Source organism: Blautia sp. MSK18_10 (genome assembly GCF_020553185.1).
GTDB classification, from domain to species: Bacteria; Bacillota; Clostridia; order Lachnospirales; family Lachnospiraceae; genus Blautia_A; species Blautia_A wexlerae.
This window is the reverse complement of sequence record NZ_JAJCGT010000006.1, coordinates 1-57,671: the sequence shown is the minus strand read 5'-3', so window position 1 is coordinate 57,671 and position 57,671 is coordinate 1. Positions and strand designations below refer to the sequence as shown.

Genomic DNA, 57,671 nt, shown 5'->3' with positions numbered 1-57,671 from the left:
TATCTTTTCGTAGCTCTGAGTAAATTCCTGAAAGCAAGCCCGATTCCATTTGCATGGTTTTCTACTTTTGTAGCCATCAATGCGGTAATCTTTGGTACAATCGAGGGATTTACAGGAAGCACTGCACTGGGAATCACACCGGATCTGCGTTGGGCAGCAATCTGGTATCTGTGGGCAATTCTCTGGGGAACTGCTTTCGTAGAAGATATCTGCGGAAAAAAACTGGGAAAATTCGTTCCATATCTTCAGGTATTTGAAGGAATCGTAACTGCATGGGTTCCTGGAGTTATGATGTTACTTCAGATTTGGTAAGATTCAGGAGGTCGAAAATAATGCTGTGTGAACAGGTTTTAGGAAAGCTTCATGATTTTGATACTACAGGAAAAACAATAGAATATGTAGATATTGAATGGCACGAAGCATTTAAGAAAATACATAAAAAAATAACAGACAAAGGAACAGAAGTGGGAATCCGCATGGACGATTCCATTCTCGCCAGAGGTCTGTATCAGGATGATGTGATCTACGCAGATGATGAGAAGCTTGTAGTGGTAAATACACCGCCATGCGAAGTTATCCGTGTTTCTTTGACTCCGGGACATGAGAAAATGTCTGCAAAAGTCTGCTACGAAATCGGAAACAGACATGCACCGCTTTTCTGGGGAGAGAATGATACGTTTATCACGATCTATAACGAGCCAATGCTTGTTATGCTTCAGAAAATCCATGGAGTTCAGGCGGAGAAAGAAGTGCTGAAGCTGGACTTTGACAGGAGAATTTCTGCAAGTATTCATAATCATCATCATTAATAACAACGGAGGTTCTTCATGTCAGAAAAACAGTTCTATCTTTTACAGGTAAATGATGCGCTGTTTCCCATCGGAGGATATTCCCATTCCCAGGGACTTGAAACTTATATTCAGCGTGGAATTGTCCACGATGCAGACACAGCCAGAGAGTATATTACTCACAAAATCAAATGGAATCTTGCATATACAGAACTTCTGGCAGCCAGACTTGCATACGAAGCCGCAGAGAAAAAAGACCTGCAGGAACTTCTGTACCTGGAAGAACTTCTGGAAGCATCCAGAATTCCTATGGAACAGAGAGAAGCCGCCAGAAAAATGGGTTCCCGTTTCGCAAAAACCATTGAAAAGCTAGGGCTTTCCATCAGTGAAACAGGGATTTTCAGAGAATATCTGGATGCGAGAAAGGGAAAAGCAGTAAATCATTGCTGTATTTACGGAGTTTTTTGTGCGGAAATGCAGATTTCTCTGGAAGAAGCGCTGACGCATTATCTATACGCACAGACATCTGCAATCGTCACCAACTGCGTAAAAACAATTCCACTCAGCCAGACATCCGGGCAGCAGCTTCTGAGCGGATGTTATGGTGAGTTTGATGAGATATTAAAGGATATCATGAACAGAAGCGAGGAGGACTTATGTCTCTCTGCACCTGGATTTGATATCAGAGGAATCCAGCACGAGAAGCTGTATTCCAGATTATATATGTCGTAAGAAAGAAAAGAGGAAATCGGTATGTCATACGTAAAAATCGGAGTTGCCGGACCGGTAGGTTCCGGAAAAACAGCACTTATTGAAGCACTGTCAAGAAAGATGGCAAAGGATTACAGTATTGGTGTCATCACAAATGATATCTACACAAAAGAAGATGCCCAGTTCCTTGCAAAGAACAGCGTTCTTCCTGTAGAAAGAATTATTGGTGTAGAGACAGGCGGATGCCCTCACACAGCCATCCGTGAAGATGCTTCCATGAATCTGGAAGCAGTAGATGAGATGATGGAACGCTTCCCTGATATTGAACTTCTTTTCATCGAAAGCGGCGGAGATAATCTGTCTGCAACATTCAGTCCGGAGCTGGTAGATGCAACCATCTTCGTTATCGACGTAGCAGAAGGTGATAAGATTCCGCGTAAAGGCGGTCCTGGAATCACACGTTCTGATCTTCTTGTAATTAATAAGATAGACCTGGCTCCATATGTAGGTGCAAGTCTCGAAGTAATGGAAAGAGACTCCAAAAAAATGCGTGGTGACAGACCATTCCAGTTTACAAATATCCGCGGAGATGAGAATGTAGATAAAGTGGTAGAGTGGATCAAGAAAAACGTACTCCTGGAAGGAATGTAAAGGAAAATGCCTATGGATAACAAATTCGGAAAGATATCCCGCATCAGCGCCTGCGCAGCCTTAAAAGACGGAAGGACTATTCTGGAAGATCTGTCTTTTACAGCACCATACAAGATCATGATGCCTTTCGAAAAAGAAAACGGTGGGATCCAGATTATGCCGCTCTGTGCTTCCGCAGGAATTATGGCAGGCGATTCCCAGGAATTTTCCTATCATGTAAAGGAAGGCGCAGATCTGGAAGTCCTGTCCCAGTCCTTTGAGAAAATCCACAAAATGGACGAAGGCTCAGCCACCCGGACCATCGAAGTACAGGTAGACAAAAACGCTACATTATACTATTATCCCCAGCCGGTGATTCCTTTCGCACAGTCAGCCTTTGACAGCAAAATGACTATCCATCTGGAAGACGAAACCTCCCGTTTATTCCTGCTGGAGATCATCTCTTGTGGTCGAAACGCTCATGACGAACGTTTTCAGTACCGCAGATTCTCCTCAAAAGTCCTGCTGTACAGAGGGGATAAACTCATCTATCGCGACAATACCCGCTACGAACCGGACAAAATGCCCATGGAAGGAATCGGAATGTACGAGGGTTACACACATATGGCAAACCTGTTTCTTTCTAAGATCTGCAGCAGAGATGGTGAAAGTTGCAGTCAGGAATCCGGGAGTGTAAAGTCAGCAGATTCAGCAATCAATCTGGAACTTCAGGAAAAAATCTGGCAGATCCTTGATGAAGATTCGGAAATAGATGGAGGTGTTACCCGTCTCACAGCCGGAGATCTGGCGTTGAGAATCTTCGGTTATCGTGCTCAGAAACTGCAACAGGTAGCGGAAAAAATCAAGAAGTTATACGAAACAGAACAAATATAAAAAATGGCGGGAAATCCCGCCATTTTTTGTGCTGATGTATAAAATTATGTCGCTGAGGCGACCCGCCGCAGGCGGAGAATCATTGAGCATCCCTTAATTGCTCTACAACGCTGCATTTCGCTGCGTTGTCATACATCATGCAAGGAATCAGCCACCCCAGCAGAAGAAATACCGGAATTGTCAGCAGGACAGGCAGAATGGTGAATTGATACTCAAAGAACCAGAACATACTGCCCAGCATTTTTCCTGCAAGAGGTCCCACCGCCAGCGACAGAATAAAGGCCACTGCTACGGAGGACATTGCGTAAAACAATCCCTCGTAGATCAGCATGGTTTTGAGCTGCCGGTTCGTCATTCCTACAGCCTGAAGCACAGCAAATTCACGGCGGCGGGAAAGAATACCGGTCATCATGGCGTTGAAGAAATTTAAGAGTCCCACCAGCCCGATGATAGCACAGAGGATACCACCTATCAGAAGAAACATCTGCCGGAACTGAGCAAATTCAGAGCGAGCCGTGGCCTTGCTTTCATACATCAAGGGCGAAAACTCACCGGCAGTGAGCTTCGATAGATATTGCTCTGCTTCGGCCTCGTCCGCTTCGTCCGCTGTGTCGAACAGGTAGAGCATCGGAATGGCTGCACCACCGCTGTCCCTCTGTGCGGTGTCCACAGACAAAACTGCATCATAGCCAACGCCGCTATAACGATAACTCATGGAATTCGGAAGTTCTACCAAGGCGCAGACCGTGTACTCTACATCTCTGGCTCCATACAGTTTTTTCTGACGGTACTCCTCCGGTGTATCTTCGGTGCGGAGTTTTCCAGTGCGGCTGTCGATATATTTCACATCATCCGCATAGGTAGCCGTGATCGTGTCTCCCACCTTGGGGTAGTATTCAGGATTGAGCAGATTACCGTAGTCATCTAAGGAAACCGCAATGGCAATGGCGTTATTGTCCGGCTCCAGCATAGGAGAAATATCTCCGTCGAGCACTTGCAGCTTGTCAAACAGACTGTTATCCAGAGCCTCGATTCTGGTATCTCCCATCACCATATTGCCCCGGTGCTCCATGCGGCTCATATGGCTGTCCAACTGCTCGGCGCTTTCGTACCTTGCATAGTCCTGCCGCAGAGCATCCTCCGTCATCCACAGATATGCGGGTTTTCGCACAGCATATCCCGTGCCGGAAAGACTGGCCTTTGTGTTTGCTGCGATCTCTCCGATCTGTTCTGGCGTGATGAATTCATCTGCTGGGTTATAACGAAAATAGTCGGGAGTGCTGACGATAAAATCGGCGCAGGTCATGGAGGATACATACTTCTCCATGCTGAAGCCGCCCACAAAGGCACACAGCGCATTGAACAGTGTCACCGACAGTGCCAGAGACAACACCACCAGTACCGTCTTTTTCTTGTTTCGTCCCAGATTGGCAAAGGCCATCTGATGGAGCTTTGCTCCTCGGATGCTGCGCCGTTTTTTCTTGGTCTGCATCACATCCGTATATTTGGTAGCCTCCACCGGAGAGACCTTGGCTGCCATTTTTCCGGGCTTGGAACAGGACAAAAGCACCGTCAACAAGGCGAACAGCATAGAACCAAGGAAGATCACAGGCGAAGTGCTGATGGTGGTGATGCCTGTATTCAACTGGATGGAGTGCAAGACAACAGGCACCAAAACAGCGCCGATGCCGTAGCCCAGCAGCAGCCCCGCCGGAATGCCGATCAGACAAAGCAGAAGTGCCTGCTGGCGAATGATGCGTTTGAGCTGCCGGGGCGTTGTGCCAATGGTTTTCAGAAGTCCGTAAAACCGGATGTCCCCTGCAACAGAGATCTGAAAAATGTTATAGATGATAAGATACCCCGTGAAAATCACCAGCAGCAAAAAAGCTGCTATGGCGATCATCAGCTCTGGATCGAGCTGCGACTCCAGCTGGGATGAGGTATATCCCCAGTTGACGCCGATCCGGACGCTGTTGGGATCAGTATAGCTGTCCCATGTGTAGCCAAGATCGGTATCCACCTGCTCCATCTGCCCTTGAATGTTTGTGCCGGAGGTCAGCATGACATTCAAATCGGTGCGGAAAGGCTGTAAACCTGTTTTCACTGCCTGCGCTTCGATGTCATCTGCGTAATCACGGCTGATGTTGATGTAATGAACAGGCATTAGTTCATCATAGTCCCAATAGCCCACCAGCGTAAAGGTATCTGTTACAGTAAAGGCGGTTTGATCCTTGTCCGTAATGGAATAGGAAACCGTGACCTCGGCGCCCAGCTCCGGCGTTACGCCAAGCAGCTGCAACGCTGCCGTATCCATGGCTACCTCTTTGCCGCTTTCGGGCATCCGTCCGGTAGTAGGGGTTGCATAGCTCCATTTAGTGCAGTTGGCATCCATGTAGCTGATCTCTGCCGGTACTTTGGCAAAGACCCCCTCCGCAGTGATACCGATTACCTTCCGTATCCCCGCAGCCTTCACCTTTGGGTGGGCAGCGATGCGTTCCGCCTGCTCGGGGGAAACATCCTTAAAGGTGCCGTGTGCATAGCCGCCTACCTGCCGAAACTGGTAGGTTTCATAGCTGGCGTTCAGTGACAAGACAATGGTGAACATGGACGTAAATAGCAGCGTTGTCAGCGCAATGGCAAAAATAGCGATCAGATTGCGGCGACGGTTCGCATAAAGAGATTTTAAGCTGAGCTTTCGAATACATTTTCTGTTTTTGACATTCATCGTAGCCACCTCCCGTTAGTTCTGGGAGACGATCCGACCATCTTCGATACGGATAATGCGGTCTGCCATCTGCGCAATTTCTTCGTTGTGAGTGATCATTACGATTGTCTGGGCGAACTTTTGACTGGTGACTTTCAAAAGGCTCAATACATCCTGGCTGGTTTTGGAATCCAGATTGCCGGTGGGTTCATCTGCCAGAATGATAGCGGGTGCTGCCGCCAGCGCACGGGCAATGGCTACTCGCTGCTGTTGACCGCCTGAGAGCTGATTGGGCAGGGCATCCAGACGATCATCCAGCCCAAGTGTCTGTACAATCTGCTGTACGAAATCCTTATTGACCTTGCCACCGTCCAGCTCAATGGGTAGAACAATATTTTCATACACATTCAGCACCGGAACAAGATTATATGCTTGGAACACAAAGCCGATTTTCCTGCGGCGGAAGATGGTCAGCGCTTCCTCCCTCAGGGAGAAAATATCCTGTCCGTCCACCATGACCGTGCCACTTGTAGGGCGATCCAGCCCGCCCAGCATGTGCAGCAGCGTGGATTTGCCGGAGCCGGATGTGCCGACAATTGCAACAAATTCGCCCTTCTTTACACTTAAATCAACTCCATCCAACGCATGAACTGCGTTATTGCCGGAGCCATAAATCTTTTTCAGGTTTTTTGCCTGTAAAACTTCCATAAATGAGTACCTCCATGAAAAATTCTGTATGTATGAAAGGAAATGATCCTTTGATACATACAGATTATCGCATAGGAATCTTTCCACATTCTTTCCGGCAGAAAATGAAATCTAACAGTTTTGATAGAATTGTTGTTATTTCGGCAGAAATATGGAAAACGTACTTCCTTTTCCCGGAACGGAAGCAACCTTGATATAACCGCCCTCGCCGGATATGATCTGTCGGGCAAGGTATAAGCCGATGCCGACCCCTTCTTGTTTCTGTACACTATTTGAGCGGTAAAAGCGAGCAAATATTTTCGCTTGCTCACTTTCCGGGATGCCTGAACCGGTATCCGATATATCGATCCTTGCAAACATTTCATAGCTTACGGCAGAAAGAGTAATGGTGCCATGCTCTGTATATTTGATGGCGTTGTCTACGATATTAGCCAGAGCTTCCGCTGTCCATTTGAAGTCGAATACAGCAAAAGCATCTGTATCCTGCATTTGCAAAGACAATCCTTTTTCAGAAGCCTTGGCAGTATATTGTTCTACCACACTTTCAAGCAGCGGCTGTAGCGCTGCTTGCTGAGGGGAGAGCGAAATGATCCCGTTTTCCAGTCTGGAAAGCTTTACGAGAGAATCGATCAGAAATCGCAGCTTTTCCGATTGTTTGTACAGCGCCTCCACATTTGCCTTCGCCGATGCAGGCAGAGTTTCCTCCATCAAAAGCTCGCTGTATAACAGCAGATTTGCAATCGGCGTTTTCGTCTGGTGCGAGATGTCCGCAATCAAGGTTTTGATTTTGTCTTTTTCCTGCGCTACATTTCGAGAAGATGCTTCTGCGGCAGAAAGATAGTGTGCAAACTTTGTTTCCAAAGCAGACTGCCGGCTTTCATCAAAATTGGTTTCAGAAAAGGAGCCGGTCATGGCAGCGTCCAGCATTCTTTCGATTTCTTCCATCGTTTTTCTGGCCTTTCTCCGCTCCCATAACACAACAGCTGCCGCCGCCAGAAAACACAGCAGTATGATCACAATGCCGGTTTTATTCATCTTTTGTCACCCAGCTATAACCGATTCCATAGACGGTTTTAATGTACTTTTGTGCACCAAGCTTATCCCTCAGACGCTTGATCGTAACGGACAAAGCATTTTCATCCACATATTCTGCGCCATCTGTCCAGATCCGGTCGACAAGGTCTCCACGGGTCATGGTTCGACCACGATTTTCAACAAGCAGACGCAGTAATTTTTGTTCTGTTTTACTCAATTCCACTTTTGAATCTCCCACATAAAAGGTCATAGCCTCAAAGTCAAAGTGAAATAGATCAATATGGATCGATACATTTTTATGGTTTGACGCTTGCTTTCGCAGTTGGGTATTCACCCTTGCCCGCAAAACCGAAAGAGAAAAGGGCTTGGTAATGTAATCATCAGCGCCCCTCTCCAGTCCGTCTACGATGTCCAGATCGGTGTCATTGGCAGTCAGCAGAATAACAGGAACTCCGGGCATGTTTTCCTTGACCTCCCGGAGCAGCTCAAGCCCACTGCCATCTGGCAGATTGATATCCAACAGGATTAGGGATACACTACCGCAAAGCAATTGCTCTCTTGCCGCTTTTAGATCATGGCAGGATATAATCTGACGGTCATCTGCTTTCAATGCTTTACTTAAACCCTGATTCAACCCTATATCATCTTCAATAATCAATAATTGTTCCATGTATCTCACTCCTTCGTTATTCAAATGCCACCATCATTTCCTTGGGCAATTTTTTTCGTTTCGTTTTGGATTTCTGTTTCAGCCGGACAGCATGAATAGCACCTTCGGCAACCAGAAGTTCCCAGTCATATCTGGAGTTTTTGATTGTTCTGTTTTATGTGGCAAAGATTGATAAGAAAGCTATAAAAAAGAGGTTATGCGCACATCACATGTGCATAGCCTCGCTCCATTCTTTCTCCCTGAATCCGGTAAGTACAAAGTCATCTCCGATTACCAGAGGCCGTTTCACCAGCATTCCATCTGTAGCAAGGAGTTTCAGCTGCTCATCTTCAGACATATCTTTTAACTTATCTTTTAATCCCATTTCCTTATAGATCATTCCGCCTGTATTAAAGAATTTCTTCAGTGGAAGACCACTTTTTGCGTACCATTTCTTCAGTTCTTCGTAAGTAGGATTTTCTTCTTTAATAGCCCGTTCTTCATAATTGATATTGTGTTCGTCCAGCCATTTCAGGGCTTTCATGCAGGTACTGCATTTGCGGTAAACTAAAACTTTCATAGACATTCTCCTCGTATAGATTTATCGTAACTATTTACAGGTAATTACTTCCTCCGTTATTGTTCCAGATAGATATATCATAAATTGGAAAGGGCGATTTTGCAAGAGAATGTTATGGAAGAATTGTAAGGCTTAGATTTTCATAAATAAATCCTTTCGTTTGTCATAGGCGGAAACCCACTGCCTTTAGGCGGTGGGAGGAGCCTTGTAAATCGTTATCTATTATCCCTGACTCTCAATATATTTTTGTATAGTTGCTGATGACACTTCTCCAATGCTACAAGCAAAATAACCATCTGACCAAAATATTTTTTTCTTCCAATACTGTTTTGATAAGACCGAATTATACTTTTGCCATAAGTAGTATGTTGTTTCCTGCTTTACAATTTTAACAATGTCGCATACTCTATCCGTTGTATCATAACTTAACAAAAAATGTATATGGTCTTTGTCTGTTTCCATAGCAATTATTTCGTAGCCACGAGTATTAGCTATATCGAGAATCTTTTGTTTCACATCATCAGCAATAGAGCCTTTTAGTATTTGTTTGCGGTATTTGGTTACAAGAACTATATGTACTTTCAGACTGTATTTTCGTCTGTTATGACGATTATATCTATAATCCATAAATCACCTCTGACAGTTATTGACATTCACTAATTATTAGTATACACTATCATTAGTGAAGCATCAATAAGAGGAGTACATTTTATGGAACAGATAACTATAACTGCAAAAGTTCAGATAGCTGCAACTGATACAGATAAAGTTTTGCTTAATAAAACAATGTCTGTTTATTGTGATGCCTGTAATTATGTTTCAGATTATGTATTCCGCACACATGACCTAAAGCAGTTCTCACTCAATAAAATTTTGTACTCTGCTCTAAGAGAAAAGTTTAGTCTTAAATCACAAATGGCGCAGTCTGTTTTTAAGACGGTTATCGCAAGATATAAGTCCATTCTTGAAAATCAGAATGAATGGATAAAACCATCTTTTAAAAAACCTCAGTACGACCTGGTTTGGAACAGAGATTATTCTTTAACTCAAAACTGCTTTTCCGTCAATACGCTTAATGGTCGTGTGAAACTTCCTTATTTTGCTGAGGGTATGTCTAAGTATTTTAACCATTCTATTTACAGGTTTGGTACTGCCAAACTTGTAAATAAACGTGGTAAATACTATCTGTATATACCAGTTACTTATGAGGTTGAAGAAAGTAATATTTCTGATATTTGTAATGTTGTAGGTATTGACAGAGGTATTAACTTTGTTGTTGCAACTTATGACAGCAAACATAAGTCCGGATTTGTTAGTGGTAAAGCTATTAAACAGAAACGGGCTAATTATTCCAGGCTTCGTAAAGAACTTCAAATGCGACATACGCCATCCTCAAGACGAAGACTAAAAGCTATCGGTCAGCGAGAAAACCGTTGGATGCAGGATATTAACCATCAGGTATCGAAGGCACTCGCCACCGGTAATCCAAAGCATACTCTCTTTGTATTAGAAGATTTGATTGGTATTCGCAATGCTACAGAACGTGTCAAAACAAAAGACCGCTATGTTTCTGTATCATGGTCCTTTTATGACCTTGAGCAGAAGCTGATTTACAAAGCGAAGCAGAATCAATCTTCTGTAATAAAGGTGGATCCTCGTTATACCAGTCAATGCTGTCCTGCTTGTGGACATACTGAAAAGTCTAATCGTAATAAGAAAATACATTTGTTTACTTGCAAAAACTGCGGTTATACGTCTAATGATGACCGTATTGGAGCTATGAATCTGTATCGTATGGGAATAAACTATCTTGCTGATAGCCAAGTACCTGATACAGTTGTAACAGAGTAAACTCTGCTACAAAGGGTGCTGTCAACCACCCAATGATGTAACGCCACTTTAGGCAGCAATGTCTATTTGGGATAAAAGGTCGGAGGCGTAAGCCGTTACTACGACTGGGCAGTTACAAGCCCAATACCTTTAGGTGATGGGTAGTTGACGTTAATATATCCATATACAAAAGAAAAAACAGTCCCAGTTCCCCGGAGAGGAGAAATCATGCGTGATGAGACGAAGATGGACGTATATACGTCTGGAGTGACTGGCGCAGAGTATGATGCAGGAATGAAACAGCTTATGAGTAATAAGGAGATTATCGTTCCCATTTTGCAGATGACGGTGCCAGAGTTTAAAACGTGCTCACAGGAAGAAATTCTACAGTGCTTAGACATTTCTTCTATTACAAAAGATGATTTCGTAAGTGATATACCAAATGTAGAAAAGGATCTGAGATTAACAAAAGAAGACAGTGAACTCTCATCTCTTGTGGAGAAACTGGTAAGGTTTGATATTCGGTTTAAAATAATAAATCCAAAGTTATCTACAGAGAAAATAAGAGTGAATTTACATATTGATATGGAAGCGCAGAAAAGCTACCGTCCAAGTAATCCGTCATACCCTATATTAAAACGTGCCGTATATTATGTGGCCAGAGACCTTTCATCTCAGTTAAGTACTATTACGCAGACTACAGATTATTCAAAGTTGGAAAAATGTTACTCCATATGGATTTGTGCGGAGGATGTACCAAAGAAACTGCAGAATACATTGACGGAATACTCTTTTTCGAAGAAGGATATTATAGGGGTAGCAGATGAACCTGAGGAGGATTATGAGCTCTTAACAGTAATTATAATCCGACTGGGAAAAGAAACAGAAGAAAAAGGAATATTTGATTATCTGAAAGGGCTTTTTACTGGTGATATAAAGAGAATACAAAGATATTCACATATAGAATGGTCAGAACCATTTCAGGAGGAGGCGAGCAAAATGACAGGATTTGGAGATATGATTTATGAAAGAGGAATACAGCAAGGCCGTCATGAGGGAATGATTCTGGGGGCTCTCATGAGTGGAAAAACTCCAGAAGAAGTTTCGAAGATGTTGAACTTGCCTCTGGAAGAAATAAAAAAAGTTCAGGAACAGCAGATGACTGTGAACAAGTAGTGAAAGTAAATTACAAATATAAAATTAATTGGGAACTGGGAGCATTAATCAAGCTAATCATAAAAGAGGCTATGCACATTATACGTGCATAGCTCCTTTTGCGTTGGTATTTATGCATTGCGAATATCTGCCTGAAATCAATTTTCTGATTTTAATGCGTCTTCCAGGAATTTCACCGCATCTCTGACACAGTCATCACAGGAGCGGATTACCTTTCCGGTTTCCACACCCTTTAAGTCTTTACATATTACAGTTCCATTCTGCTGTTTAAACTGATTCATGACAGAGCGGACAGTCTGAGAGGTTCCTGCTTTGTCCTGGTTAATAAGTCCAGCTACAACTGCAGCACCGGAGATTGCTCCGCATATACCGGCCATAGTGCCAAGACCTGCACCGAATCCCTGTGTGATCTTTTTGAGTGTATCCTCATCCATAGATGCCTCTTTACAGAAAGAACAGGCCACAGCCTGTGCACAGTTATAGCCGTTATGTTTCTTTTCTACTGCTTTTTCACATCTTAAATTTTCCATATATAAAATCCTCCTGTGTATAAATTTTAACCGAATCAAGTAAGTCCCCTGCTTGACTTGCGAAAAGTAATAAGCAGTGGGTGGGGACTTGAAGATATAGTTTATGATAGCACCTTGAACCTGTTTTTACAACCTTCACAAAAATTTTCAATTTACAAAGATTTTACTTTAGCGTGGTTTTACATTTAACTTTGGATTTCTATAATAGCACTTGTAAATGAGGCAACAAGTTATAAAACATAAAGATATTAAAAAGGAAATGAGCCTTTCACTTTATATTAAAAACATGGCTCATGGGAAGAGGAGAAAATTATCATGAAGAAAAAAATCGCAACAATCCTTACAGCAGCAGTTATCGGAGCAACAGCTTTCACAACAATCGTAAGTGCAGCAAGCGGAGACATCACAGTTGTATCCCGTGAGGATGGTTCCGGTACACGTGGAGCATTCGTAGAACTGTTTGGAATTGAAGAAGAAAAAGACGGTGAGAAAGTAGATATGACTACAGATGAAGCAAGTGTAACAAACAGCACATCTGTTATGATGACAACTGTTGCAGGTGATGAAAATGCAATCGGTTATATCTCACTTGGTTCTCTGGATGATACAGTAAAGGCAGTTAAGATCGACGGCGTAGAAGCTACTGTAGATAATGTTTCCAATGATTCTTACAAGATCGCACGTCCATTCAACATCCTTACATCTGATAAAGAAAGCGATGCAGCAAAGGATTTTGTAAACTACATTATGAGCTCTGACGGACAGAAGATCGTAGAGGACAACGGTTATATCAAAGAAGCAGCAGATGCTAAGGCTTATGAAGCAGCAGACGGAGTTTCCGGTAAAGTAGTAGTTGCAGGTTCTTCTTCAGTAACACCGGTTATGGAGAAACTTGCAGAAGGCTATGAAGCAGTAAACAAAGACGTAACTGTAGAAGTTCAGCAGAGTGATTCCACAACAGGTGTAAACATGGCAGCAGAAGGAACAGTAGATATCGGTATGGCATCCCGTGACCTGAAGGATGAAGAGAAAGACCTTGGTCTTACAGCTACAGTTATCGCAAGAGATGGTATCGCAGTCATCGTAAACAAAGACAATGATGTTGATGAACTTACAAGCAATCAGGTAAAGGCTGTATACACAGGCGAGACTACTACATGGGAAGATCTTGCTAAATAATGTAACAGATTTAGTTTCAGAGCAGTTCGCCTGTGAATGAAATAGTACAGCAGGCGGGCTGTTTGCATGTTGAAAATCATATTCTGAGAATTATTGCAAAAGTGACAGGTTATGATTTTTGATACAGGGAAAGAAAGGTGTAATGAATGAACCACTTTAAAGAAAAAGCAATGAAATGTGTATTTCTGATCGCAGCCTGTACTTCAGTGTTGGCAGTATTTCTGATCTGTGCATTTCTGTTTGCAAATGGTGTCCCGGCTATCGGGAAAATCGGCCCGCTGAAGTTCCTGCTGGGAACGAAGTGGAAGCCGTCAAATGATATTTTTGGAATCCTTCCAATGATCGTAGCAAGTATTTATGTAACTGCAGGTGCCATTCTCCTGGGGGTGCCGATTGCACTCTTTACTTCTGTTTTTATGGCACGTTACTGCCCGAAGAAAATTTACAGACCATTGAAATCAGGAATTGAATTGATGGCAGGTGTACCTTCTATTGTGTATGGTTTCTTTGGCCTGATTCTTATTGCTCCTCTGATCAGACAGATTTTCGGCGGAACAGGAACCAGTATGCTGGCAGCCTGTGTTCTGCTTGGAATGATGATCCTGCCGACTATCATCGGAGTTACGGAATCTGCGATCCGCAGCGTACCTGAGAGTTATTACGAAGGTTCACTGGCACTGGGAGCAACCAAGGAGAGAAGCATCTTTTTTGTCATGCTTCCGGCAGCAAAATCAGGTATTCTGGCAGCTGTAGTGCTTGGAATCGGTCGGGCGATCGGTGAGACAATGGCTGTTGTAATGGTTGCAGGTAACCAGCCGAGAATGCCACAGGGAATCCTGAAAGGTGTCCGTACAATGACTGCAAATATCGTCACTGAGATGGGTTATGCAACAGGTCTTCACAGAGAAGCACTGATCGCAACAGCAGTTGTGTTATTTATCTTTATTCTTATCATTAACCTGAGTCTTTCTTTACTGAACAGGAGGGCAGAACATGCAAATTGATACAGCAGCGGCAATTGATTTGTCCAAAGAAAAAAAGCAGAATGAGTCTTCGTTCTCAGATCAGATGAAGGCATATATTAAGCATCCGGGATCAGGTGTTCTTGCATTGCTTACCCTTTTAGGTGCAGTCCTGACATTTGCATTACTGTTCTTCCTGATCGGATATATTCTGGTCAAGGGCGTACCGTATCTGTCAACAGACTTGTTCAGTTTAACTTATAATTCAGAGAATCTTTCCTTACTTCCTTCTCTGATCAACACATTCATCCTGACGGTTGTTTCACTTGTAATCGCAGCACCGCTGGGAATCTTTGCAGCCATCTATCTGGTAGAATATGCGAAAAAAGGAAGTAAGCTTGTAAATGTGATCCGTATTACAGCAGAAACACTTTCAGGAATTCCTTCTATTGTATATGGCCTTTTCGGTATGCTGTTTTTCGTAACAGCACTGCATTGGGGACTTTCTCTTCTGTCCGGTGCTTTCACACTGGTAATCATGATTCTTCCTCTGATCATGCGTACTGCGGAAGAAGCCCTGAAATCTGTTCCTGATTCTTATCGTGAAGCCAGCTTTGGACTTGGAGCAGGTAAACTTCGTACCATCTTCACCATTGTTCTGCCATCAGCAGTACCTGGTATTCTGGCAGGTGTGATCCTGGCCATCGGACGTGTGATCGGCGAAACAGCAGCCCTGATTTATACAGCAGGTACAGTTGCAGAGGTACCGAAGAACCTGATGGGTTCCGGACGTACTCTGGCACTTCATATGTATGTGCTGTCAGGTGAGGGCCTTCATATGAATCAGGCATCTGCAACAGCAGTTGTTATTCTGGCATTTGTTCTTGTAATCAATTTCCTGTCCGGAGCAGTTGCCAAACGAATTGCGAAAGGATAAGAAAAATGAGTGGAAATGAAAAAATAACAGTTGAAAGTATGAACTTATATTACGGAAAGTTTCATGCGCTGAAGAATATAAACATGGCAATTCCGGAGAAAGAAATCACAGCTTTTATCGGGCCGAGTGGCTGTGGTAAATCTACACTTCTGAAATCTTTAAACCGTATGAATGACCTTGTTGAGGGATGTGTGATCACCGGTAAGGTACAGCTTGACGGTGAAGATATTTACGGAGATATGGATGTGAATCTTCTGAGAAAAAGAGTGGGAATGGTATTCCAGAAGCCCAATCCTTTTCCTATGAGCATTTATGATAACATTGCATATGGACCGAGAACCCATGGAATCCGTTCCAAGTCTAAACTGGATGATATTGTAGAAAAATCTCTCCGCGATGCGGCAATCTGGGATGAAGTAAAAGACAGATTAAAGAAAAGCGCACTGGGTATGTCCGGTGGCCAGCAGCAGAGACTTTGCATTGCCAGAGCACTGGCAGTTCAGCCGGAGGTACTTCTGATGGATGAGCCTACATCCGCACTTGACCCTATCTCAACTTCCAAGATCGAGGAGCTGGCGATGGAGTTAAAGAAGGATTATACCATTGTTATGGTAACTCATAATATGCAGCAGGCTACACGTATTTCTGATAAAACAGCTTTCTTCCTTCTGGGAGAAGTAGTTGAGTTTGATGATACTGATAAACTGTTCTCTATGCCTTCTGACAAGCGTACAGAGGATTATATTACAGGAAGGTTTGGTTGATTATGTCAAAGTATTTCGAAAGACAGCTGGAGGAACTGCACGTTCAGCTTATCACACTGGGAAGCTATTGTGAGAAAGCAATTTCATTCTCTGCAAAAGCAATCCAGAAGGTACAGAATGAAGAGATTGCCCGCCAGGTTTTTGAGACGGACAGAGATATTGATGCCAAGGAAAGAGAGATTGAGAATCTGTGCCTGAGTCTTCTGCTCCATCAGCACCCGGTTGCAAGAGATTTAAGAGAGATATCTGCAGCATTGAAGATGGTTTCTGATATGGAACGTATCGGTGACCAGGCAGCAGATATTGCAGATTTGTCTTTATATGTTGCAAAGAATACCACTGCGATCCCGGAGACTATCACACAGATGGCGGAAGATACTGTGCGTATGGTAACTGAGAGCGTAGATGCTTTTGTAAAGAGTGATCTGGAGCTGTGCAGAAATGTCATTGACAGAGATGATGTGGTGGATGATGCGTTTAACGAGATCAAAGAGAAGCTTGCAGATATGATTTACGGAGGAAATCTGGATGCCAAGACAGGGCTGGATCTTCTTATGACTGCAAAGTACTTTGAACGTATCGGTGATCACGCAGTGAATATTGCTGAATGGGTGGAATATTCCATCACAGGACAGCACAGAAATAATGAGCATCAGGATTATCTGAATAATTAAAAAATGAAGTCCCTTATCACAGATAATGTGAGAGTGTGCAGGGGCGTTTTATATCCGCAGGCGGGAACCGTTTGCGGATATTTGAGTGTTAATATGTAAAGGGAAGTGAAGAGAAGTGACAAAAAAAATATTTAAGTCTACAATGTTAGTATGTGTACTGGTTCTGTCTGTAGGACTGGCTGCTGTGATGGGGATTCTTTACAGTAATTTTGACGGACAGATGAAGAAAGAACTGTCAAAGGAAGCTGCTTATCTGTCATATGGTGTAGAACAGCAGGGAACAGATTATCTGAAGAATGTAAAGGATAAGAGCTCAAGGATTACTTATATTAATAAGGATGGAACTGTGCTTTTTGATAATAAGGCTGATGCAGATGAAATGCAAAATCATAAGAACAGAACTGAATTTCAGAAAGCAGAGAAATATGGTGCAGGAGAATGTTCCAGGTATTCGGATACACTTTCTGAGAAAACAATTTATTATGCACTGCGTCTGAAGGATGGAACTGTGCTGAGAGTTTCAGACACTCAGGATTCTGTGCTGGCACTGGTTGAAAATCTTCTTCTTCCCTTATGTGGACTCTTATTTTTGATGCTGATTCTATCAGGAATCATGGCATCTGTGATATCAAAAAGGATCGTAAAACCTGTGAATGAGCTGGATCTGGAACATCCGGAGGAGAATAAGATTTACGAGGAGCTTTCTCCGCTTTTAGGTAAAATCCATAAACAGAACCGGCAGATCCAGAAGCAGCTGGAACTGGCAAAACAGCAGCAGGAAGAATTCTCTCTTATTACAGAAAATATGCAGGAAGGTCTGATCGTGATTGATAAGTATACCATGATTCTTTCTGCCAATTCCAGTGCATGGAATCTGTTCCGGGTAGATAAAGTATGTCAGGGAGAAAGTGTTTACTGTCTGGATCGTGCGGAAGATTTCAGACATGCGATCGAGCAGGTTCTCAGCGGAGAACATGCGGAACTGATATTGAAATTAAATGGAAGCGATATCCAGTTGATTGCCAATCCTGTGGTACGTGGACAAAAAACAGAAGGTGCTGTGATCCTGCTTGTGAATGTGACAGAGAAGCTTGAGAGGGAGAATCTGCGGAGAGAGTTTTCGGCAAATGTCTCTCATGAGCTGAAGACTCCTCTGACTTCTATTTCAGGATTTGCGGAGATCATGCAGGGCGGTCTGGTGAAATGTGAGGATATTCCCAAGTTTGCAGGGCGTATTTATAAGGAATCCCAGAGACTGCTTCAGCTGGTTGAGGATGTGATCCAGATTTCCCAGCTTGACGAGGAAAAAACATCCTACACCTGGGAACTGGTGGATGTTTATCAGGTTTGTAAGAATGCCTTTGAAAGTCTGAAGGAGAAAGCACAGAGCATGAATGTGCATCTTTATATCTGTGGGGACAGTATGAAGATGGAAGCAGTTCGGACACTTCTGGAAGAGGCAGTTTATAATGTCTGCGATAATGCCATTAAGTATAACCGAAATGATGGAAGTGTAAGCATTTTTCTGACTCAGACTGCACATGAGATACAGATTGTAGTCAAGGATACAGGTGTGGGAATTCCAAAGGAAGATCAGGATAGAGTTTTTGAGAGATTTTACAGAGTGGATAAAAGTCATTCCAAAGAGATTGGAGGTACCGGACTGGGACTTTCTATTGTGAAGCATGCGGTCAGCACTTTGAATGGAAGTATTGTGCTGAGAAGTGAAGAAGGAAGTGGAACGGAAATTACTATGAAATTTCTGAAAGTGCATAAGGAATAAAATAGAATAGATACAGAGGGGATGTCAGTTTGACAGCCCCTCTAAATTATACCGTAGAAAGAACCTTTTTATTTTTTTCGATATTCATTGGGGGTGCAGCCGATCACATCTTTAAACAGTTTGGAAAAGTAGGAATAATTTCCATAGCCGACTTTCAAAGCAACTGTTCCCACCGGGATGTCAGGGTTGAGCAGAAGCTCTTTTGCTTTTTCTAACCGATAGGTGGTGATGTAATTGATGATAGAGGTCTGCGTTTGTTTTTTGAAAAGTCGTGCCAGATAATCTGGATTGAGATAAACCATATCAGCCAGCATGGTACGTGAGATATCTTCGGAGTAGTGCTGATGGATATAGTTGAGTACAATATCAACGACGGAGTCTTTTTCGTTGATGAAGCTATTGTATTCTACGGCGCGTTGTATCAGATAGCGCAGATAATTAAACATATATGGTACAGCGTCCAGAGATTTTGTGATCAGTTCGTCTCTTTCTTCTGAAGAAAATAGAGTGTGTGCTTCGATTCCGTTTTTATGTAGATAGGAAAAAACAATTTGTTCGATATCAAGTCTCAGATGCAGAAGAAAATTTTTGGTGATACCACTGGCCTGAATGTATTTGGACAGGTAATTTTCGATATTCTGTAAAGCTGCGTCTGCCTGTTTTTGTTCCAGAAAAGTATTGATTACTTCCAGTGATGGAGGGATGTAGGAAGTTGTGCTGGGAACAAAATCTTGCAGAAAAAGTGGTTTATTTACGGAGTTAAGGTTGGATTCTCTCATTTCACGTAGTCTGGTAAGAGTTTCAGGCAGTTCTGTCAGGGAAACCTCTGGTGCAATGCCGCATGCAATTTCACAGTGCAGAAAACTCTGAAGATTTTTGAACAGTGTCAGTAGATTTTCTGTAAATGGCTGACGGATTTGTTCCAGTTGCAATCCAGAAAGTATGACAACGTATTCAAAGGTGTTCAGTATCACTATAGACTCATAGAGAATGCAGGATTTCTGAAAGGTTTCGGCTGTAATATTCTGGAAAGAAAAATCTACCATGGAAGACTCCATGGGCATTATCTGGCCGGAGAGTGGATAAAGCCGGAACAAAACAGGAATGAAGAGGTCATCTGCTGTATAGGAAAGATCTTTTTTTCTTAATTCTGTTTCAAGAAGAGAAGGTTCACGAAACAGAGTGGTGGCAAAAAGTTCTTTCCAGAATAAATCTACAATATAGCGGTAATTATCTTTCCATTTCTGACTGTCTGCTTTTGTCTGGGTGAGCGCAGCATTCTTTCTGACTTTAGAAACTGCTTTTTCCAGAATATGGAATAAAGTATCAAAGTCTATAGGTTTTAGCTGGTAATCGAGGGAGGACAGTTCGATAGCTTTTTTTGCGTAATCAAAATCCGCATAGCTGGTCAGGAAAATAAATTGTATTTCTTTTCCTGATTCCCGGACCCAGGAAAGAAGATCAAGACCAGAACCGCCGGGCATTTCGATATCGCAAATACAGATATCGATGGAGTTTTTTTCTATGATTTTCTGAGCTTGACGGATATTGAAAGCAGTGAGTACTTCTGTGATTGTTAGTTGCTCCCAGTTTATTTTTTTCTCAAGGGCCGCTACAACAAAGCGGTCATCATCAACTAATAATGCGTTCATAAAACTTTCCTTTCATAAATTAGGCAGAGAATTGGATCAGATTGCAGGGAGAAGGATGGTTACGCAGGCACCCCCAGACGGGAGGTTTGAGAAAGTAATGACCGCTTCTCCCTGACCGTACAGCAGATTCAGACGTTGGATGGCATTGGTAATTCCAATACGGTGACCATTTTGAGGTTCCAGAGGAATAGCAGAATTTAGGGATTGCAGGATGTCTTCCGAGAATCCGCATCCAGTGTCCATGACCTGAATCTGAATATTTTCATGTGAATTTCCGCCGGCAGTCATCCAGGCGATGTCTGTGCGTATGATTATGGGGTCATCAAAAGTATTGGAGTGTTTGATGGCGTTTTCTATAAAGGTCTGGATCAGAATTGGTGGGATTCGTATGTTTTCTGTACCTTCTTCTGCGTGAATTTCATAGGAGAACGTATCTCCGTAACGCATCTTTTGGATTTCCATATAATTTTTTATATGTTCCAGTTCATTTTTTACAGGAACAAGATCCTGGGTGTTCTGGAAAATATATCGAAAATAGTTGGAAGTAATCATAGACATTTTCATGATCTCTTCGTAAAGCTGCGTCTGTGCCATACTGTAAATGGTATTCAGACAGTTCAGAAAAAAGTGAGGACGGATCTGTAGCTGAAGATAATTCATCATTGTTTTTTGTTTTTCCAGTTCTTTTTCGTAAATGTCAATTTTCAGTTTTTTGATCTGGCGCATCAGATTTTTGAACTGGGAGTTCGCCTGCTCAAGTTCGAGAAGATTGGTGTCTTTTAAACTGATGGTTTCTGCAGAATCATCCAGATGTGCCAGATTTTCTAAAAAGAGCTTGATCGGAGTCAGAACGTGTTTCTTCATATAGAAAATGGAAGTAAACAGGATAACTGCGACCAGAAGGACTGCCAGTACAAGAATAAACTGAAGCAGGATTATTTTTTCATAAGCCCTGAATTTGCTGAGAATAATCTGAGGATAAAAAGCACCCATAATCAGAGCACCGCTGATAATCAGATTATTTCCCTTATTATAAGTCTCGTAAGAATCGGAATTGCTTTTTCTTGAAAATTCAATATGGTGTTGCTTCAGCAGTTCTTTATTAGTAAGTACGGTTCCGTTTTGCGAGGTAAGAGAAATGAAACCGTCTTTTTCTTTAATTATGTTTTTTAGTGGCTGAATGATATTGTCAGCAGGAATAAAACAGCAGGCGTAGTGGGAGCCTGTATGAAAGGATTTGTAAAAATATACGTTCTTTCCGAACATTAGTACTTCCCAGGCATCCGTGTAGAAACTTGTTTTGGGCGCAGTTATTTTTTGGATTAGATGCTTGTTCAGCAGTACGAGCTGATTCTGAGTAAGTGTCTGAAAAATTTCTGTAGGACGATACATCCGTTCATTCTCTGAATTATATAGAAAAATCTGATATCCTTTTTCAAAAGATTCCAGAAAAATATCAATATTATTATGAACTCGTTCTGCGGATGAAATGAATTCCAGTTTGTCCTGTGTTTCCAACAGAGTATCTGCATCGTCATTTTCAGTCAGGAGCCGGATTAAATAGCGATTGATGGAAATATGTGCGGTGTCGATTTGCGAAGCATAAAGGGATGTTGTATCTTGCAGGGACTGAATACTTTGGGAACGCATGGAAAAAATGACAAAACAGCTGATCATGATATCCAGGATTACAACCGGAACCAGCAGAAAAAACAAAAATTTTATGACATGATCAATGGAGTATCCGGCAACACGATGTCTGGAATACATATAAATACCTCCTGAAATATTATAAAATCATTATGATGAAAACAATTATAACAAAAATCCGATAAAAAGATAATAATATTCCGACCTTTTGATACAACAAAAGAGACAAGCTATGAAAAAAGAAATCGGATTTCGGAAAGTGTGAGGTCGTTATTTTACTATTAAAATACTGGAAAATCTGTATAATGAGAAACATCAGACAGAGAGATGTATACATCAAAAAAAATTAAAAAGGAAAAGAATTGAGGTAAAAGGATGAATAAGAAAGTGATTGCAGCGGGAATGGCTATGGTACTGGCTTCTATGGGGCTGACTGCCTGTGGCGATTCCGGTTCAAAAGAGGCTAAAGATTCTTCTGATGAGACTTATACAGTTACAATGGCTTATATTGGAGATAAGGAGGAAGATACAGATCGCATCGAGAAGAAAATCAATGAGATTATGAAGAAAGATATCAATATGGAACTCGATATCGAACCGATCAGCTGGGGTGCCTATGCGGAAACAATGAAGCTGATTCTATCCGGTGGAGAAAAGATGGACATTGTACCAATCCTGGTGGAACAGGTTAATTCCATGGTGAATGCGAAGCAGGTTATTGACATGTCTGAATATATCGACAAATATGGCAATAATATTAAAGAACTGCTTGGTGATACTGCGAAAGCAGCAAATATCGGAAATTATGTATACGGTGTGACAACAGGACGCGAATGGTTCTGCCAGTCATCTGTTATTATGCGAAAAGATATTCTGGATGAGTGTGGAATTGATGTATCTTCTATCACAGATTATAAAGATTTGACTGACGTTTATGCAACTGTGAAAGAAAAATATCCAGATATGGTCATGATGGCAAGCAATAACAGTGCAACACCGGATACCAAATATGAAATGAATGATACACTTACTGATGGATTTGGTGTATTGATGGATCATGGTCAGGATACGACAGTTGTAGATTATTATGAGACAGATGAATATAAAGAGTTTGTAGAAACAATGTATGACTGGCAGCAAAAAGGTTATTTGTCCAAAGATGCTGCAACCACAACAGAGAGTGCGGAGAATCAGGTAAAAGCAGGTGCCGCTTTTTCTTACCTTGCACCAAACAAACCAGGATATGATACCCGTGCCGCTTTACTTTGCGGAACAGAGATGGAGATTGCTCCGATTTCCGAACCATGGGCTGGTACTGCACAAATTTCTTACCTGACTTATGGCATCAGTTCAAGTTCTGCTGATAAAGATAAAACAATGCAGTGTCTGGATTATTTATATGGAAATGCAGATATTCTGAACCTGTTGAACTGGGGGGAAGAAGGTGTTGATTACGAAGTTGTAGATGCTGAAAATAATATCATTAACTATCCGGATGGAAAAGATGACAGCAACACGTATCATCTGGCAGAAGGATGGCAGTTATTTGACCAGTTTAAAATGCATATCTGGGAGGGTGATTCACCAGATATCTGGGATGAAACAAAGGCACTGAATGAGAGTGCAATCAAATCAAAAGCATTCGGATTTACCTATGATTCTACAAGTGTTGCAAACGAACTGGCTGCACTGAGTAATGTAAAAGCAAAATATGCAGCTGCTCTTGGTTCTGGTACAGTAGATCCTGAAGAAACACTTCCGAAATTTATTGAGGAACTGAAGAAAGCAGGAATTGAGAAAGTGATCAGCACCAAACAGGAACAGCTGGACAAGTGGCTGGAAGAGAATAAATAACACAGACAGGGGATGCCGCTATGCATCCCCTGTTATATTCCAGATAATTGAAAGGAAAAATTTATGAAAAAAGCAAAATTTAAAAGATGGGTACCGCTTTATCTGATGATGGCACCGGGGCTGATTTATCTTTTTATCAATAATTATATGCCGATGGCAGGACTTGTGGTTGCTTTCAAAAATTACAACGTGGTAGATGGAATCTTTGGCAGCCCATGGGCCGGTCTCAGCAATTTTACTTATCTGTTTAATGATGCGTGGACGATTACAAGAAATACGTTGCTTTATAATATTGTATTTATTATCATCAACCTGATTCTGGGAATTGCATTTGCCATCTTTATCTGTGATATTCGGAGCAAGGCATGCAAAACAATTTATCAAAGTGCAATTTTACTGCCGTTTCTTATGTCTATTGTAATTGTAAGTTATATCACTTTTGCCTTTTTCAGTGGGGACAATGGAATGCTGAATAAGACAATTCTTCCGTTTTTCGGGAAAGAAGCAATTAATTGGTATTCAGAATCCAAATATTGGCCTGTGATCCTGGTTATCGTAAATACATGGAAAGGTGTAGGATATGGATGCCTGATTTATATTTCCAGTATTTCCGGAATTGATCCTTCTTTTTATGAGGCTGCAGAACTGGATGGAGCTTCAAAGTGGAAACAGATCCGATACATTACACTTCCATCGATCATGCCGTCTGTAATCACTTTGACACTGTTAAACATTGGAAGAATTTTCTATTCTGATTTTGGATTATTCTATCAGGTTACACAAAATTCCGGTCAGCTTTATGATACCACCAATGTAATCGATACTTATGTATACAGGGCACTGCTTCAGTCCGGAAATATCGGAATGGCTTCAGCGGCAGGCTTTTATCAGTCCATTGTCGGATTTGCCTGTGTACTGCTGGCAAATGTGGTTGTGCGCAAATTAAGCCCTGAAAATGCAATGTTCTAGGAGGTAAAAAATGGTTAGAAGCAAAAGTGCAAAAAGATTTGAACGATTGGCACATACGGTCATGATACTGGTTACAATCTGTATTGTATTGCCGTTTATCTTGTTATTTATGTCATCTATTACCTCTGAAAGTGCTCTGGTTAGAGATGGATATTCCTTTTTTCCAAAAGAGTTCAGTATTCATGCCTATAAGTTTATCTGGGATAATGCTGCAAATGTATTCAGGGCATATGGAATTACAATACTGGTCACTGTAATAGGAACCAGTATTAATGTGGCAATGTCTGCATTGTTGGCGTATCCGCTTTCCCTGAAAAATCTTCCAGGAAAAAGAATCCTGAATTTCTACATATTTTTTACCATGTTATTTAATGGTGGACTGGTTCCTACATATCTCATGTATACAGGAATTTTCCATATCAATAACACACTGCTTGCATATATTGTGCCGGGACTTCTGATGAGTGCTATGAATGTTATGCTGATTCGTACATTCTTTGCGACCAGTATTCCGGATGCACTTTTTGAAGCAGCTCAGATTGACGGTGCAAGTCAATTCCAGATTTTTTTCAAAATTGTATTGCCACTGGGTAAACCCATTCTTATTGCCATGGGTCTGCTTTCCGGATTAGGATACTGGAATGACTGGACAAATGGTCTGTACTATATTAGAGATACGAAGTTATATGGCATTCAGAACCTTCTGAATAAGATGATTTCAGATTTGACAGCACTGACACAGAATGCTTCTGGTGCGTCAACTGTTGCAATTGCAGATATTCCATCTGCATCTGTCAGAATGGCAATAGCGTTTGTTGCAATGCTACCGATTTTATGCCTGTATCCGTTTTTACAGAGATATTTTACCAAAGGTATCGCGCTTGGTGCCGTAAAAGGCTGAAGATGTTTTGAAGGAAAGGTGGATTATTTTCCTGTAAATATTTAGTGTTTTCAGCAAAGATTTTTTCTGATAAGATGGGGAATAGAAAGTATTGGGGAAAAACGGTCGGAACGATCATTGCATCGCTTGAGAGATGTTGTTCTCAGAAAGAAAGGATAAAACATGAACGATTATAAATTGGATTTAGAGAAATATGCAACACTGGCGAGACAGGCAGCCGCAGAGGGATGTGTACTTCTGGAGAATGAGAAGCAGGCACTTCCTTTGAGAGAGGGAGAGAGTGTGGCTGTTTTTGGCCGCATGGCATTTCATTATTATAAAAGCGGACTTGGTTCCGGCGGTCTGGTGAATACGAGATATGTAGTGGGAATTCTGGATGCGCTGAAGGAGTGTAAAGAGATTCAACTGGATGAGAAACTGCTGGGTATTTATGCAAACTGGATTAAAGAGAATCCTTATGATGAAGGTCAGGGATGGGGTCGTGTTCCGTGGTCTCAGAAAGAGATGGAAGTTACAGAGGAAATGCTGGACTGCGCACGTAGCAACGATGTTTCGCTTGTTATTATAGGAAGAACTGCAGGTGAAGATCAGGATAATAATACGAATCTGGGAAGCTATTGTCTGACGGAGACGGAGGAGGATTTGATCTGCCGGGTCTGTGAGGTGAGTAAGTGCACAGTTGTGGTGCTGAATGTTGGAAATATTATTGATATGAGTTGGGTGGAGAAATATCATCCTCAGGCTGTGCTGTATGCATGGCAGGGTGGTCAGGAAGGTGGCAATGGTGTGGCTGATGTGCTGACCGGTAAAGTGTGTGCATGTGGGAAACTGACAGATACCATTGCTGAGAGGATTGAGTATTATCCGTCTACGGAGAATTTTGGTGATCCATATAAGAATTATTATAAGGAAGATATTTATGTGGGTTATCGTTATTTTGAGACATTTGCGAAGGATAAGGTGCTGTATCCGTTTGGATATGGTTTGTCCTATACGAATTTTGAGACAAAGGCGGAGATTTTTAAGAATACTGAGGATGAACTCACAGTGGCTGCGACGGTTACCAATATCGGTGATGTGAGGGGCAAAGAGGTTGTACAGGTTTATGTAAAAGCACCGCAGGGTAAACTTGGAAATCCGGCAAGAAAGCTGATCGGATTTGCAAAAACCCGGGAACTGGCACCGGGTGAAAAAGAAGAACTTGTTATCATCATTCCCAAATATGATATGGCCTCTTATGATGACAGTGGAGTGACAGGACACAAATCCTGTTATGTTCTGGAAGAGGGAACTTATGAAATTTTTGCAGGCAGTGATGTAAGAAGTGCGAAATCAGCAGGAATTTACGAAGAAGAATTACGTGTAATAGAACAGTTACAGGAGGCATATGCACCGATTGAGAAATTCCGGAGAATGAAAGCCGTTCTGAGAGCGGATGGAACTTATCAGGCAGTAACAGAAGAGGTTCCTGTCCGCACAGCAGATCCACATAAACGCAGAGAGGAAAGAATGCCGAAGACTCTGGAGTATACGGGAGATAAAGGCTATAAGCTGGCAGATGTACTGGATAAAAAAGTTTCTATGGATGAGTTTGTGGCACAGATCAGTGAGGCGGATCTGATTGCCATGTTCCGCGGTGAAGGAATGTGCAGTCCAAAGGTCACTGCTGGAACTGCAGCTGCATTTGGCGGTGTGACAGAGTCTTTGAAGGCTCTTGGAATCCCGGTGGGATGCTGCGCGGATGGGCCGTCAGGGATTCGTATGGATTGCGGTACGAAAGCGTTTTCTCTGCCAAATGGAACTTTGCTGGGCTGTACTTTTAATACGGAGCTTGTGGGTGAGCTGTATGAAATGACAGGGAGGGAACTTCGACTGAATAAGATTGATTCCCTGCTGGGACCAGGTATGAATATTCACAGGAATCCACTGAATGGTCGAAATTTTGAATATATTTCTGAGGATCCGCTTCTCACAGGAAGAATTTGTGCGGCTCAGGTGAAGGCAATGGCTAAATCCGAAATTGGAAGTACGATTAAGCATTTCTGTGGAAATAATCAGGAAGTGGGACGAAGTACTTCTGATTCTGTTATGTCTGAGAGATGTCTGAGAGAGATCTATCTGAAGGGATTTGAGATTGCAGTAAAGGAGGGTGGTGCACGTTCTGTAATGACTACTTATGGAAGTGTAAATGGGCTCTGGACTGCAGGTAGCTATGATCTGTGTACAACTATTCTGAGAAAAGAGTGGGGATTTCAGGGTATTGTCATGACTGACTGGTGGGCGAAGTCCAATTATGAGGGTCATCAGGCAGAGGTAACTGCGAAAGCTCCTATGGTAGCTGCCCAGAATGATATTTATATGGTAGTGAGTGATGCGAAGTCCAATCCGGAGAATGACGATGTGGAGGAAATGCTTCATGCAGGAAAAATTACTGTGGGAGAATTGCAGAGGAATGCTGCCAATATCCTGGGATTTCTGTTAAAAAGTCCTTCTGTTTTATTGTTGACAGACAGAATATGTAAAGAAGAGCTGGAGGCTATGAATACAAAGGAAGAGGACGATGTGGATGCCGGAAGTCTGGTAAGTATTGAAAGTGATTCGGTGACACAGAAAATTGTAATTGACGGTGCATTATTACATCCTGCAAAGGGAAAGGCAGATGTGATTGCTGTGACTAACGAGTTCATGGGTGATTTCACAATGAAGTTTACTTTGAAATCTGATCTTGGTGAGCTGGCTCAGCTTCCGGTTTCTGTATTTTTGGATAATATTCATAAGATGACTGTTTCAGTACAGGGAACCAATGGAAAATGGGTAGAAGAAAGCCGCATCCTGAATATGGGATTTGGTCATAATCACTATATCAAATTTTATTATGGTGCGGATAATCTTGAAATTAAAGAAATTGTGCTGACTCCGAATAGGTAAGACCAATTTTAGAAACGCTTGCAAAACTATATCCTTTATGGCATAATTATGAAAATACTCAGAACCTGCGAAAGATGAGTGATAATTGCTTTATAAAAGTGGTTATCTGTGGACTTTTTTAATGCGGAGCGGGCTGTTCAGAGGAAAAGTGTTACTGATGATTAGAACAGTGTTAAGAGTGATGAGGAAAAGATAATATGTCAGGTTTTACAAAGGAAATTATTGCAAAGACTTTTACAGAATTGCTGGATGAAAAGCCCATGTCTAAGATTACGGTGAAGGATATCGTGGAACGATGTGGTGTAAACAGAAATACTTTTTATTATCATTTTAAGGATATTCCGGATGTAGTGGAGTTTATTTTGAAAAAGAAGTGGGATGAGATTCTGGAACACCCACAGGACAGAGCCTCTATTCTGGAATGTATGGAAGAAATGGCAGATCTGGTGAGAAATAACAGAAAGGTTATGTTTAATGTTTACAGATCAGTGAAAAAAGATACGTTCCTTTTTTATATGAATGAGATTTCCAACTATATTATTATGGAATATTTTCGGAAAAATGCAGATCAGTTTGATCTTGATGAGGGAGAAATCCGGATTCTGATTCAATATTATAAGTGTCTGTTTATGGGATTTCTGATGGAGTGGCTGGATAATAATCTGAAATCTGATTTTGGAGAAGAAATGCGTCAGGCTTCCCGGCTTTTTGAAAAGCACCCGGAGCTACATGCGGTATTGAACAGATCAGAATAGAGTGAAAATACCTGTTGTTCCTGATATTTATTATAGCAATTCTCTTAAATGTATTATCTGAGAGAAGCGTTATAGGTAATTCCTTCAATTTTCATATTATACAAAATTAAGCTTATGTCTGTTTTTTGGACATGGGCTTTTTTTTGTCTATTTATTGTTAAAAAAATCACAGCTATAATAGCAGCCATAAAGAGATGAAAACAAGAGCCTGACAGTCACAGGTTCGGGTATATTTCAGAAGGGAGGAGCAATAGGATGGATGCACTGAAGCAGTTAAAATTAGCCAAGAATGGTTATATTATTATGTCTGTATTATTTATGGTTCTGGGTGCCTGTCTGATTATCTGGCCGGATTGTTCGATGGCAGTTTTCTGTACAGCAGTAGGGATTATGTTTATTGTATACGGATTGATAAAGATTCTGGGATATTTTTCCAGAGATATCTATTGTCTGGCATTTCAGTTTGATCTTGCCTTTGGAGTGCTGCTGGCAGCAGTAGGAATTATTATTATAGTACGCAGGAACGTAGTGGTGAATCTGATCTTTGGAATCTTTGGACTTCTGATCCTTGCGGATGCATTATTTAAAATTCAGATGTCGATAGATGCAAAGAAATTCGGGCTGAATCTCTGGTGGAGAATTCTCCTGGTAGCGATTCTGACCGGTGTTCTGGGATTTTTACTTTTGATAAGGCCGTTTGAGACAGCAGAGATCATGATGATCCTGGTTGGTGTTTCGGTTCTGTTTGAGGGAATTCTGAATCTTTGTGTGGCGATTTACACTGTAAAAATTATTAAAAACCAGAAACAGGATATCATAGATATGGATGAATATTGATAAAATAATAAAAATATACCTGATACACAGGTGTTTATATATATATATCACATCACAACAAGGAGGAGCAATCACATGAAATTAATGGACAAAGCAAAACAGGCTGCACTTGCAGCAGCAGTTAAGACAGGTCTGGGTTATCTGGAGAAGGACCCGGAAGTAAATATACCGAAACTGATGGAACTTGTAGATAAATTTGTACCGGATGGCTGGTATGAGTCACAGAGAAATGCAATCCGTAATGCAATCCAGAATAAGGACAGCAACTGGTATAAACTGATCCTGAGGATTTATGAGCTGGATCCAGGAGTACGTGAAGCATTCTTTACAAACTTTATTATCAATGCCAGCTTAAAGGGAAGTGCACTTCAGGAAGAAACAGCAGAAGAGAACAACTGCAATGTTCCATGGGCAATCCTTCTTGATCCTACAAGTGCCTGTAATCTGCACTGTACAGGATGCTGGGCAGCAGAGTATGGTCACAAACTGAATCTTGATTTTGATACCATCTGTTCTATTGTAGAGCAGGGCAGAAAAATGGGAACTTATATGTACATATATACAGGTGGTGAACCGCTGGTACGTAAGAAAGACCTGATGCGTATCTGCGAGAAATATCCGGACTGCGAGTTCCTTTCCTTTACAAATGGTACACTGATCGACGAAGAATTCTGCCAGGAAATGCTTCGTGTTAAGAACTTTGTTCCGGCAATCAGCCTGGAAGGTTCTGAGGAAGCAAACGACGGACGTCGTGGAGAAGGTGTATATCAGAAAGTTATGCATGCAATGGAACTTCTGAAAGCTCATAAACTTCCGTTTGGTGTATCTACCTGTTATACTTCTGCAAATGTGGACAGTGTAAGCAGCGAGGAATTTTTTGATCACATTATTGACTGTGGTGCATTATTTGTATGGTTTTTCCATTATATGCCGACAGGTAATGACGCTGTAGTAGAATTAATGCCGAATCCACAGCAGCGTGAGAAGATGTATCACAAGATCAGAGAGTACCGTTCTACAAAAGCTATTTTTGGAATGGATTTCCAGAATGATGCGCAGTATGTAGGAGGATGTATTGCAGGAGGAAGACGTTACCTTCATATCAATGCGAATGGTGATGTAGACCCATGTGTATTTATCCATTATTCCAATGCAAATATTTATGAAAATACTCTGCTGGAAGCATTGAAGAGTCCGATCTTCATGGCATATCATGACGGTCAGCCGTTTAATGAAAATATGCTTCGTCCATGCCCGATGCTTGAGAATCCGCAGAAGCTTCGTAAGATGGTTGAAGAATCCGGTGCGAAGTCTACAGATTTGCAGTCTCCGGAGTCTGTGGAGCATCTTTGTGCGAAATGTGATGCTTATGCAGAACATTGGGCACCGAAAGCAGAGGAATTATTTCCTGTAAAAAATAAGTAACTTAATAATAAGAAAAAATATTAACTCAAAATTTAGCCAAAGTTATCAGAGAAAGTTCCCTGTCCGGTCATCCCCTGTCCGGATGGGGAACTTTCTCGTCTTTGAAAGGGGACGCGCGAAGCCGCATCTCTTTTCGGGTTCAGTTCCGGGGGATAAGTAACTCTAAGGCTGGGAAAATCTGCTAAGGGCATGAAGCATTTAAAAAATAACTTGCCTGAGTATGCGACATGTATTAAAGTTATGGTGTTAACCTGTATGATGGATATGTAGAAGTTCTCGTAAATAATGTATTTAAGAGGATGGCTGTAGATTTTTTAGTATGAGAGAGTGGTAGGGATGTTAAAAACTTTTTTAGTAGAGGATGAAGTTGTGATCAGGGAGATGATTAAGAAGATGATTCCCTGGGAGCAGTATGGATTTGAACTGGCAGGAGAAGCATCTGATGGGGAGATGGCACTGCCGTTGATATTAAAGAGCAAACCGGATCTTCTGATCACTGATATTAAGATGCCGTTTATGGATGGTCTGACATTATGTAAATTGGTGAAGAAGGAGTTGCCGGACATTAAGATTGTGATTCTTAGTGGCTATGATGACTTTAACTATGCGAAGCAGGCAATCAATATTGGTGTGGAGGATTATCTGCTGAAACCAATTACTAAGAATGCATTTATTGAGCGTTTGGAGGAGATTCATAATCGTTATGAACATGAGAAGACGCAGAAGGAATATTATGAGAAATTCAAACTGGAGATGCAGGAGTATGAGAGGAATGCGAGCCGTGATTTCTTTGAATCTCTGGTGAGAGCGGACTTTGATCTGGAAGAGATTTATCGGAGAGCAGATCGTTTGAATCTTGATATTGTGGCAGAGGCTTATAATATTCTGATTTTTACACCGGATGCTTCAGACAGCAGTTGTAATTCGTCGGAAGGATATTCAGACTGGGAGGCAGAAGTACATAAGAAGATTGAGAATTATTTCCTCAGTCATCCGGTTGCGATGCTTTTCAGACATCAGGTGTTCAGTTATGCGATTCTGGTCAAGGGGCAGCGAGATACGATAAAGAAGAATACATGCGAATGTGTGGAAACAATTCAGAAGATCATGGAAGAAACCAGAGCAAATGTGGACTGGTTTGTGGCAGTCGGCGAGGAGGCAGACCGTCTGAGCAGAATTAAGCAGAGTTATCACACGGCTGCAAGAACTTATGCATTCCGTTATCTGTATGACGGGCATATTCTTTATTACAATATGCTTGAGCAGGTAAAGGAGAATTCAGCAGACACTTCAAAAACAGAAGCTGTTCAGCTTAAGAATGTGAATATCAATGCCCTGAATCCGGAAATCCTTCAGAAATTTTTAAGCAGTGGTCTGGAAGATGAAGTAGACAGTTTTGTCCATGATTATTTCCATGCTATTGGCAGGGAACCGATGAAATCACTGGTGTTCCGTAATTATGTGGTTTTGAATGTGCGTTTTTCTGTACTGTCATTTCTTAAGAAAATTGGATATGATGATACGGAATTGTCCAGAGAAGAGACAGATGATGTTGTGAAGAAGACAAGCCAGTCTACAGAAGCTTCTGTTGCATATGCAGAGGAAGTCTTGAAACGGGCCATTGCAATCCGTGATGAAAATGCAGGCAGTCAGAACAGAAGTGTGTTGAAGCAGGCAATAGATTTTATAGATGGACATTATATGGATGAAGAGATTTCTCTGAATAGAGTGGCGCATGCGGCGAATGTGAGTGCCAATCATTTCAGTGCGCTTTTCAGTCAGAATATGGGACAGACATTTATTGAGTATCTGACTTCGCTTCGTATGGACAAGGCAAAGGAGCTGCTTCGCTGTACTTCCAAACGTTCCAGTGAGATTGCAGGGGAAGTGGGATATAAGGATGCGCATTACTTCAGCTATCTTTTTAAGAAAACTCAGGGAATGACTCCGAGTGAGTATCGTAAGACGAGAGGAGAAGTCTGATTCATGAAGCAGAAACAGGAGAAGCTGGAAACAAAGATGAAGTGGATGCTTCTGAGCACTATGATCCCTATGACAATTCTGATCATAGTGCTTCTTGTTTTTTTCTGGCATTATACAAATGAATATAATCAGTTGTCTAATAATCTGGCGGTGAGTTCGGAATATAATGCAAACTATAGAAATTCCAATAATGATATGAGCTTTAAAGATGAAGTGGATATGGATATCTATTATGTGACTATCGGGCGAAAAGGTAAGGACGGGCTGCCGACAGAGCAGGTAGACAAGGCAATCAGTACTGTGGAGAGTCTGAAGAAAACCACATCAAAGAAGGAAAGCCTGCGTTCTCTGAAATATCTGACTAACTATCTGGAGAATCTTAAGAAACGGATGAATCAGCTTCTTGAGATAAAGAATTATCAGGAACGACAGGAATTTGTGGCAAATAATACAGAAATCCTGACCACGCTCTTTGAGAAAGAAATGCAGAATTATATTTATCAGGAGGCGACGGAACTGGTGCAGATAGAGTCTCAACTGGCTGGAAATGTACGTCTGACGATCATCACTATGTGTGCGGCGATTTTGGTTGCTACGGCTATTCTGTTGCGGCGTTCTTTCCGTCTGACATACAGCATTACCAAACCGATTTCTGAAATTCTCCATAATATTAAGAAGGTTGGAAAAGGAGAGTACAAAACTATTAATGTAGTATCTGCCGACAGTGTTGAAATCCAGGAGCTTGATGCCGGTACCAGAAAGATGGCAGGAAGGATTGAAGGGCTTCTTGAGAATGTGCGTAAGGAGCAGGAGGTACAGCATATGACGGAGCTGCAGCTGATCCAGGCACAGGTAAATCCGCATTTTCTGTATAATACACTGGACACTATTGTGTGGCTGGTGGAAGGTGGTATGCAGCAGGATGCAGTGGATATGATCACAAGTCTGTCTGTTTTTTTCCGCACTTCGCTTTCGAAGGGGAAGGATATCATTCCGCTGTCGGAAGAGAAACGCCACACATTGAGTTATCTGGAGATTCAGCAGTCAAGATACAGGGATATTATGGAATTTGAGATTAATATTCCGCCGGAACTGGATGAAGTGATGGTGCCGAAGCTTACTTTGCAGCCGTTAGCGGAGAATGCTCTTTATCATGGAATTAAGAATAAGCGTGGAAAAGGTAAGATTCTTATTGAAGGATTCAATCTGGGAGATGATATGATGCTGAGAGTGACTGACAATGGTCAGGGAATGACACCGGAACGTCTTTATGAAGTACAGGAAGCCATCCGCACCGGTGAACGTGCCGGGTTCGGACTTGCTGCGGTGTCAGAGAGAATTGTACTTTATTATGGTCCGGGTTATGGACTGAAGATTTCTTCTACAGAGGGAGAAGGTACGGTTATGGAAGTGTATATGGCGAAAAAAATTAACCTGGATAACAATTCAAGATAAACAAAGAAAAAGCTGCATGAAGTTAAGAATCTTAACAGATATGCAGCTTTTGTTATGTATTCAGGTGGATAAAGTCAATTATTTTATTGTTTATTCATATCCAATAACAGTTTTATGGCCTGCTGATAGAGACTTACGAAGGTCTGCCAAATAATGGAATGTATGAATTATGTCGACTAATGCTGGATTGTGCAAAGTGAATATAAAAGAAAGTTGATAATTTATTTCTGTATTTATAATGCACAATAAAAAATCCAACTTCCGCAATAAAAAAATAAACTTTGTATAAATTATGAACAAAATATGATAGAAGAATAAACTTTTTGCGGAAAATATTCTATGGAATTTTCCTGGATTTTTACTATAATAAAGACATCTTAAATGAATCGGGAGGATTTACAAAATGAAGAAAAAAATCGTGTCAGCTTTATTAACAGCAACAATGGTATGCGGTATGAGCGTTGTTCCGGCAGTGGGTGTAGCAGCAGCGGACGACACAATCACAGTTGGTTTCTCACAGGTAGGTGCTGAATCTGACTGGCGTACAGCTAATACAGAATCCATGAAATCCACATTCAGCGAAGAGAACGGATATGAATTAATCTTCGACGATGCACAGCAGAAACAGGAAAACCAGTTAACAGCAATCCGTAACTTCATCCAGCAGGAAGTTGATTACATTCTTTTAGCTCCTGTAACAGAGACAGGTTGGGATACAGTTCTTCAGGAAGCTAAAGATGCTGATATTCCTGTAATCATCGTAGACCGTATGGTTGATGTATCTGATGACAGCTTATATACAACATGGATCGGAACTGACTCCTTACTCGAAGGAAGAAAAGCAGCTGAATGGCTGAATGCATACACAACAGCTAAGGGAATCGATGCAAAAGATGTTAACATCGTTGATATCCAGGGTACAATCGGATCTACAGCTCAGATTGGACGTTCTAAAGGCCTTGAAGAAGGTGTTGACAACTATGGATGGAACTTACTTGCTCAGCAGTCCGGTGAATTCACACAGGCTAAAGGACAGGAAGTTATGGAGTCCATGCTGAAACAGTATGACAATATTAATGTTGTATACTGCGAGAACGATAACGAAGCATTCGGTGCTATCGATGCTATCGAAGCAGCTGGTAAAACAGTAGGATCTGATATCGCAAACGGTGAAATCATGGTTATGTCTTTTGATACAACAAATGCTGGTTTAACAGATACATTAGCCGGCAAGATTGCATGCGATGTTGAGTGTAACCCATTACACGGACCACGTGCAGAAGAACTGATCAAAGCTCTTGAAGCTGGTGAAGAAGTTGAAAAACTGAACTATGTAGATGAAGAAATCTTTGCTACAGATGATACAGTTGATAAAGTTAAAGCTGTAAACAGTCTTGATGAAGAGGGCGAATATGACGTAACACCTATCACACAGGAAATTATTGACGGACGTGCATACTAATTTTTGACAACATATAATAGACGTGTAATAGAAGAAATATAAACAATCCGGAGCGTGGTTCATAATTCGGAGAAACCCGGATTTATGAATCACGCTCTCTTTATGCCGAAATGATTTACAGATACCCGCTTTACTGAAGCTTTTCAGTAAATGAGGGGTAAACCAGTTTAGAAAGCAGGTGGAAAGAATATGGAACAAAATGTAGTATTGGAAATGCGTGATATCAGCAAAAACTTTACAGGAGTCCGTGCCCTTTCCCATGTGGACTTTACCCTTCGAAAGGGCGAAATCCACGCACTGATGGGGGAGAATGGTGCAGGTAAATCAACACTGATTAAGGTGCTGACCGGTGTACATGAATTTGAAAGTGGAACAATTCATATGGCTGGAAACAGTAATGCCATTATTAACCACTCGCCTCAGGAAGCGCAGGCAAATGGTATCAGTACAGTATATCAGGAGGTAAACCTTTGTCCCAACCTGACTGTAGCTGAGAACCTTTTTATTGGCAGAGAACCGAGAAAGATGGGAATGATTGATTGGAAGCAGATGAATGAGCGCTCAGGAAAACTTCTTGAGAGCCTGGACATTCATGTGCCGCCAACACAGATGCTGGATGAATGTTCCATTGCGATTCAGCAGATGATCGCAATTGCCCGTGCAGTGGACATGAAGTGCCAGGTACTGATTCTCGATGAACCGACATCTTCACTGGATGATGATGAAGTTGAAAAGCTGTTTGTACTTATGAGAAGACTTCGTGACGAAGGTGTAGGTATTATCTTTGTTACGCATTTCCTTGAGCAGGTATATGCAGTCTGCGACAGGATTACAGTTCTTCGTAATGGTGAACTTGTTGGGGAATATGAGACGAAAGATCTTCCGAGAGTAATGCTGGTTGCCAAGATGATGGGTAAGGATTTTGATGATCTTGCAGATATTAAAGGCGATCATAAAGACAAGAGAATCACAGATGCAGAACCTGTAATCGAGGCAAAAGGATTATCTCATAAGGGAACGATCAAACCGTTTGATATTACCATCAATAAAGGTGAGGTTATTGGTCTTACCGGACTTCTGGGTTCCGGACGTTCTGAATTGGTTCGTGCAATTTATGGTGCGGATAAAGCTGATACAGGAACTTTAAAAGTAAAGGGAAAAGAAGTAAAGATCAATACTCCGCTGGATGCCATGAAACTTGGTATGGCATATCTTCCGGAAGACAGAAAGGCAGAAGGTATTATTGCAGATCTTTCTGTAAGAGAAAATATTATTATAGCGCTCCAGGCTAAACGCGGTATGTTCCATCCATTAAGCAAGAAAGAAATGGAGGATGCTGCTGATAAGTATATTAAATTACTGCAGATTAAGACAGCAAGTCGTGAAACTCCGATTAAGAGTCTGTCCGGTGGTAACCAGCAGAAGGTTATCCTTGGAAGATGGCTTCTGACTAATCCGGATTATCTGATTCTGGATGAGCCGACCAGAGGTATTGATATCGGTACTAAGACAGAGATTCAGAAACTGGTTCTTGATCTTGCGGATCAGGGAATGGCAGTTACATTTATCTCCTCAGAGGTTGAGGAAATGCTCCGCACCTGCTCTCGTATGGCAGTTCTTCGTGATGGCCAGAAGGTAGGGGAGCTGGAAGAGGATGAACTTTCCCAGAGCGGAGTTATGAAAGCTATTGCCGGAGGTGACGATAAATAATGAATAAGAGTAAATTAAAGAAAATAACAAGTGCACGTCTGTTTCTTCCTATTGTGTGTCTGATCGCAGTACTTTTGCTGAATGTGATCAGAACACCGGATTTCTTTAATGTATCAATCCGAAACGGTGTACTCTATGGTTACATTGTTGATGTTATTAACCGTGCTTCAGAGTTGGTTATCCTTGCAATCGGTATGACACTGGTAACAGCAGCTTCCGGTGGACAGGATATCAGTGTTGGTGCGATCATGGCAGTTGCAGCGGCTGTCTGCTGTCAGATTCTTTCCGGCGGACAGGTTTCTGTAAATGATTACCAGAATCCTGTGATCCTGGCTGTTATCGCAGCACTTCTTGCATCTGCATTATGTGGTGCATTTAATGGATTTCTGGTTTCCAAGCTGAATATTCAGCCAATGGTTGCAACTCTGATCCTTTACACAGCCGGTCGTGGTATTGCTCAGCTGATCACAAACGGACAGATTACTTATATTCGTGTGGATTCCTTTAAGATGGCTGGTGGATATATTGGAAAATGCCCGATTCCTACACCTATTTTCTTTGCAATCATTACAGTTGTTATTGTGTACCTGATTTTGAAGAAGACTGCTCTTGGGCTTTACATTGAAAGTGTTGGTATCAATGGAAAGGCAGCTCGTCTTGTGGGATTAAATTCTACGATGATTAAATTCCTTACCTATGTTATCTGTGGTGTACTGGCTGGTATTGCCGGTATTGTGGCATCCAGCCGTATCTACTCTGCAGATGCAAACAACATTGGTCTTAACCTGGAAATGGATGCCATCCTTGCAGTTGCGCTTGGCGGAAACTTCCTTGGTGGTGGTAAATTCAGCCTGATCGGTTCCGTAATCGGTGCCTACACTATTCAGGCTCTGACCACAACACTCTATGCGATGAACGTAAAAGCAGACCAGCTTCCTGTTTATAAGGCAATCGTAGTTGTTATCATCGTTACACTGCAGAGTGATGTATTTAAGAAATATATTGCCAACTTAAAGGCTAAAAGAAGTGTGGCAGCAGAAGGAGGTCAGAAGTAATGAAAGCAAATGTACAGAAAAAGAAAATAACGGGAAATGGCTTCCTGCTTCTGATCACAATCGCATTATTTGTAGTAATGTATGTTGCAGGTATGATTGTTTTTGCTGATAAAGGTTTTGCAAAACCTCAGATGTTTCTGAACCTGTTTGTATCTAATGCGGGTCTTCTGGTTATTGCGTGTGGTCTTACAATCGTTATGATCACCGGTGGTATTGATATTTCCGTAGGTTCTGTTACTGCACTTGTATGTATGGTTCTTGCAGACCTTATGGAGAACAAAGGTGTGAACGCATATGCAGCAGTTTTAGTTGCACTGCTTATTGGTGTTGCTTTTGGTATTGTTCAGGGATTCCTGGTAGCTTATCTGGATATCCAGCCATTCATCGTTACTCTGGCAGGTATGTTCTTCGGACGTGGTCTGACAGCTATCATCAGTACTGATATGATTTCTATCAAGAATGAGTTATTCCTGAAATGGGCAAATTACCGTTTCTATATGCCTTTTGGTTCAACCAGTAAGAAGGGTAAATTTATTCCGGCTTATATTCCGCCGACAGTTGTGATTGCTCTGATTGTTGTAATTCTGATCGCGGTTCTTCTGAAATATCGTAAGTTTGGACGTAAGCTTTATGCGATCGGCGGTAGCCGTCAGAGTGCATTAATGATGGGTCTGAATGTTAAGAAAACTATTTTTAATGCTTATGTTCTGGATGGTTTTCTTGCAGGCCTTGGTGGCTTCCTGTTCTGTTTGAACAGTTGTGCAGGTTTCGTTGAGCAGGCAAAGGGTCTTGAGATGGATGCAATTTCATCAGCGGTTATTGGTGGTACGCTTCTTTCAGGTGGTGTTGGTACTCCGATTGGTACTTTGTTTGGTGTATTGATTAAGGGTACGATTTCCAGTTTGATTACTACTCAGGGTACTTTGTCAAGCTGGTGGACAAGAATTATTCTTTCTGCGTTGCTTTGTTTCTTTATTGTTATTCAGTCTGTTGTGGCTTCTATGAAGAAGAAAGCGAAATAAGTGGTTGTATTATGAAACAAGCTGAGACTTTTGGGAGTCTTGGCTTGTTTTTTTGTAGAGGGACGCGCGAAACAGCATCTCTCTGTGGGTTCAGTTCCGGGGGCTAAGTAACTCTAAGGTGGAGGAAATCCGCTAAAAGCATGAAGAAAAACGCAAAACTCGCTCCGTTGCAAACTTCGCTCAGACAGGTTGCTGTTTTTCTTCATAACGCGGATTTTCTCCGCCTAAGAGTTACTAAGCCCCCTCCAGATTCACCCACAGAGAGAGGCTGTTTCGCGCTGGGTACTGGCAATGATTTGGAGCGAAGTAAGTTTCTGATAAACGGTGGAGAAGATATGGGGTTATGGGCAGGTAGCGAAGGTTATAGAAAGCCCGAGACATACCGCGCGAATTTATGCGAGTAGCATAAATTCTGTGCATCGCGAAGCGTGTTATTGAGAACGGAGTGAACAGTAATGCTTTATTTGTTTATAACTGTGAATTATGATGGTTTGCTTGCCATGGGGGGAGTTTTATTTTATACTTTAAGCAATGAATGATGTTAAGGTTAAAGGGGATTTTGATCTTGATATTATTGAAATTATGTGAGAAATGTGGCTTTACTAATGGTTGGATATGTAGTACAATCGTAACTTATTATGCGTTTATTTTAGGAGGATTATTATACAATGTGGATTGCAGATGGATGGAAAGATTATGAGGTTATTGATACTTCCTGTGGGGAGAAGCTGGAGCGTTGGGGGGATTATCTTCTGGTGAGGCCGGATCCGCAGGTTATATGGGATACGCCGAAGGTGAATAAGGGCTGGAAGCATATGAACGGGCATTATCACAGAAGTAAGAAGGGCGGCGGTGAATGGGAGTTTTTTGATCTGCCCGAGCAGTGGGATATTCATTATAAGGGACTTACCTTTAATTTGAAACCTTTTAGTTTTAAGCATACCGGGCTTTTTCCGGAGCAGGCGGTGAATTGGGACTGGTTTGGCAATAAGATCCGCAATGCGGGACGTCCGGTGAAGGTGTTGAATCTTTTTGCATATACAGGTGGTGCGACTCTGGCGGCAGCGGCTGCGGGAGCTTCTGTTACTCATGTGGATGCTTCTAAGGGTATGGTTACCTGGGCAAAGGAGAATGCGGTTGCTTCCGGTCTGGGAGATGCTCCGATCCGCTGGCTGGTGGATGACTGTGTGAAGTTTGTTGAGCGTGAGATCCGCAGAGGGAATCATTATGATGCGATCATTATGGATCCGCCTTCTTATGGACGTGGACCGAAGGGGGAAATCTGGAAGATAGAGGACTGTATTCATGATCTGATTAAGCTGTGTACCAAAATCCTCAGTGATGAGCCTCTGTTTTTCCTGATCAATTCCTATACAACAGGTCTGGCACCTGCAGTTCTTACTTATATGCTTTCTACTGAGCTTAAGAAGTTTGGCGGACATGTGGACTCTCAGGAAATCGGGCTTCCGGTAAGCTCTAACGGGCTGGTTCTGCCTTGTGGCGCTTCAGGAAGATGGGAAGCGTAAATTAGTTTCCTTTTGTTTGTTATTGACGGAAATCTGCTTTTTAGCTGAATCAGGTAAAGCTCTTGCTGAGGTTGCGAAAATGATTTTTCAAACACGCGCTAAGTAGTAGAGGGGAGGAAACGTGATTATGAAGGAACTTAATTTAAAACATGAAGCCAAGCGTTACGGCTGTGCGGTTCTGGCTGCAACGATCATGGCGTTGAATATTAAGACATTTGTTCGTGCAGGCGGTCTTTTTCCGGGAGGATTTACAGGACTTACTCTGCTGATCCAGAACATTTTTCAGACATTTATGGGGATTGCAGTTCCATATACGCTGATCAATGTACTACTGAACTCTATTCCTGTATTTATTGGTCTGAAGTTTATTGGAAAGAAATTTACCATAAGTTCTGTCTGTGTGATCGTGCTTTCCGGTCTGCTTACGGATATAATTCCCAGTCAGCCGATTACTTATGACACATTGTTGATCAGTATCTTTGGTGGTCTGATCAATGGCTTCTGCATCAGTCTATGTCTGATCGGTAATACCAGTACAGGTGGAACGGACTTTATTGCGATTTATTTTTCCGAGAAAAATGGCAGGGATATCTGGAATTATATCCTGTGTGGAAATGCAGTGATCCTGACAGTGGCAGGTTTGCTCTTTGGATGGGACAGAGCGCTTTACTCTATTATCTTCCAGTTTACTTCTACTCAGGTGATTCAGATGCTACATCAGAGATATAAGAAGCATACGCTGTTCATTATCACGAAGGAGCCGTATCAGATTTATGAGGAGATTTTCAAACTTACCAATCATACGGCGACACGTTTTGAAGGTACCGGATGTTACACAGACGAGAAGACCAGTATGATCTATTCTGTAGTCTCTACAGAAGAAGCAAAATATCTGGTAAAGAAGGTACATGAGATCGATCCGAAGGCTTTTGTAAATATTATCAAAACCGATTACATAAACGGAAGATTTTACCAGAAAACAGATTATTAATTACTTGTATTCCCTTTCTGTGAGCGTATAATACAGGATATAAGGAATCTGTTCGTTCATGGAGTTTGTACTTAAAATTGGATGAACAGTAACCGGCACACAAGGAGGGTGATATATATGGGTAATGCAGCAGAAAGCACACTTCCTCACAGCAATACTTCAGGCTATGACCGCAAAGCCTGCAGGACATGCGCCTGTTCCACCTGTTATGAGCAGGAGTTCTGCGACAGATGCAGTTCCTGTCAGGACCAGTCGCGGAAATTAGACAGGTGCAATGCTTATGAGGGAGCATATAACTATTAACCTCAATATTAATGAAAGACCTGATGTCAGATCATCAGATATGGCAGACAGGACAAAGCCGCTGTGGGATATGATATGCAGCGGCTTTTGTCATGCTGTCAGAAAATGACTTAAATATGTGATACTTTTTCATGGCGTTTTACAGACACTTTTCCACGAAAATCTACTGAATCAGGAAGTCTTAAAATGAGTGGCTGAAATACTTGATTTTAAGCGGAAAATAAGGTGTTTCCAAACATATAATTTCCTTGACAATACCCTTGTGGGGGGGGGTACTATAAAAACAGTTACATACATTATTGTAACACAATAATTATAGTGTCAAAATTCTATAGGAGGAAAGGAATATGGCAAAGAAGAAGTTAAGTAAAGTTCTGGCGTGGACTTTAGCTGCTGCTATGGCGGTTAGTCCGGTAAACCTGACATGGGCTTCAGAATCAGCAGATCTGTTCTCTGATAACAGTGGGAACACAGAATCTGTCGAAATGTCTGAGGATGAGACTGATTCACTGCAGCAGAATGAACAGGACACCCAGTCGATAGTATCTGCGGGTGAAGAAAATGAGGACTCTTTTACGTCGGAAGATTCAGAGGAGGTCTTTTCGGCAGGAGAACAGACAAATGGTGTAGAGGAAAATTCACCCAAAGGACAGAAGATAATGGATGAAGTGGGAACTTACACTGTAGAGGCCGGAACAAATCTTATTTTTGCACCAACAGAAGAAGCTACTTATCGTATATCAACTGAAAAAGAAAATGATACTTTTGTTATGATGCTTGGAGACAGATACGGAGTTCAGGCAAATGGATATTATACGATAAAAACAGGTAATGGGAAAGCTTATCCTATAAGGGATGTGGCTGTTGGTACTAAGCTTATTGTAAGTAAAGTACCGGCAATAGAAAGTATTTCTATTGATAATACTGAAAAATTACCTTCTGTTCTTCCTGCAGAACCCGTTTTAGACTTTGAAATTCCTTTTGAAATACCGGTTACTGCTACTTTAAAAGATGGAAAAAAAATAGAAGAAAAATACTCTCGTTATATTGATGGATATGGATCGATTGAGGTTGTCTACAAGGATTCTAATGGGGAGTTTATGTGGAATGAGGAATCTGGAAACTTGAATCTTTCTCGTCCAACAAAACCTGGTGAGTGTACATATTATTTTTTCTGCAGAGCAGATAATGAAGTTGTAAGTGGACCTTATACTGTTCAATTAAAATCATTTGCCGATCTTTTTGGAGCTAATGAAACTATTGAAGATGATGGTATTTTCAAGGTAAGTTTTGATAAAGCGGCATATATAAATAACTATCGTTCTGGCAAATGCCGTTATAATTATGGTTTTATGATTACACCATCAACGAATGCTGTATATTTGGCAGATTATGGAAATATTTCCGGTCAACTATATGTTAATACTAAGGATGCAGATGGAAATTGGGACAAAAAGTCATTCAAAAATGCGGAAGGTTTTAACATGGAGGCTGGAAAGACTTATTATATGATTCTTGAAACAGAAGAAGCATTAGAGGATGAGTCGTCTAAATTAGTTATATCTCCAATCGAAAATACTGTAAAAAGTGTTGAATGGTTTACTGAGTTTACTAAACCTACGCAAAATAACATTCAGGATATTGAAATTAAGGACTTTGGGGTAAAAGTCAAGGTTACATATGAAAATAACAAAGATGAAGTGATTTCCTGGAATGAGAAAAGTGATGAACTTGGAGTATTGAAAAAAGATATAAAGGTTGGTGAGAAAGGTACTCCTTACTTTCATTACTATTTTTCAAAAAATCCATCCGCAAGTTTGGATTTCCCGATTTCAATAGGCCCTTTAAGTGAAGTAAAAGGAACAATTCCTAAAGTAACGCTTGATGATGAGGCAAAAGAAATTGCCCGAAATTTCAATAACTGTAATACGTTTCAGTTTAATGCTTCTCAGAGTGGGGAATATGTATTTGAAATTGCTGGAAAGTTAGTTGGTGACAAAGCTAATATAGAGCCAACTATGTTGGTAGAAAGTAATACAGGCGAGATTAAACGCCGATCATATGATTTCTATTATAAGGGTAATGGAGGACTTTCATTAAATGAGGGCGATACTGTATATATTTTTGCAGGACCATATGATGGTGATATCAATGTGAAAGTATCTCAGGAATATCATGAGACCGTATATCCGGCTCCGAAGGGAAGTATTTCTGTAAGAAGCGATGAGTGGAAAGATAATTCTTCTGTGAAAAATATTACATTTACTTCTGAACGTGCATATGAAGACAGTACAACAGTTACTGTTAATGCTGAATCGGGGTCAGATAAATACAATATAAAGAAAGTATCGTATTTTCTTACACCAAGTGAAGAGAAGCTGTCCGATGATGACTTGGATGCTCTTGAGGATAGCAAATGGACAGAGTTAACAGGCAATACATTTAACCTGAATCCAGGCAATAGATACGTAGTTTATGTAAAAATCGTAGATGAAGCTGGAAGTGTTGCATATGTTTCTTCTGATGGAATTATTGTAGATAATGCTGCACCGAGAATTACAGGTATTACTAATGAGAAGAAATATTGCAGTGGCGTTAGTTTTGAAGTTACAGATGACGTTCTGCTGAAATCTGTAACTGTAGATGAAAATATTGTTAAGCCGGATAAAAATGGAAGCTATATCATTGACAAAAATGAAACAGAATCAAGCCATACCATTATTGCTGAGGACATGGCTGGAAATAAAACTGTCTATAAAATCACAACGGGTACAAAAGATGGACATGATACTGATTTTGAAAAGAATCCTCAGTTTGTATGGGAAATAGTGCCGGGTGAAATTATTGGGACAATGGAAACCTATGGTGATATCCCTAAATATAATGCAAGAGCTGTTTTTTATTGTAGCCGTTGTGAAGATTATACGGTAGAGAAAACATGTAGTGTGTTTTATACTACTGCGATGGGAACAAATGGTAGTTTAAGTCTTGTTTATACAGCGTCGGTTGAGGTAGAAGGAAAAGAATTTACAGAGACAAAGACAATTTGGCTAAATAAACCAGATAAAAAAAATAACCGTGTTTTGGTAGAGACAAACATTGAATCAAATGCACCTAAAACAATAATTGCAGGGGTAGATAATAATCTTGTTGAAAATATTTTGAATGAAGAAGAGGCAGACATTTATAATAATGCAAACAGCAGCACTGATGTTTTAATATCTCCGAAAGTAAATGCTATTTCTGAAGAAAAGGTTACTTCGAAAGAAAAAATAGATGCGGAATTGAATAAAATCATAAGTAATATGTCCGAGACTCCGAAGTTGTCAAAGATAGAGTATTATGATGTATCTCTGCTCATGAGTATTAATTCTGCTGCACCAAGAGAAATTAAGGATACAAAAAGAGATATCACAGTTGGACTGGAACTCTCAAAAGAAGCACGGAATGTTCCAACAGGATTTGACAGAAAATTTTATGTAATTCGTGATCATGGCGGAAATATAACACGTTTAGATGCAACACGCAATGGTGATTATTTAAATTTTGATACCAGTTTATTCTCCACTTATGCAGTAGCATACATAGATGTAAAAGCCAGCACTTCATCCCCAAGCTATCCAGGTACACCGAGCTATCCAGTAACAGATGTAACCTTATCACAGGACAAAGCAGATCTGACAAAAGTGGGTGAAACTTTACAGCTTACAGCGACAGTGAAGCCATCTTATGCAGACAATAAAACAATCACATGGAAATCCAGTGATGAAAAAGTTGCAACAGTAGATAAAGATGGCAAAGTAACAGCAGTTGCCAACGGAACAGCAACCATCACAGCAACATCAGCAGATGGAAAGCACAGTGCAACAGCAGCTATCACAGTAAAGATTGCACCTGAGAAGCTGACGCTTACAGCAGAAAATAAAACACTTACAAAAGTTGGTGAGACTCTGCAGATTACAGCAAAGATAGAGCCGGATAACGCATACGATAAGTTAATCTGGAAATCCAGTGATGAAAGAGTTGCCACTGTAGATGTTGATGGAAAAGTGACAGCTGCAGGTAATGGAAAAGCAATTATTACAGCAACAACAGAAGATGGCAAACTCAGTGAATCAGTAACAATTACTGTGAAGATTCCAGAGAAGCCTGCTGTAAATGCAATAACAGGATATGGAAATCTGAAAGCACGTTCTGTAACTCAGACTAATAATTCCATAAAGGTAGAATGGAGCAGACTCAGTGGTGCAGATGGATATATTGTTTATGGCAGTCAGTGTAATGGTAATGGAAAAGCTTATAAATATAAAAAACTTGCTACAATTACAAATGGTAAGACCAGGACATGGACACATACTAAGCTGAAAAAAGCAACTTACTATAAATATATTGTAAAAGCGTATAAACTGGTGGATGGAAAGAAAGTAATCACAGATACTTCCGTATCAGTACATGCAGTAACTAAAGGGGGAAATTACGGCGTAGCAAAAGCAGTTTCCGTTACAAAGATTGGAAATAAGAAGAATGTTACAGAAGTAATTTTGAAGAAGGGCAAGACTGCTCAGATCACAGCAGCGGAATTAAAGAAAGACAAGAAAATCAAGCATCACAGAAAGCTTTGCTATGAGAGCAGTAACCCTAATGTAGCAACAGTAACAGCAAAGGGTATGATTAAGGCAATTGGAAAAGGAAGCTGTACTGTATGGGTATATGCTCAGAATGGTGTATACAAAGCAATCACAGTAACAGTGAAATAAATTTTAATATTGCGCATCAGTTTTATGGCTGATGCGCAATATTTTTTCTCAGCCTGAGAGTATAACTGATATTATATAGTTATCTTGAACTTACAAATTGCCTGTTATTAGTGGTATAATGGGTTTATTATATAGCCAGGAGAAGAAAAAATATGATCGTATATCACTATTGCAGTTTAGAATCATTGAATTCTATTTTGAAAAATCGTTCCCTCCGTCTGACAAATATTCTGAAATCCAATGATTCCATGGAGATCAGCTGGATCTGCAGGTATTATGACGCAGAATTTAAAAGAGCTTATGAAAATGCTTCAGATTTATTCAGATCAAAGATTTCATCAGAGAGATTGATGGGATATGTGAAACTGTTTACAGATGAATTTTTCAATGAAAATCATGCAGACTTCAGATATTATGTAACCTGTTTTTCGTATCAGAATGATCTGCTTAGTCAGTGGCGGGGATATGCGGATGACGGGCGCGGAGCTGCCATCGGATTTGACCTGGATGTATTAAAAGAAGTTGTAACGGTTTCTCCGGAGATTTCAAAGCCGTCAATTGTGTCATTACATAAGATCAGTTATTCTGAAACAGAGCAGAGAGAAGTTGTACATCAGATAGTGCATGAATTGGTTGATGAAATCGAGAAGATATTACAGAAAGAAGAACAATGTCGGGAAAGCATTGAGGAAAAGCAGGATTATGAAATAGAAGTACTGGATAAAGTCATGAACTGTTTTGAGAAAAAGTTTTTGAAATTATTTCAGGAATCTGTTTACATGAAAAATCCGTTTTTCAGAGAGGAAAGCGAAATCCGATTGTGCGAGTTTTCGCCGAAACAGTTTCTGATGGGAAGAGAAGTTGAACTTTCTCTCGGTGCACGTTTATATAACTATTCCTATTATGTAAAAGAAAGTCAGCTGATATCTTATGTGGATTTTGATTTTTCAGATTGCCTTGACCAGCTGATAAAGGAACTCGTTATAGGGCCAAAGTGTCTGATGTCAGAGAGAGACATGGAATATTATCTGACAACGCTCGGTCTGTCGAATTGTCGGGTAAAGAAATCGCAGGGGACATATCGGTAATATATTTATAGCAATTCCCTTATATGGGCATATCAGACATCATGGAAAGGCAGATGAAAGACATGAAAAGAAAATTACCATTCAGAAAAGTGGCGGTATTTCTGATACTGGCATTATTTCTGACAGCAGGCATCAGTATGCGTGCAGTTACCGTAAATGCAGCTACATATGTAAAACAGGACAGAACCTCCGTCAGCATCACATCGAAGAAAACAGGATGGCAGAAAATAAACGGAGATTACTATTTTTATAATTCAAAGGGGCGTCTGATCTGCGGTTCTTTTAAATATAAAGGTTATTATTACTACAGTATTGCCAACGGCAAACGTTTCACCGGGTGGATGAAACGTTCCGGCAACAAATACTATTATAATCGTAAAAATGGTGCCATGTTCCGTAATCGCTGGGCTACAGGAGATAAATATACCTACTACTTTAATAAATCCGGCGTGGCAATTGCCAGGCAGTGGCTTACTCAGGATGGAAAAAAATACTATTTCCTCAGCAATTCCACCATGGCAAAGGGCTGGCAGAAGATAGGAAAATATTATTACTATTTCAGCAAGAAAACAGGAGTGATGGCAAAAAATACCTGGATAGGTAAATATTATGTAAACAGCAAAGGGCAGCGTGTAAAATCTTCAGATACTAAACCGACAAATACTAAACCAACAGTTACTCAAAGCGGCAATACTTACGAATACAAAAGCAGCACTCTTAATATTAAACTTAAACGCAAATCAGTCCATGGAATTTCCTACTGGGTAGCGCATATAAAGACATCCAATGCCAAACAGCTGAAATCCGCCCTCTCCAACGGAACTTATGGCGGATCCCGACAGACAACTTCTGATGCAGTATCCTCAAATGGAGGCATTATCGGAGTAAACGGCAGTGCTTTCGACTATGGTACAGGAAAACCATCCCCCCTTGGCATGTGCATCAAAAACGGGATTATCTATGGTGATTACATGACCAGTTATTCAGTCATGGCAGTAAAGAAAGATGGAACTATTTATACTCCGGCACAGGGACTTATGGGAAAAAATCTTCTTGCAGCCGGTGTAAAAGATACATATAATTTTGGTCCGGTTCTTATTAAAGATGGCGAAGCCCAGCTTCCATGGGCTGAAACAGAAAAATATTATCCACGCACAGCGGTAGGAATGGTAAAGCCCAACGATTATGTACTCCTTGTAACAGATACCGGCAGCTATAATGGTCTTAATCACTGGGATATGGTGAATATTTTCAAATCCTACGGCTGTACTTATGCTTACAACCTGGATGGAGGCGGTTCTGCAACCCTGTACTTTAATGGAAAAGTAATGAATAAACTTATCGGCAATACTCAGCGTCCATGCGCAGACTTCCTTTATTTCACCCGATAATCCTTTTCCAGATAAGAATCCCGTCTGCTTGCACATGCTGCCAAAGCCCAGCACACAAGAATCAGCAGCCCAATCCCCATAGCCAGCACAGCAAGCAGGATTACGATAATTGCGTGGATAAACATAGACATGGATGACCTCCTTTCACAGTCATTCGGTTATGAACTGAGCAGCGAAGCAGATGATTTTATCCGCCTGACTTGTCTCATTCACTGACTTGGATAAAAATGGATGTTGTATAAGGAGTAATAAAAAGATATCAGGATGACCTGACAAGAACAATTAAGACAGTTAAAAGATCTGTTAACTGATTTAAATATACGCTGTCACACTCAAAAAAGCAAGCCGAAACTTTCGAGGGATTTCGACTTGCTTTTTGGCTAATTATTTACGAGGCTTGTTATAAGTATCAGAGAAAGATGTTACGGCAATCCAGAATGAATTTGGGTTACGTTACTGAGAACAGAGGGAACAGTAACGATTGTTTTGGTAAAATATTAACAATTCCATAAAAACACTTGACAACCCTACTTTACCATACTAAAATGTAAAAAGCAAAAAAACTGTTGCCGTAGGAAAAACAAATGATTGCCCTATACGGAAAAAGGGACATCCTTCCATGGCAGAACAAGGAGGAATATTATGAAAAAATACAGCGACATGAGCAAAGAAGAACTGCTTACACTCAAAGCACAGCTGGATAAAGAATACGCAGATATCAAAGCAAAGGGCTTAGCTCTCGATATGTCACGTGGAAAACCGTCAGCAGATCAGCTCGATCTCTCAATGGGATTAATGAACGTATTAAGCAGCGATTCAGACCTCAAGTGCGAAACAGGAGTAGACTGCCGTAACTACGGTGTTATCGACGGAATCCCGGAAGCTAAACGCCTCCTTGGAGAAATGTCCGAGGTAGATCCGGACCACATCATCATCTACGGAAACTCAAGCTTAAACGTTATGTTTGACAGCATTGCACGTTCTATGACACAGGGTGTAATGGGAAATACCCCATGGTGCAAACTTGATAAGGTAAAATTCCTCTGTCCTGTACCGGGATATGACCGCCATTTCAAGATCACAGAATTCTTCGGAATCGAAATGATCAACGTGCCAATGACACCACAGGGACCGGACATGGATATGGTAGAGAAGCTTGTCAGTGAAGACGCATCCATCAAAGGAATCTGGTGTGTGCCGAAATACTCCAACCCACAGGGATATACTTATTCAGCAGAAACAGTAGAGCGCTTTGCGCATCTGAAACCAGCAGCACCTGATTTCCGTATCTACTGGGATAACGCATACAGCATTCATCATCTCTATGATGACAATCAGGACTTCCTTGTAGAAATCCTTGAAGCATGTGCAAAAGCAGGAAATCCTGATCTTGTATATAAATTTACATCAACATCAAAAGTCAGCTTCCCGGGTTCCGGTATTGCAGCAGTTGCAGCTTCCAAAGCAAACCTGGAAGATTTCCGCAGCTACATGCAGATCCAGACAATCGGACATGACAAATTAAACCAGTTACGTCATGTAAAATTCTTCAAAAATATCGACGGTCTTCATGAACACATGAGAAAACATGCGGCAATTCTCCGTCCGAAATTTGAAATGGTCCTTAACACACTGGACAGAGAACTTGGCGGTCTTGGAATCGGCGAGTGGACAAAACCACATGGTGGATACTTCATTTCCTTTGATTCAATGGAAGGATGTGCAAAAGCTATTGTTGCCAAGGCAAAAGAAGCAGGTGTTGTACTTACAGGAGCAGGCGCAACTTATCCATATGGAAAAGATCCGAAAGACTCCAATATCCGTATTGCGCCAAGCTTCCCGACTCCTGAGGATCTTGGAAAAGCAGCAGAAGTGTTCGTACTCTGTGTTAAACTTACAAGTGTAGAGAAACTACTGGCTACTGTTCGCTGATAATATCCCGCGAGGTGTTTTTTGTGAGCGAAGATCACAGAAAACCCGAGACATACCGCGCGAATTTATGCAATTAGCATAAATTCTGTGCATCGCGAAGCGTGTTACTGTGAACGGAGTGAACAGTAACACTACTGGAAAACGCATAAAAGAGAATAATCGTATTTACTTTCTGGATAAATAATGTGATAATAAAACTGCCCGGCATAATTTCTTGCCGGGCGGTTGCTGTTTATAAAAAAGAAAGGAGAGGATGTCGTGAGCAGCAGAAAGAAAATCATGATCACCCTGATCATAATCTTGCTCCTGCTGACTGCCGGAGTATATGGATATGGTGTATACTATTTCACAGAGCATTTCTTACCGGGATCAATGGTAAACGGATTCAACTGTTCCTATATGACAGTATCCCAGTCAGAAGAATTGCTTACGCAGAAGGTGGGAGCATATGTTCTTACTATTGACACCAGAAATAACGGACAGGAAAGTATCACAGCAAAACAGGCGGGACTTTCCTATGACTCAGATGGAAGTGTTGATAAACTGATCAGAAATCAGAATCGTTTTACATGGTTTCTTGCTTTTAATCAGCACAGGAATTATGAGGTGTCCTCCTCCATTAAATATGATGAGCAGAAGACAGAGGCTGTCATTTCCGAACTGAAATGTATGCAACAGGAGAATATGACAGAGCCTTCGGATGCTCATATAGAAGAGAAAGACGATAAGTTTGTAATTGTTCCTGAGCAGGAGGGAACTGCACTGAAACCAGAAAAAACAAGTCAGGATATTATAGATGCTCTTGTCACAGGACGAACGCCGGTTGATCTGGAAGCAGATGGATGCTACAAAGAACCGAAAGTTTATCAGAGTGATGAAACTTTGACGAAGAATTGTGACCTGATAAACAAACTTACGGATGTAGTGATAACCTATGATTTTGACGATTGCACAGAGACAGTAGACAGAGATATGATCAAAAACTGGCTCACAACAGATGAAAACGGTCTTTATACACTTGACAAAAAACAGATAGAAGCATATATCAGTGAACTGGCGGCTAAATATGATACGGTTGGAACAGAGAGAACATTTAATACATATGATGGTCGTGAGATTACTGTCAGCGGAGGGAATTATGGCTGGCAGATCGATCAGAAAGCGGAGCTGAAAGAACTTACAGAACTGATAAAAAACGGAGAAACCCAGGTCAGAGAACCTGTTTATTCCCATGAAGGTCTGGTCAGGAAAACAAATGATATCGGATATACGTATATAGAGATTGACCTGACGGCCCAGAGAATGGTATTCTATAAAGATGGAACGCCGACTGCGGATGCGCAGATCGTATCCGGAAATCCATTCGTGCCCAACTGTGCAACTCCTGTGGGATGTTATACAACAGGTGAAATGAAGAACGGATGTACAGTGAACGGAGAGGACTATCCTTCTGCTGTAAATTACTGGATCCCATTCGATGGAAATCTGGGGATCAGTGATGCTCCATGGAGAATGGATTTCGGAGGACAGCTTTATGAATTTGAAGGCACACATGGAAGCATCTGTGCACCATCCGATCAGGTGCAGATCATTTTCAGCAATGTTGAGAAGAACACACCGATTGTTATTTATGAATAAAGGAGAAAAATGATGAAGATTGTAGTATTAGCGGGGGGAACAAGTACAGAACGTACTGTCTCCATTACATCAGGAACAGGAATATGTAAGGCATTACGACAGAAAGGACATCAGGCGATTCTTGTGGATATTTTTTGCGGCATTGAGAATGTGGACCGGGAGAATCCGTTTCCGTCAGAGTATGATGTGGACGCAGCATCAGAATATATGTCAGCATTTAACGACAGGATTGAACAGATGAAAAAAGAGAGAAGAAGCTTCTTCGGACCAAACGTGCTGAAACTCTGCGAGGCGGCTGACATTGTTTTCCTGGGACTTCATGGTGCGAACGGAGAAGATGGAAAAGTACAGGCAACATTTGACCTGATGGGAATCAAATATACAGGAACCGGATATTTAAGCAGTGCCCTGGCAATGGATAAGGGAATCACCAAGCAGATGTTCTTGATGAATAATGTACCAACACCGCGGGGAGTGTCTATGGTAAAAGAAGAAATGACCACAGATCTGAAAGCACTTGGAATGGAATTTCCTGTAGTTGTAAAAACCTGCTGTGGCGGTTCCAGTGTAGGTGTTTATATTGTGAATGATCAGGCCGAATATGAGCAGGCTCTCAAAGACGCTTATTCTTATGAAAATGAAGTCGTGGTCGAAGAATATATAAAAGGACGTGAATTTTCAGTAGCGGTTGTGGACGGAAAAGCTTATCCGATCATCGAAATTGCTCCGCTTCAGGGATTCTATGATTATAAGAATAAATATCAGGCCGGCTCTACGATTGAGACCTGTCCTGCCGAAATTTCACCGGAACTCACAGAGAAAATGCAGCATTATGCGGAAGCAGGAGCCAAAGCTCTGTTTATGGAAGGATACTGCCGTCTTGATTTCATGATGAAGGAGAATGGAGATATGTATTGTCTGGAAGCAAATACTCTTCCCGGAATGACACCAACCAGTCTGATTCCGCAGGAGGCAAAAGTTCTGGGAATCGACTATCCGACTTTATGTGAGAAACTGATTGAAGTTTCCATGAAAAAATATCCGACGCAGGATTTCACACTATAGAGCGTGTCTGCAGTAATTTATAGAAGTGTTATAGATGCATTATTAAGAGAATTGCTATAACAGGAAAGAAGATATAAAAAATATTATGAAAAACTTAACTCTTGAAAATATCGCTCGCGTATGCGGCGGTACTTATTATGGTCCGGCTGATAAATTACAGGAAGAAGTAATGTCTGTTATCACAGACAGCAGAAAAGCAGAAGAAGGATGTCTGTTTATACCTATTGTGGGGGAACGTGTAGATGCCCATAAATTTATCCCACAGGTAATGGAAGCAGGGGCGCTGGCAACCTTGTCGGAACGGGTGCTTGATAACTCTGATTTTCCTTATATCGCAGTAGAATCTTCTCTTCAGGCAGTGAAAGATATTGCAGAGTTTTATTTAAAGCAGCTTCAGATCCCGGTTGTGGGAATTACAGGAAGTGTTGGTAAGACAAGTACAAAAGAAGTGATCGCATCTGTTCTGGACCAGAAATACCATACTCTGAAAACACAGGGCAACTTTAACAATGAACTTGGTCTGCCTCTCACAGTTTTCCGTCTGCGTGATGGAGATGAAATTGCAGTTCTGGAAATGGGGATCAGTGATTTCGGTGAGATGACCAGACTTGCGCAGATTGCAAGACCGGACACCTGCGTGATCACGAATATCGGTACCTGCCATCTGGAGAATCTGGGAGACAGAAATGGTGTTCTGAAAGCAAAGACAGAGATTTTTAAATTCCTCAGACCGGAGGGACATATTGTATTGAATGGCGATGATGACAAGCTTATCACAGTAAAAGAATATGAAAAGATAAAACCTGTATTTTTCGGAATGAGTAATGAATGTCAGGTTTACGGTGATAAGATTGTAAGCAGAGGTTTAAAGGGAATGACCTGTACCATTCATCTGGGGGATACTGCATTTACAGTTGATATCCCGATGCCGGGGCGCCATATGGTATATAATGCGCTGGCAGCAGCAGCAGTTGGAAATATTTATGGACTTACAACTGAGCAGATCAAAGCCGGAATCGAGAGCCTGGAGCCGATCAGCGGTCGTTTCAGAATGATCGAAACAGATAAATTTCTGATCGTAGATGACTGCTATAATGCAAATCCCATGTCCATGAAAGCCTCTCTGGATGTTCTGCAGGATGGTGCAGGACGCAGAATAGCAGTCCTTGGCGATATGGGTGAACTTGGAGAGAATGAAGTTCAGCTTCATGAGGAGGTAGGAGAGCATGCCGGAAAATGTGATATTGATGTTCTTATCTGTACAGGTAAACTGTGCAGAAATATGGCAGAGAGAGCACAGCGGACAAATCCGGACCTGAAAGTAATCTATGAGCCGGACAGAGAAAGTCTGCTGGAGCATCTGGAAGGTTATGTACAGGATGGTGACACTATTCTTGTGAAAGCTTCCCATTTTATGAAGTTTGAAGAGGTAGTTACGAAACTGGAAAATATGTAAACACTTCGAGACATTTTTGTCTTTTTATGAGAGAATTTGATGAGCGATTTTAGTTCCATGATACCGGAAACAGCAGTATAATAATCCTGTCAGTTTATGAGCAGGCAGCGAAGCAGATAGTCTTATCTGTTCAAGTGAGGAGGATGTTATGCTGGAGAAAGTTATGGAACTGCATTTCCTGCTGTATGCCATGATGTTAATGGGCGGACTGGGAGCACTGGGGATGCTGACCACACATCTTACCTACCGAAGAATGATCAGAAAAAATACAGAGGTTAAATCAAACCTCAAAGAGAAATGGACAAATCTTTGGAAAACAAGAGACAGGCTGTTGAACCGTATGAACCGGTTTGTCTGGTATCCGTCACTTTTCTGTATCGCTTTTCTTGGACTGGCTTTTTTCCTGTATTCCAAAGATGTACGATGGGACGGAATGCCGCTGGCATATCTTTATGTGGCTGCGATCATTCCGACAGCATTGCTTTTGCTGAGACAGGCGCTGGATTTTACATACAGAGAAGAACTTCTGATGAATTCTTTTTCTGATTATGTGGAACATGCCCGCACATGGGTAGAAGAAGTGCCGGTGCCGGAGAAGGCTGACGAAGCTGCAAAAGAGGAAATCGTTGAACATATTGCGGACAGTATCCGCCAGACTGCAGCAGCAGGAAGCCATTTCAGCGGAATGCTTACACCCGAGGAAGATGAGATTATGAGAGAAATCATAAGAGAATTTATGAAATAAAGACATGAAAATTCACTGCAAATGAGATACACAGGATCAGAAACAATATGGCAATGTAAAGTTTCTGATCCTGTACACATTTTAAGACAGAATAATTTATTATTCGTCATCCTCTTCAATTACCTGAATCTCCAGATAATCAAAATCAATCTGCTCTATAAAATTATCCTGATAAAATCTGGCTTTTCCATGTTTCTTAAAATGTCTGACTGTAGATTCCAGCCAGATTGGGTTTCCCAGATCCATTTCATAACAGATACTTTCCAGACCACGAAAAATCTTGTGGGTCCGCGTATCTTCGGAGTCATCGCAGATTACAGTATCTTTCAGTAAATGATTATCTTTCCATAATTTTCCCCATAAACGGAACATATCGGTAATACCTCCCTGTCAGAACTGCCACAGGCGGCAGAAATCTCATTTTCTAAGTGATTCCCAGTATAGCGGATTTTGGTAGGAAAGTAAAGAAAGTAAAAAAATGCTACTGCTTGTAGTAACTAAAATGTTACTGTTCACTCCGTTCTCAGTAACATAGCCAAAATTCATTCCAGATTGCCTGCGGCAATGGAATTTTGGCTTGTATGTCT

48 protein-coding genes (1 of these 48 running past the window's edge) are annotated in these 57,671 nt (G+C 41.3%); 37 read left to right on the top strand and 11 right to left on the bottom strand.

The genetic code is table 11. The annotated features are described in order from the left end of the window. The 5 genes in view from LI074_RS04625 to LI074_RS04605 are tightly spaced (at most 21 nt apart) and all read left to right on the top strand, a layout consistent with a single transcriptional unit that may run on beyond the window. Positions 1 to 312, top strand: the 3' portion of a protein-coding gene (locus tag LI074_RS04625) for an AmiS/UreI family transporter (protein WP_008705095.1). The gene continues 195 nt to the left of window position 1, outside the view; 312 of the gene's 507 nt are visible here — the last part of the coding sequence; its start codon lies off the left edge, out of view; its stop codon occupies positions 310 to 312. A gap of 20 nt (positions 313 to 332) precedes the next feature. Continuing rightward, on the top strand, positions 333 to 809 hold the full coding sequence (locus tag LI074_RS04620; RefSeq protein ID WP_019163037.1) for an urease accessory protein UreE: 477 nt from the start codon (positions 333 to 335) through the stop codon (positions 807 to 809). Between the two features lie 18 nt (positions 810 to 827). Further along, positions 828 to 1,520 carry an urease accessory protein UreF gene (locus LI074_RS04615; RefSeq protein ID WP_055153858.1) on the top strand — a complete coding sequence of 231 codons (693 nt, stop codon included), beginning with the start codon at positions 828 to 830 and terminating at the stop codon, positions 1,518 to 1,520. A 21-nt stretch (positions 1,521 to 1,541) separates the two neighbouring features. After that, a complete protein-coding gene (ureG, locus tag LI074_RS04610) occupies positions 1,542 to 2,150 on the top strand; it encodes an urease accessory protein UreG (protein WP_008705089.1) in 609 nt (202 codons plus the stop codon). A gap of 12 nt (positions 2,151 to 2,162) precedes the next feature. Next, positions 2,163 to 3,023: an urease accessory protein UreD gene (locus LI074_RS04605; RefSeq protein ID WP_243868807.1), complete on the top strand. Its 861-nt coding sequence runs from the start codon at positions 2,163 to 2,165 to the stop codon at positions 3,021 to 3,023. A 79-nt stretch (positions 3,024 to 3,102) separates the two neighbouring features. Here the strand turns inward: LI074_RS04605 and LI074_RS04600 are convergent, their stop codons facing one another. The 6 genes from LI074_RS04600 to tnpA form a co-directional block, all read right to left on the bottom strand. Beyond that, a complete protein-coding gene (locus LI074_RS04600) occupies positions 3,103 to 5,748 on the bottom strand; it encodes an ABC transporter permease (RefSeq protein WP_173698124.1) in 2,646 nt (881 codons plus the stop codon). A gap of 15 nt (positions 5,749 to 5,763) precedes the next feature. Next, positions 5,764 to 6,435: an ABC transporter ATP-binding protein gene (locus tag LI074_RS04595; protein ID WP_055153864.1), complete on the bottom strand. Its 672-nt coding sequence runs from the start codon at positions 6,433 to 6,435 to the stop codon at positions 5,764 to 5,766. 135 nt (positions 6,436 to 6,570) lie between these two features. Then, the gene (locus LI074_RS04590) at positions 6,571 to 7,470 is read right to left on the bottom strand and encodes a sensor histidine kinase (protein ID WP_055153866.1); all 900 of its coding nucleotides are present in this window, start codon (positions 7,468 to 7,470) and stop codon (positions 6,571 to 6,573) included. Then, the gene (locus LI074_RS04585) at positions 7,463 to 8,140 is read right to left on the bottom strand and encodes a response regulator transcription factor (protein ID WP_055153868.1); all 678 of its coding nucleotides are present in this window, start codon (positions 8,138 to 8,140) and stop codon (positions 7,463 to 7,465) included. The genes LI074_RS04590 and LI074_RS04585 overlap by 8 nt, the downstream gene beginning before the upstream one ends. 205 nt (positions 8,141 to 8,345) lie before the next feature. After that, a complete protein-coding gene (locus tag LI074_RS04580) occupies positions 8,346 to 8,705 on the bottom strand; it encodes an arsenate reductase family protein (RefSeq protein ID WP_025577743.1) in 360 nt (119 codons plus the stop codon). 216 nt (positions 8,706 to 8,921) lie between these two features. Beyond that, entirely contained in the window at positions 8,922 to 9,326 is a 405-nt protein-coding gene (gene tnpA / locus LI074_RS04575) for an IS200/IS605 family transposase (RefSeq protein WP_055153870.1), read from the bottom strand. A gap of 84 nt (positions 9,327 to 9,410) precedes the next feature. Between tnpA and LI074_RS04570 the strand changes: the two genes are divergently transcribed. Then, a complete protein-coding gene (locus LI074_RS04570; protein ID WP_118670169.1) occupies positions 9,411 to 10,550 on the top strand; it encodes an RNA-guided endonuclease TnpB family protein in 1,140 nt (379 codons plus the stop codon). A gap of 144 nt (positions 10,551 to 10,694) precedes the next feature. Continuing rightward, entirely contained in the window at positions 10,695 to 11,705 is a 1,011-nt protein-coding gene (locus LI074_RS04565; RefSeq protein WP_265107644.1) for an Rpn family recombination-promoting nuclease/putative transposase, read from the top strand. Positions 11,706 to 11,842: 137 nt separating this feature from the next. Here the strand turns inward: LI074_RS04565 and LI074_RS04560 are convergent, their stop codons facing one another. After that, on the bottom strand, positions 11,843 to 12,235 hold the full coding sequence (locus LI074_RS04560) for a C-GCAxxG-C-C family protein (protein WP_173698123.1): 393 nt from the start codon (positions 12,233 to 12,235) through the stop codon (positions 11,843 to 11,845). Between the two features lie 315 nt (positions 12,236 to 12,550). Between LI074_RS04560 and LI074_RS04555 the strand changes: the two genes are divergently transcribed. From LI074_RS04555 to LI074_RS04530, 6 genes are all read left to right on the top strand, one after another. After that, positions 12,551 to 13,414: a substrate-binding domain-containing protein gene (locus LI074_RS04555; RefSeq protein WP_173698122.1), complete on the top strand. Its 864-nt coding sequence runs from the start codon at positions 12,551 to 12,553 to the stop codon at positions 13,412 to 13,414. Between the two features lie 146 nt (positions 13,415 to 13,560). After that, on the top strand, positions 13,561 to 14,418 hold the full coding sequence (gene pstC, locus LI074_RS04550) for a phosphate ABC transporter permease subunit PstC (RefSeq protein WP_118616840.1): 858 nt from the start codon (positions 13,561 to 13,563) through the stop codon (positions 14,416 to 14,418). Continuing rightward, positions 14,408 to 15,313 carry a phosphate ABC transporter permease PstA gene (gene pstA, locus LI074_RS04545; RefSeq protein ID WP_008705064.1) on the top strand — a complete coding sequence of 302 codons (906 nt, stop codon included), beginning with the start codon at positions 14,408 to 14,410 and terminating at the stop codon, positions 15,311 to 15,313. Before pstC ends, pstA begins: the two co-directional genes overlap by 11 nt. A 5-nt stretch (positions 15,314 to 15,318) precedes the next feature. Beyond that, a complete protein-coding gene (gene pstB, locus LI074_RS04540; RefSeq protein ID WP_118566871.1) occupies positions 15,319 to 16,077 on the top strand; it encodes a phosphate ABC transporter ATP-binding protein PstB in 759 nt (252 codons plus the stop codon). A gap of 2 nt (positions 16,078 to 16,079) precedes the next feature. Then, positions 16,080 to 16,751 (top strand): phosphate signaling complex protein PhoU, encoded by a 672-nt coding sequence (phoU, locus tag LI074_RS04535; RefSeq protein WP_008705061.1) that lies wholly within the window; start codon positions 16,080 to 16,082, stop codon positions 16,749 to 16,751. Positions 16,752 to 16,866: 115 nt separating this feature from the next. Then, positions 16,867 to 18,534: a sensor histidine kinase gene (locus tag LI074_RS04530; RefSeq protein WP_062808139.1), complete on the top strand. Its 1,668-nt coding sequence runs from the start codon at positions 16,867 to 16,869 to the stop codon at positions 18,532 to 18,534. A 68-nt stretch (positions 18,535 to 18,602) separates the two neighbouring features. Here the strand turns inward: LI074_RS04530 and LI074_RS04525 are convergent, their stop codons facing one another. Both LI074_RS04525 and LI074_RS04520 read right to left on the bottom strand, forming a co-directional pair. Next, a complete protein-coding gene (locus LI074_RS04525; RefSeq protein WP_173698121.1) occupies positions 18,603 to 20,186 on the bottom strand; it encodes a response regulator transcription factor in 1,584 nt (527 codons plus the stop codon). Positions 20,187 to 20,222: 36 nt separating this feature from the next. Next, positions 20,223 to 21,956 carry a sensor histidine kinase gene (locus LI074_RS04520; protein WP_055053800.1) on the bottom strand — a complete coding sequence of 578 codons (1,734 nt, stop codon included), beginning with the start codon at positions 21,954 to 21,956 and terminating at the stop codon, positions 20,223 to 20,225. Positions 21,957 to 22,211: 255 nt separating this feature from the next. Between LI074_RS04520 and LI074_RS04515 the strand changes: the two genes are divergently transcribed. The 19 genes from LI074_RS04515 (at position 22,212) to LI074_RS04425 (ending at position 50,248) form a co-directional block, all read left to right on the top strand. Beyond that, complete coding sequence (locus LI074_RS04515) at positions 22,212 to 23,690, top strand: ABC transporter substrate-binding protein (protein WP_008705054.1); 1,479 nt, start codon at positions 22,212 to 22,214, stop codon at positions 23,688 to 23,690. A 63-nt stretch (positions 23,691 to 23,753) separates the two neighbouring features. Beyond that, positions 23,754 to 24,659: an ABC transporter permease gene (locus tag LI074_RS04510; RefSeq protein WP_008705047.1), complete on the top strand. Its 906-nt coding sequence runs from the start codon at positions 23,754 to 23,756 to the stop codon at positions 24,657 to 24,659. A gap of 10 nt (positions 24,660 to 24,669) precedes the next feature. Further along, complete coding sequence (locus LI074_RS04505; RefSeq protein WP_008705044.1) at positions 24,670 to 25,560, top strand: carbohydrate ABC transporter permease; 891 nt, start codon at positions 24,670 to 24,672, stop codon at positions 25,558 to 25,560. 162 nt (positions 25,561 to 25,722) lie between these two features. Next, on the top strand, positions 25,723 to 28,488 hold the full coding sequence (locus tag LI074_RS04500; RefSeq protein ID WP_062808138.1) for a glycoside hydrolase family 3 protein: 2,766 nt from the start codon (positions 25,723 to 25,725) through the stop codon (positions 28,486 to 28,488). Positions 28,489 to 28,685: 197 nt separating this feature from the next. Beyond that, positions 28,686 to 29,243: a TetR/AcrR family transcriptional regulator C-terminal domain-containing protein gene (locus tag LI074_RS04495; RefSeq protein ID WP_022381285.1), complete on the top strand. Its 558-nt coding sequence runs from the start codon at positions 28,686 to 28,688 to the stop codon at positions 29,241 to 29,243. A gap of 255 nt (positions 29,244 to 29,498) precedes the next feature. Continuing rightward, positions 29,499 to 30,080 carry an HdeD family acid-resistance protein gene (locus LI074_RS04490; protein WP_173698120.1) on the top strand — a complete coding sequence of 194 codons (582 nt, stop codon included), beginning with the start codon at positions 29,499 to 29,501 and terminating at the stop codon, positions 30,078 to 30,080. A gap of 75 nt (positions 30,081 to 30,155) precedes the next feature. Further along, entirely contained in the window at positions 30,156 to 31,505 is a 1,350-nt protein-coding gene (locus LI074_RS04485; protein ID WP_008705038.1) for a radical SAM protein, read from the top strand. A gap of 336 nt (positions 31,506 to 31,841) precedes the next feature. Then, a complete protein-coding gene (locus LI074_RS04480) occupies positions 31,842 to 33,488 on the top strand; it encodes a response regulator (RefSeq protein WP_025577760.1) in 1,647 nt (548 codons plus the stop codon). A 3-nt stretch (positions 33,489 to 33,491) separates the two neighbouring features. Further along, positions 33,492 to 34,943, top strand: a complete 1,452-nt coding sequence (locus LI074_RS04475; RefSeq protein ID WP_055053796.1) for a sensor histidine kinase — start codon at positions 33,492 to 33,494, stop codon at positions 34,941 to 34,943. Between the two features lie 403 nt (positions 34,944 to 35,346). Continuing rightward, positions 35,347 to 36,405, top strand: a complete 1,059-nt coding sequence (locus LI074_RS04470) for an ABC transporter substrate-binding protein (protein WP_008705032.1) — start codon at positions 35,347 to 35,349, stop codon at positions 36,403 to 36,405. Positions 36,406 to 36,594: 189 nt separating this feature from the next. Continuing rightward, the gene (locus LI074_RS04465) at positions 36,595 to 38,115 is read left to right on the top strand and encodes a sugar ABC transporter ATP-binding protein (protein ID WP_008705031.1); all 1,521 of its coding nucleotides are present in this window, start codon (positions 36,595 to 36,597) and stop codon (positions 38,113 to 38,115) included. Then, a complete protein-coding gene (locus LI074_RS04460) occupies positions 38,115 to 39,170 on the top strand; it encodes an ABC transporter permease (protein WP_008705030.1) in 1,056 nt (351 codons plus the stop codon). The genes LI074_RS04465 and LI074_RS04460 overlap by 1 nt, the downstream gene beginning before the upstream one ends. Beyond that, entirely contained in the window at positions 39,170 to 40,192 is a 1,023-nt protein-coding gene (locus LI074_RS04455) for an ABC transporter permease subunit (RefSeq protein WP_008705029.1), read from the top strand. Before LI074_RS04460 ends, LI074_RS04455 begins: the two co-directional genes overlap by 1 nt. A gap of 668 nt (positions 40,193 to 40,860) precedes the next feature. After that, the gene (locus LI074_RS04450; RefSeq protein WP_008705027.1) at positions 40,861 to 41,718 is read left to right on the top strand and encodes a class I SAM-dependent methyltransferase; all 858 of its coding nucleotides are present in this window, start codon (positions 40,861 to 40,863) and stop codon (positions 41,716 to 41,718) included. Positions 41,719 to 41,845: 127 nt separating this feature from the next. After that, positions 41,846 to 42,709, top strand: coding sequence for a YitT family protein (locus LI074_RS04445; RefSeq protein WP_020993175.1), 864 nt, complete (start codon positions 41,846 to 41,848; stop codon positions 42,707 to 42,709). Positions 42,710 to 42,826: 117 nt separating this feature from the next. Further along, positions 42,827 to 43,012, top strand: a complete 186-nt coding sequence (locus tag LI074_RS04440) for a hypothetical protein (protein ID WP_173698119.1) — start codon at positions 42,827 to 42,829, stop codon at positions 43,010 to 43,012. A 347-nt stretch (positions 43,013 to 43,359) separates the two neighbouring features. Next, positions 43,360 to 47,769, top strand: a complete 4,410-nt coding sequence (locus tag LI074_RS04435; protein ID WP_173698118.1) for an Ig-like domain-containing protein — start codon at positions 43,360 to 43,362, stop codon at positions 47,767 to 47,769. A 152-nt stretch (positions 47,770 to 47,921) separates the two neighbouring features. Beyond that, positions 47,922 to 48,857, top strand: a complete 936-nt coding sequence (locus LI074_RS04430) for a DUF2971 domain-containing protein (protein WP_062808332.1) — start codon at positions 47,922 to 47,924, stop codon at positions 48,855 to 48,857. A gap of 62 nt (positions 48,858 to 48,919) precedes the next feature. After that, positions 48,920 to 50,248: a phosphodiester glycosidase family protein gene (locus tag LI074_RS04425; protein WP_167343394.1), complete on the top strand. Its 1,329-nt coding sequence runs from the start codon at positions 48,920 to 48,922 to the stop codon at positions 50,246 to 50,248. Here the strand turns inward: LI074_RS04425 and LI074_RS04420 are convergent. Then, positions 50,233 to 50,379 (bottom strand): hypothetical protein, encoded by a 147-nt coding sequence (locus LI074_RS04420; RefSeq protein ID WP_008705017.1) that lies wholly within the window; start codon positions 50,377 to 50,379, stop codon positions 50,233 to 50,235. The two genes, LI074_RS04425 and LI074_RS04420, sit on opposite strands and share 16 nt — an antisense overlap. Before the next feature lie 511 nt (positions 50,380 to 50,890). Here LI074_RS04420 and LI074_RS04415 point away from each other — a divergent pair. The 5 genes from LI074_RS04415 (at position 50,891) to LI074_RS04395 (ending at position 57,084) form a co-directional block, all read left to right on the top strand. Then, a complete protein-coding gene (locus LI074_RS04415) occupies positions 50,891 to 52,180 on the top strand; it encodes a hypothetical protein (RefSeq protein WP_022380885.1) in 1,290 nt (429 codons plus the stop codon). A 258-nt stretch (positions 52,181 to 52,438) separates the two neighbouring features. Then, positions 52,439 to 53,818, top strand: coding sequence for a L,D-transpeptidase family protein (locus LI074_RS04410; protein WP_173698117.1), 1,380 nt, complete (start codon positions 52,439 to 52,441; stop codon positions 53,816 to 53,818). A gap of 12 nt (positions 53,819 to 53,830) precedes the next feature. Beyond that, a complete protein-coding gene (locus LI074_RS04405) occupies positions 53,831 to 54,883 on the top strand; it encodes a D-alanine--D-alanine ligase family protein (RefSeq protein WP_008705012.1) in 1,053 nt (350 codons plus the stop codon). An 85-nt stretch (positions 54,884 to 54,968) separates the two neighbouring features. Beyond that, on the top strand, positions 54,969 to 56,339 hold the full coding sequence (locus tag LI074_RS04400) for a UDP-N-acetylmuramoyl-tripeptide--D-alanyl-D-alanine ligase (protein WP_173698116.1): 1,371 nt from the start codon (positions 54,969 to 54,971) through the stop codon (positions 56,337 to 56,339). Between the two features lie 148 nt (positions 56,340 to 56,487). Beyond that, on the top strand, positions 56,488 to 57,084 hold the full coding sequence (locus LI074_RS04395) for a hypothetical protein (protein ID WP_226824608.1): 597 nt from the start codon (positions 56,488 to 56,490) through the stop codon (positions 57,082 to 57,084). Positions 57,085 to 57,183: 99 nt separating this feature from the next. On the opposite strand, the gene LI074_RS04390 is transcribed toward LI074_RS04395, so the two are convergent. Next, positions 57,184 to 57,456: a hypothetical protein gene (locus LI074_RS04390; protein WP_008705009.1), complete on the bottom strand. Its 273-nt coding sequence runs from the start codon at positions 57,454 to 57,456 to the stop codon at positions 57,184 to 57,186. Positions 57,457 to 57,671 lie beyond the last annotated feature (215 nt).

What these genes read in the sequence shown, in the direction of transcription:
- LI074_RS04620 (WP_019163037.1), top strand. Translation starts at nt 333, where the DNA reads ATGCTGTGTGAACAGGTTTTAGGAAAGCTTCATGATTTTGATACTACA.
- LI074_RS04615 (WP_055153858.1), top strand. Translation starts at nt 828, where the DNA reads ATGTCAGAAAAACAGTTCTATCTTTTACAGGTAAATGATGCGCTGTTT.
- ureG (WP_008705089.1), top strand. Translation starts at nt 1,542, where the DNA reads ATGTCATACGTAAAAATCGGAGTTGCCGGACCGGTAGGTTCCGGAAAA.
- LI074_RS04605 (WP_243868807.1), top strand. Translation starts at nt 2,163, where the DNA reads ATGGATAACAAATTCGGAAAGATATCCCGCATCAGCGCCTGCGCAGCC.
- LI074_RS04600 (WP_173698124.1), bottom strand. Translation starts at nt 5,748, where the DNA reads ATGAATGTCAAAAACAGAAAATGTATTCGAAAGCTCAGCTTAAAATCT.
- LI074_RS04595 (WP_055153864.1), bottom strand. Translation starts at nt 6,435, where the DNA reads ATGGAAGTTTTACAGGCAAAAAACCTGAAAAAGATTTATGGCTCCGGC.
- LI074_RS04590 (WP_055153866.1), bottom strand. Translation starts at nt 7,470, where the DNA reads ATGAATAAAACCGGCATTGTGATCATACTGCTGTGTTTTCTGGCGGCG.
- LI074_RS04585 (WP_055153868.1), bottom strand. Translation starts at nt 8,140, where the DNA reads ATGGAACAATTATTGATTATTGAAGATGATATAGGGTTGAATCAGGGT.
- LI074_RS04580 (WP_025577743.1), bottom strand. Translation starts at nt 8,705, where the DNA reads ATGTCTATGAAAGTTTTAGTTTACCGCAAATGCAGTACCTGCATGAAA.
- tnpA (WP_055153870.1), bottom strand. Translation starts at nt 9,326, where the DNA reads ATGGATTATAGATATAATCGTCATAACAGACGAAAATACAGTCTGAAA.
- LI074_RS04570 (WP_118670169.1), top strand. Translation starts at nt 9,411, where the DNA reads ATGGAACAGATAACTATAACTGCAAAAGTTCAGATAGCTGCAACTGAT.
- LI074_RS04560 (WP_173698123.1), bottom strand. Translation starts at nt 12,235, where the DNA reads ATGGAAAATTTAAGATGTGAAAAAGCAGTAGAAAAGAAACATAACGGC.
- LI074_RS04555 (WP_173698122.1), top strand. Translation starts at nt 12,551, where the DNA reads ATGAAGAAAAAAATCGCAACAATCCTTACAGCAGCAGTTATCGGAGCA.
- pstC (WP_118616840.1), top strand. Translation starts at nt 13,561, where the DNA reads ATGAACCACTTTAAAGAAAAAGCAATGAAATGTGTATTTCTGATCGCA.
- pstA (WP_008705064.1), top strand. Translation starts at nt 14,408, where the DNA reads ATGCAAATTGATACAGCAGCGGCAATTGATTTGTCCAAAGAAAAAAAG.
- pstB (WP_118566871.1), top strand. Translation starts at nt 15,319, where the DNA reads ATGAGTGGAAATGAAAAAATAACAGTTGAAAGTATGAACTTATATTAC.
- phoU (WP_008705061.1), top strand. Translation starts at nt 16,080, where the DNA reads ATGTCAAAGTATTTCGAAAGACAGCTGGAGGAACTGCACGTTCAGCTT.
- LI074_RS04525 (WP_173698121.1), bottom strand. Translation starts at nt 20,186, where the DNA reads ATGAACGCATTATTAGTTGATGATGACCGCTTTGTTGTAGCGGCCCTT.
- LI074_RS04520 (WP_055053800.1), bottom strand. Translation starts at nt 21,956, where the DNA reads ATGTATTCCAGACATCGTGTTGCCGGATACTCCATTGATCATGTCATA.
- LI074_RS04515 (WP_008705054.1), top strand. Translation starts at nt 22,212, where the DNA reads ATGAATAAGAAAGTGATTGCAGCGGGAATGGCTATGGTACTGGCTTCT.
- LI074_RS04510 (WP_008705047.1), top strand. Translation starts at nt 23,754, where the DNA reads ATGAAAAAAGCAAAATTTAAAAGATGGGTACCGCTTTATCTGATGATG.
- LI074_RS04505 (WP_008705044.1), top strand. Translation starts at nt 24,670, where the DNA reads ATGGTTAGAAGCAAAAGTGCAAAAAGATTTGAACGATTGGCACATACG.
- LI074_RS04500 (WP_062808138.1), top strand. Translation starts at nt 25,723, where the DNA reads ATGAACGATTATAAATTGGATTTAGAGAAATATGCAACACTGGCGAGA.
- LI074_RS04495 (WP_022381285.1), top strand. Translation starts at nt 28,686, where the DNA reads ATGTCAGGTTTTACAAAGGAAATTATTGCAAAGACTTTTACAGAATTG.
- LI074_RS04490 (WP_173698120.1), top strand. Translation starts at nt 29,499, where the DNA reads ATGGATGCACTGAAGCAGTTAAAATTAGCCAAGAATGGTTATATTATT.
- LI074_RS04485 (WP_008705038.1), top strand. Translation starts at nt 30,156, where the DNA reads ATGAAATTAATGGACAAAGCAAAACAGGCTGCACTTGCAGCAGCAGTT.
- LI074_RS04480 (WP_025577760.1), top strand. Translation starts at nt 31,842, where the DNA reads ATGTTAAAAACTTTTTTAGTAGAGGATGAAGTTGTGATCAGGGAGATG.
- LI074_RS04475 (WP_055053796.1), top strand. Translation starts at nt 33,492, where the DNA reads ATGAAGCAGAAACAGGAGAAGCTGGAAACAAAGATGAAGTGGATGCTT.
- LI074_RS04470 (WP_008705032.1), top strand. Translation starts at nt 35,347, where the DNA reads ATGAAGAAAAAAATCGTGTCAGCTTTATTAACAGCAACAATGGTATGC.
- LI074_RS04465 (WP_008705031.1), top strand. Translation starts at nt 36,595, where the DNA reads ATGGAACAAAATGTAGTATTGGAAATGCGTGATATCAGCAAAAACTTT.
- LI074_RS04460 (WP_008705030.1), top strand. Translation starts at nt 38,115, where the DNA reads ATGAATAAGAGTAAATTAAAGAAAATAACAAGTGCACGTCTGTTTCTT.
- LI074_RS04455 (WP_008705029.1), top strand. Translation starts at nt 39,170, where the DNA reads ATGAAAGCAAATGTACAGAAAAAGAAAATAACGGGAAATGGCTTCCTG.
- LI074_RS04450 (WP_008705027.1), top strand. Translation starts at nt 40,861, where the DNA reads ATGTGGATTGCAGATGGATGGAAAGATTATGAGGTTATTGATACTTCC.
- LI074_RS04445 (WP_020993175.1), top strand. Translation starts at nt 41,846, where the DNA reads ATGAAGGAACTTAATTTAAAACATGAAGCCAAGCGTTACGGCTGTGCG.
- LI074_RS04440 (WP_173698119.1), top strand. Translation starts at nt 42,827, where the DNA reads ATGGGTAATGCAGCAGAAAGCACACTTCCTCACAGCAATACTTCAGGC.
- LI074_RS04435 (WP_173698118.1), top strand. Translation starts at nt 43,360, where the DNA reads ATGGCAAAGAAGAAGTTAAGTAAAGTTCTGGCGTGGACTTTAGCTGCT.
- LI074_RS04430 (WP_062808332.1), top strand. Translation starts at nt 47,922, where the DNA reads ATGATCGTATATCACTATTGCAGTTTAGAATCATTGAATTCTATTTTG.
- LI074_RS04425 (WP_167343394.1), top strand. Translation starts at nt 48,920, where the DNA reads ATGAAAAGAAAATTACCATTCAGAAAAGTGGCGGTATTTCTGATACTG.
- LI074_RS04420 (WP_008705017.1), bottom strand. Translation starts at nt 50,379, where the DNA reads ATGTCTATGTTTATCCACGCAATTATCGTAATCCTGCTTGCTGTGCTG.
- LI074_RS04415 (WP_022380885.1), top strand. Translation starts at nt 50,891, where the DNA reads ATGAAAAAATACAGCGACATGAGCAAAGAAGAACTGCTTACACTCAAA.
- LI074_RS04405 (WP_008705012.1), top strand. Translation starts at nt 53,831, where the DNA reads ATGAAGATTGTAGTATTAGCGGGGGGAACAAGTACAGAACGTACTGTC.
- LI074_RS04400 (WP_173698116.1), top strand. Translation starts at nt 54,969, where the DNA reads ATGAAAAACTTAACTCTTGAAAATATCGCTCGCGTATGCGGCGGTACT.
- LI074_RS04395 (WP_226824608.1), top strand. Translation starts at nt 56,488, where the DNA reads ATGCTGGAGAAAGTTATGGAACTGCATTTCCTGCTGTATGCCATGATG.
- LI074_RS04390 (WP_008705009.1), bottom strand. Translation starts at nt 57,456, where the DNA reads ATGTTCCGTTTATGGGGAAAATTATGGAAAGATAATCATTTACTGAAA.